Genomic DNA, 55636 nt, shown 5'->3' with positions numbered 1-55636 from the left:
GCGCATCGGGAGGGACGGCTTCGGCCGTCCCTTTCGTCGTTCCCGGGGCGCGCGGGCGCGTGGTGCGCGGGTCCTGGCCTGGAGGCCCGTGCCGGTTTGCACAGATCGGCCCGCCCCGTCCGTCGGCCGGGTGGGCACCGCCTAGGCTTGACGGGTGAATCGGATCGCGCGCATCGCCGGTCCCGCCGTGCTCCTGCTCGTCGGGTTCGTGGCGCTGCTCACGGCACTCGTCATCGGTGGGGGCGCGAACCCGGCACTCATCGCCGATCCGGGGCCCGTCGTCCGCTTCGGGCTGCCGATCGCCCGGCTCGTCGTCGACCTGTCCGCGGCCACCACGATCGGTGGGCTCGCACTGGCGACCATCGGCCTCTCGCGCTCCGGTCCCGAGTGGAACCGCGCGATCGACGTCGCCGCCGGGGCCAGTGGTGTCTGGACGGTCGCGTCGGCCGTCGCCACGTTCTGCACGTTCCTCAGCGTCGCCGGTTCGCGCATCAGCATCGACGAGCAGTTCGGGCAGTCGATGGGGGTCTTCCTCACCGGCACCGAGCTCGGGCTCGCCTGGCTCGTGACCGTCCTCGTCGCCGCGGCCGTCACGGTGCTCTGCTTCGCCGTCCGTTCGCGGGGCATGGTCGCCTTGACCGCCGGCGTCTCGATGATCGGCCTCATCCCGCTCGCGCAGCAGGGTCACGCCGCCGGCACCGCCAGCCACGACGCCGCCGTGACGGCACTGGGGCTGCACCTGGTCGGTGCGGCGCTGTGGGTCGGTGGGCTCGTCATGCTCGTGCTGCTGCGCGGGGTGCTGCCCGGGGACCGGCTGGCCGTGGTCGTGGCCCGGTACTCGAGCATCGCCCTCGGCTGCTTCGTGCTCGTCGCCGTATCCGGCACTGCGTCGGCGCAGATCCGCGTCGGGGCGCTGCCGAACCTGTTCACCCCGTACGGCACGCTCGTCCTGGTGAAGATCGGCGCGATCGTCGCCATCGGGGTCCTCGGCGCGGTGCAGCGCCGTCGGGCCATCCGTGCGCTGACCACCTCACCCGGTCGGCAGCGGCCCTTCTGGACCCTCATCGTCGTCGAGCTCGCGGTGATGGGTGTGGCGTCGGGGTTCGCCGCAGCACTCGGACGGACCGCCACCCCGGTCGACCAGATCGCCCTGAGCAAGACCACCGACCCGAGCCCGGCGGAGCTCCTGACGGACGACCTGCTGCCGCACGCGCCCGGTGCGTGGGGCTGGTTGACCGAGTGGAACATCGACCTGTTCTGGCTGATGGCCGCCGTGCTGCTCGCCGCGACGTACGTGGCCGGCGTCGTGCGACTGCGGCGGAGCGGCGTGCGGTGGCCGGCGCGTCGCTCGATCGCCGCGGCTCTGGCGGTCGTGTCCCTGGTGGTCGCGACCTCGGGCTCGCTGCATCAGTACGACCGGTTCCTGGTCTCGGCGAACGTCGGTGCCCACGTGCTGCTCGGCCTGGTGGTCCCCGCCCTGGTGTGGGCGGCGGCACCCGTCGCGCTGATCCGCGCCGCCGTGCACCCCCGGAACGACGACAGCACGGGGGTGCGTGAGTGGACCGACGTCATCGTCGAGCACCCCTCCGTGCGGTACCTGGCCCAGCCGTTCCCCGCGTTCCTGCTCGCGGCGGCCCTGTGGTGGGCCTTCTTCGCCACCGATGCCGTCCGGTGGTCGGTGAGCGACCCCACCGGTCGTACCGTCAGCGACGCCGTGTTCCTGCTGGTCGGGCTGCTGGCCGTCCCGACGCTCTGCACACCGATCCCTGCCGGGCACCGTCGCCCGACCACGGCTGCCGCCGTCGTCCGGATCGTCGGGGCGGCGGTGATCGCGGCGGGCACGGTCTCGCTCGGGATCGCGATGCGCGGGCCGCTCGGGCTGCTGCAGGCATCGTGGTTCGGCGCGATGGGCCGGACGTGGGGGCCGGATCCGCTCGTCGACCAGGCCCGGGCCGGGCTCGTGCTGATCGTCGCCGGCGTGCTGCTCCTGGTGACCGTGGTCGTGGTGGTGCTCGTGCGGCTGCGGCGTGCCGGCGGAGACCCGGTCGGCGTCGTTGACGCAGCTGCTGCCGGCGAGAAGGCTGTGGCCGGTCCGACCGCCGCCGCCGAGCCCGCTGCCCGGGTTGACCAGGGCGACCTGGACTTCGACGACGGCAGCGACGACCTCGAACCCTCGCCCGGGGCGGACGCCCGATGAGCATCGAGCTGAGCGACGAACAGCGCGCCGTCTTCGAGTACATCGAGCACACCCGAGACCACGTGTTCATCACCGGCCGGGCCGGCACGGGCAAGTCCACGCTGCTCAACCACCTGTCGTGGCACACCGAGAAGCAGGTCGTCATCTGCGCCCCGACGGGGGTCGCCGCGCTCAACGTCGGCGGCCAGACGATCCACTCCCTGTTCCGGCTGCCGATCGGACTCATCGCGGACGCCGAGCTGCGGCAGGGCCCGGACACCCGCAAGCTCCTCAACACGATCGACACCCTGGTCATCGACGAAGTGTCGATGGTCAACGCCGACCTGCTCGACGGCATGGACCGCTCGCTCCGCAAGGCCCGTGGACGGCAGTTCGAGGCGTTCGGCGGCGTGCAGGTCGTGATGTTCGGCGACCCGTACCAGCTGCCCCCGGTGCCCGGCGACGCCGACGAGCGCGCCTACTTCACCGACCACTACCGGTCGATGTGGTTCTTCGACGCCAAGGTGTGGCTCGAGGCCGAGCTCAACATCATCGAGCTCGCCACGGTGCACCGGCAGCGCGACGACGCCTTCGCCGCGATGCTCACCGCCGTCCGGCACGGCCGGGTCACCGCGGACATCGCCGAGCAGCTGAACACCGCGGGGGCCCGCCCGGCCCCGGACGACGCCATCACCCTGGCGACTCGCAACGACACGGTCGCCCGGATCAACAAGGCTGCCCTCGAGCGGCTGCCCGGCAAGGTGAAGACCGCCAAGGCCGACGTGAACGGCGACTTCGGTGGACGGAACTTCCCGGCCGACGAAGCCCTCGAGCTGAAGCCCGGCGCGCACGTGATGTTCCTGCGCAACGACGCCGACCAGCGCTGGGTGAACGGCACCCTGGGCATCGTGACGGCCATCCGCGACACGGTGTGGGTCGACGTCGACGGCGAGTCGTTCGAGGTCCAGCCGTCGGTGTGGGAGAAGTTCAAGTACTCGTACGACGCGGACAAGAAGGAACTCAAGAAGGACACCGTCGGAGAGTTCCAGCAGTTCCCGCTCCGACTGGCCTGGGCCGTGACCATCCACAAGTCGCAGGGCAGCACCTACGACCGGGCCGTGGTCGACCTCGGCAACCGGGTGTTCAGTGCGGGCCAGACGTACGTGGCGCTGTCACGGCTGACCTCCCTCGAGGGGCTGTTCCTCACCCGGCCGCTCCGGCCGCAGGACATCATCGTCGACCTGGACGTCCGACGCTTCATGTCCGAGGCGCCCCGCATCGTCGCCACCGAGCTCGAGGCCTCGAAGAAGCAGCCCGACGCCGACTCCGACGCCGACTGACGCGTCCGTCGCCGACTCCGACGCCGACTGACGCGTCCGACTGACCCGTTGGGTCCGCTTCGGCCGCACGCCGCCGACACGCGCGCCTGTATGCCCGGACGCACACTGCCGAGCGGTCACGACTCCCCGCTCAGGTGCGTCGGGAGTGCAGTCGAGCGGGAGCGTCAGGCGCGCGCCGCACGCAGTGCGCGGAGGTTCTCCTTGTCGGCGCCGAGCGCGGTGAGCAGCAGGAGCACACCGACGATGGCGTGGAACACGTTGTCCGTGGTGTTGAGGGCGAAGACGTTGGCCGAGGTGTCGACGAAGACGAAGCCGTACACCGCGAAGAGGACGAGCAGGGCGCCGACGAGCAGGTTGCCGTTGCGCGATCCGACGGTGTTGCCGAGGCCGGTGATGAGCAGCACCGCGGCGAGCAGCACCCACACCAGGCAGAGCGCCGGGTTGACGCCGAACGCGTTCCACAGCATGCCGCCCTGGCGGTTGAAGAAGCCCGGGTCGCCGTCGGCGGCGAAGAAGAAGCCCAGGACGCCCCAGAGTGCGAGGACGCCGCCGGCCGTGAGTGCGAGACCCCGGTTCGGCGAGGCGATGATGCCCGGTTCCTTGATGGCCACTTCGGTTTCCTCCTCGTACACTGCCGACGCGACGTGCGTCGGTCCCGCGTGGTGCGACGGCCCGGCGGGGATCACCGATCCCCTCGTGTCAGCGCGCAGTGCACGGCCGACGGGGGTGCGGTTCCCAGCCTCCGGCCGGTGCTCCAACGGTATCGTGTCGGACCCCGACCGACCCAATCGCAGCGCCGCCGCCAGTCGTGCGACGAGCCCGACGACGACCACTCCGAGGAGGACCAGCCCGGTGACCTTGACACCCGAGCGCAGTGCATCCGAGTCGCGCGGACCGTGGGTCTCGCGGCGGGGGCGGTGGGCTGCGCTGGCGGCTCTGGGGTTCGTGATCGTGCCTCTCGTCTACGGGGTCGCGGTGCTGACCCCGGTCGGTCAGAAAGCGGAGGACGCCGCGCTCGGCGGGGTCCGGGAGTCCGACCTGTTCAGCTCGGACACTGCGCTCAACGTCATCTCGGTGCCGGTGATCCTGTTGCTCGTCGTCGTGATCGTCGCCGTGGCGTTCGCCAGACGGCGGCTCTCGGTGGGACTCGGCGCGGGGGTCGTGGTGCTCGCGTCGGCGGCCACCTCGACGCTCGTCAAGCGTATCGCCGTGCGCCCTGAGATCGCTCAGTCGACGACGCCGAACTCGTTCCCGTCCGGGCACGCGACGATCGCACTGGCGGCGCTGTTCGCGGTCCTGATGGTCACGCCTCGTCGGTTCCGCCCGCTGGTGACCATCGTCGGCGCCGGGTACGCGGTCTTCGTGGCGAACCAGACCGTGGTCTACGGCTGGCACCGGGTCAGCGACATCATCGGTGCCTGCGCGATCGCGATGTTCTGGCTCGGGATCGTCCGCGCGGTCGGACCCCGGGTCGACCGCGGGCTCCGGGGCGACCGTGACGGTCGGCGGGGGCCTCGGCGGGTGGTGAGCGTCGTGCTCCTCGTCGCCACCGGGCTCACGCTGGTGATCGGTGTCGCGGCGCTCGTGGTCGGCCTGACCGGTGACGGCGCGTACGACCACGCCGCGATCCTGGTGGCGGGGCGGTTGGCGTCCAGCGCGAGCGTCCTGGCGGTCGTGACCGTCGTGTGGTTCCTCGACGGGATGCACCACGCCGCGCGCACCGACCCGGCCACGCTCGCCCCCTGACCCGGCCACGCTGCCGACCGCCCGCTGACCCGGGGAGTCGAGCCGGGCCTCCAGGCCGCCCGTCCGACGGGCGCGAGCCTGGCGGGAATGCCACGCCGTGCGCTACGTTGTACCCAGCAAGTCAATGCAAACGCATCGATATCGCGAAAGGCGGCGCATCATGCAGTTCGGCATCTTCACGGTCAGTGACGTCACGACCGACCCCACGACCGGCACCACGCCGGACGACACCCGGCGCGTCCGCGACATCCTGACGATCGCCGAGCACGCCGACCAGGCCGGGCTCGACGTCTTCGCGACCGGTGAGCACCACAACCCGCCGTTCGTGGCCTCGTCGCCGACCACGCTGCTCGCCTACCTGGCGGCGAAGACGAAGGACATCACCCTGTCCACGTCGACGACCCTGATCACCACGAACGACCCGGTGCGCATCGCGGAGGAGTACGCGATGCTCCAGGTCGTGTCCGACGGCCGCATGGACCTGATGATGGGCCGCGGCAACACCGGCCCCGTCTACCCGTGGTTCGGGCAGGACATCCGCCAGGGCGTCAACCTGGCGATCGAGAACTACGCGCTCGTCCGCCAGCTCTGGGAGAACGACGTCGTCAACTGGCAGGGCAAGTTCCGCACGCCGCTGCAGGGCTTCACCTCGACCCCGCGTCCGCTCGACGGTGTCCCGCCGTTCGTCTGGCACGGCTCGATCCGCACGCCGGAGATCGCCGAGCAGGCCGCTTACTACGGTGACGGCTTCTTCCACAACAACATCTTCTGGCCGATCCAGCACACCGAGCAGATGGTCGGCCTGTACCGCCAGCGCTTCGAGCACTACGGGCACGGCCGTGCCGACCAGGCGATCGTCGGGCTCGGTGGGCAGTTCTTCGCGCGGAAGAACTCGCAGGACGCGATCAACGAGTTCCGGCCCTACTTCGACAACGCCCCGGTCTACGGCCACGGCCCCTCGATGGAGGACTTCACCGCCCAGACCCCGCTCACCGTCGGTTCGCCGCAGCAGGTCATCGACCGGTACGCCGCGATGAAGGACCACGTCGGCCACTACCAGCGCCAGCTGTTCCTCATCGACCACGCCGGTCTGCCGCTCAAGACGGTGCTCGAGCAGATCGACATCCTGGCGACGGACATCGTGCCGGAGCTGCGCAAGCTGAACGACGAGGGGCGCCCCGCCGACGTCCCGTCGGACCCGCCGTCGCACGCGGCACGCGCCGCTGCCGCGATGGCGGCCGGCACGGTCGGCAGCGACCACGTCGCCGCCGAGGACGAGTGGACGGGCGCGTCCGTCTGACGCTCGCTTCGTGAGCAGGAACGGTCGGGTCCCGCGAGGTGACCCGACCATTGCTGCTCACCATGCGTGGTGGGCGCGACCCACAGGCGGACGGGAGGCCCGGTGCCAGCTGGCACCGGGCCTCCCGTCCGTCTCGGCGCGCGTGCCCGGACCGCACTCGCCTCACGGGGTCAGCGACACCTCACGGGATCGCTGGTGCGTGAGCTGTCGCTCAGCGCGTGAGGTCGGCGACGGGGCGGGCCGGCACGAGCTTGAGGCCGACGACGCACCCGACGATGCCGGCGATGAACAGCAGGCGCAGGACGGTGACGGGCTCCGCGCCGGTGGCCATGCCCCAGAGCACGGTGAGGGCGGCGCCGGTCCCGGTCCACACCGCGTACGCCGTGCTGATCGGGATGTGCTTCAAGACGTAGCCGAAGGCGACCAGGCTGATCACGATCGTGACGGCGAACACGACCGTCGGGCGGAGCTCGGTGAAACCGTCGCTCTCGCCGAGGGCGGTCGCCCAGACGGTTTCGAGCGCGGCGCTGACGAACAGGACGATCCAGGCCACGTCAGCTCACCACCTTGAGGCCGATGACGCACGCCACCAGGCCGAAGACCAGGGCGAGGCGGGCGAAGGACGCGGCCTCCTGTCGACGGAGGATCGCGACGACCACGGTCAGGGACGCCCCGATGCCGACCCAGACGGCGTAGGCGGTGCCGACGGGGATGCTCTTCATCGCGAACGCCAGCCCCACCATGCTCAGCGCCATCCCGGCGACGAACACGATCGTGGGGACGACCTTCTTGAAGCCGTTCGAGGCGCTGAGGGCGGTGGCCCAGACGGCCTCGAGCACGCCGCTGAGCACGAGGATTGCCCATGCCATGACGATGTCCTTTCCTGCGGGAGTCGTTCGTTCTCGTTGTCGTACGACTGTGCGACAACGAACTCGACGGTAGCACGAGTTGGTACGACTGTGCGAGTATGGCGTCGTGGCCAGGAGCATGGACGTCGACGAACGGCGCCGCACCGTGTCCGAGGCGGCGTGCCGGGTCCTCGTGCGCGACGGGCTCGGAGCGTTGAGCGTGCGGAACGTCGCCGCCGAGGCGGGGCTGCCGCCGAGCACGGTCCGCTACACGTTCCCGACCCAGGCGAGCGTCCGCGAGCACACCATCACGCTCGTGTTCGACCGGATCCGCGAGCGCATCGACGCCATCCCCGCTGACCTGACGCCGGCCCGACGCGCACGCCGGATCGTGCTCGAGCTGCTGCCCCTCGACGAGGAGCGGGTCGTCGAGCTCGAGGTCTACCTGGCACTCGGCAACGCCGCGCTCACCGACGTCGGGCTCCGGCCGACGCTCGACCGGACCGTCGCGGCGATGCGGACGTGGTGCGAGGAGGTCCTCCGGTTGCTCGGGGTACCGGCGGACGACCGGGAGTACGAGGCCTGCCGTCTGCACGCGCTCCTGGACGGGCTCGCGATGCAGGTCGTCCGACTGGCTCCGGGGGAGTCCGGCGACTGGGCGATCGACGTGCTCGACCGGCACCTGGACGGCGTCACCGCGGGTTGAGCCGCCCCGTGCGCAGCCCCGGGCAGGAGGCGTCACCTATCCTGTCCCGGTGACGACGACCACGCGGCCGCCGCAGCGCACCCGGAGCCTCACCGGCCCCGGCCTGGTGCTGCTCGCCGTCGTCGTCCTGCTGGGCATCCGGCTGTTCTCCCCGAGCATCGGGTCGACCGGGCTGCCGGACGTCGTGCAGGACTTCCTCACGCTGGCGATCAGCGTCGTCGTCGAGTCCCTGCCGTTCGTGGTGCTCGGCATCGTGCTGTCGATCGTCGTCGAGGTCTGGGTGCCGGTCGGCGCGCTCGAGAAGGTCCTGCCGCAGAACGCCTTCGGCCGTCGTGCCGTGATCTCCCTGATCGGCATGCTCTTCCCGGTGTGCGAGTGCGGGAACGTGCCCCTCGCCCGCGGCCTGATGATGCGTGGGTTCACGCCGGCCGAGGCCGTCACGTTCCTCGTCGCGGCCCCGATCCTCAACCCGCTCGTCATCATCAGCACCGCGCAGGCGTTCGGTTGGTCCGGGTGGATCCTGCCGGTGCGCATCGTCGGCGGGTTCGTCATCGCGAACCTCGTCGGCTGGATCGTCGCCGCGCACCGCCGTCCGGCCGACCTGCTGCTCCCCGCCTTCGAGGCCCGGTGCCGTGCGGCCGTCGGAGCGCCCCGCGGCCTGCACCGCTGGCGGCAGAGCGCCGCGCAGTTCGGCGGCGAGACGGCGACGATGATGCCGGCACTGTTCGTCGGTGCCGGCCTGGCCGCGGCGATCCAGGTCGCCGTGCCCCGATCGACCCTGGTGGCCGTCGGCTCGAACCCGGTGCTGTCCGTCGCGGCGATGATGCTGCTGGCGATGACGGTGTCGCTCTGCTCGAACGTCGACGCCTTCTTCGCGCTGTCCTTCGCGTCGACGTTCCTGCCCGGGTCGATCACGGCCTTCCTGATCATCGGGCCGATCATCGACGTCAAGATGATCGCCCTGCTGCGCACGACGTTCCGGGTCCGCTTCCTGGTGCTGCTGTCCGTCGTGTGCGTCCTGTTCGCCGGAGCCGTCGGGTTGGTGATGAATGTCCTCGTCTGATGCACGCAGCAACGCGGCCGCGTACCTGGGTCTCGGGTCGGTGTTGGTCGCCGCCCTCTGCACGCTGTGGCTCGCGCTGGTCGGGCACCTCGACCTGTACATCAACCCGCGCTACTCGGTGTTCACGGTCGTGCTCGCCGCCGTCGGGGTGCCCGCGTCGATCGCCGGACTGGTGGCCATCGCGCGCGGGTACGGTCACACGCACGCCGACGAAGCGGACGAGCCCGACGACGCCGGCGCGCACGGGCACGCCACCGCCGCCGACGAGCACGCCGCCGACGCCCACGAGCCGCGCCCCGGCCGTGGTCGCGCCGTCCGCCTCGTCCTCGGCGGAGCCGCCGCCGTCGTCACGATCGGCGTCACCGTCGCGATGCTCGTCCTGCCGCCGACGACCCTGTCCGCCCGCACCGCCCAGCAGCGGAGCGTGGACTCCGCGACCCTGTCCAACGCCACCGGCTCGGAGTCCGCGGTGCAGCTGCTCGGCAGCGAGGGCGTCGACACCTCGGAGTACGGCGTCAAGGACTGGGCCGCGCTGATCCGGCAGACCACGGACACCACGGCCCTGGTCGGCAAGCAGGTCGAACTGACCGGCTTCGTGGTGCCCGGCGACGACGGGTCCTTCACCCTCACCCGCTTCGTGATCAGCTGCTGCGCCGTGGACGCGCAACCGGTCGGCCTCGGTGTCGTGACCGGCGACGGCGACGGCACCGGGACCGTCCCCGACGAGGGCCAGTGGGTCACCGTCCGCGGAGCCCTGGCCGCCAACCCGGACCAGTCCGCCGACGCCCGCATCGTCGTCAAGGCCGCGAAGATCACCGACATCGCGCAGCCCGAGGACCCGTATGAGTTCTGAGCGCCGCGGAGACCAGCACCACGGTGACCAGCGCCGCGAGCGCCGCCCCGTCGCACACCGCTTCCACCGCCGGTACGTCGCCGTCGTGGTGGTCCTCGCCGTGGTCGCCGCGCTCGCCGCGGTCGTCGGCTCGCAGCAGGGCCCGCGGCTCCGCGACGTGTCCTACGACGCGACCGGCCTCGTCACCCGGCCGGCCCAGCGGGTGATCCTGACGGCCAACCAGGCGCTGCAGAAGGTCGCCGCCGCCGACGTCCGGGTCAGCCCGGCTGCGGCGCACACCGTGACCTCGAGCGGCAACACCATCGCCGTCGAGTTCGCCGGACCCCTGGCGTACGACCGCGAGTACACCGTGACGGTCGCGGACGTCCGGGCACCCGGGCAGCGCGCCACGTCCGACCTGACCGCGGCGATCCGCACCGGCAGCACCGACGTGCTCGCACTCGTGCCGGGGCAGGCCGGGGCGAAGGACCGCATCGTCCGGCGATCCCTCGACGCGGGCGGCGCCACGACGGTCTACGAGGGCACCGCGATCTCCGAGTACGCCCGGCTCGGCCGCTCCCTGGTGGTCGTGAGCGGCACGGACGCCAGCTCGTCCGTGGACATCGTGGCGCTGAGCGGTGGCGTGCAGGACGCCGACGCCCCCGTCGAACACCTCACCCTGCCGACCTCCGAGGGTCGCGTCACGGCGCTCCACGTCGCCGACGACGGTGCCTCGTTCGGGTTCGAGTACGCCGACACCTCGACCGGGCAGTCCCGGAACACCGGCCTGTACGTGGTCGACATGACGGGTACGCACATGCCCACGGCGATCGCGGCGAACGGCAAGCCGAAGACGGGGGCCGTGCCGATGACGGTCGGGCAGTGGGCCTACGTGCCGCGCACCGAGAGCGCACTGGTCCGGACGGGCAGCGACGACCTGGTGCTCGTCGACATGAGCGGGCGTGCCGACCCGGTCCGGCTCGGCAGCGCCACCTACCTGCACGGCTTCGTCGGCACCGGCACCACCGCCGTCGTCGAGACGGGCACCGGCATCGAGCGGCTGGACCTGACCGACGGGTCGAAGTCGGCGCTGCAGGCGCCCGCCGCGAGCACCGATGCGGCCGTCCTCGGCCGCATCGCCCAGCTGTCCGACGACACGTACCTGCGGGTGCTGGGGGACGTGCGGTCGGACGGCACCATCGCGGCACGGATCGTGCGCGTGGACGGGGGACGGGCCTCCCGGCTGCCCGTGACGATCCCGGACGACGCGAGCGTCACCGCGGTCTGCCCGTCCCCGAACAGTCAGTTCGTCGCGGTCGCGACGAAGTCGGCGACCGGCGAGCTCGTGAGCATCGTCGACGCGGCCTCCGGCGCACTCGAGGCGAGCATCGACGCGGGCTCCGTCGACTGGTGCGGCGCGCTGCCGTCCGGTGACGAGGTCGGCTGACGGAACCGAGACGACAGACAGGAGGCCCGTTGCCAGCCGGCAACGGGCCTTCCGTCTGTCAGGTGGTGACGACTACGCCAGCGTGGCCGTGTCGATCACGAAGCGGTAGCGGACGTCCGAGGACAGCACGCGCTCGTAGGCCTCGTTGATCTGGTCGGCGCTGATGAGCTCGGTCTCCGGGAGGATCCCGTGCTCGGCGCAGAAGTCGAGCATCTCCTGGGTCTCCTGGATGCCGCCAATGGCGGAACCCGCCCAGCTGAGCCGACGCGGGATGAGCGCGAAGGCCGGCACCTCGAGCGGCTCGGACGGAGCGCCCACGTTGACGAGCGTGCCGTCGACCTTGAGCAGGCCGAGGTAGGAGCCCATCGGGATCTTCGCCGAAACGGTGTTGATGATCAGCTCGAAGGAGTTCGCGAGCTTCTCGAACGTCTCCGGGTCCTTCGTCGCGTAGTGGGCCTTCGCGCCGTAGCGGAGCGAGTCCTCCTGCTTCGAGGTGGTCTGCGACAGGACGGTGACCTCGGCGCCGAGCGCGACGGCGATCTTGACGGCCATGTGGCCGAGCCCGCCCATGCCGACGACGGCGACCTTGGTGCCGGGACCGGCGTTCCAGTGGTGCAGCGGCGAGTAGGTGGTGATGCCGGCGCAGAGCAGCGGCGCGACCTTCTCGATGTCGAGCGACTCGGGGACACGGAGGACGAAGTCCTCGTTCACCACGACGGCCTGCGAGTAGCCGCCCTGGGTGATCGAGCCGTCGGCCGGGTCGACGCTGGCGTAGGTGCCGATGTTGCCCTTGAGGCAGTACTGCTCCTGGCCGGCGACGCAGTTCTCGCACTCGCCGCACGAGTTCACCATGCAGCCGACGCCGACGCGGTCGCCGACCTTGTGCTTGGTGACGTTCTCGCCGACCTCGGTCACGTGGCCGACGATCTCGTGGCCGACGACCTGCGGGTACTGGATGGGGCCCCACTCACCGCGGACGGTGTGGATGTCCGAGTGGCAGATGCCGGCGTAGGCGATGTCGATCGCGACGTCGTCCGGGCCGACGTCCCGACGGGTGATGGTGGTCTTGACGAGCGGCTCGGTCGCTGACGGTGCCGCGTACGCGTTGACGGTGCGCAATGATCTCCTCGTGGGGGTGGTGCGTTGCGGGCCGGTTCCGGCCCGGAACCAGTGTGCGCGCAGCTGCGGCCGGGTGGGAGGTACAACCAGGACACCCCTGTGCCCGCGGACGGGCGCGTCGCGGCGTTCTGCTCGCTCAGGCGAGCCGGGCCAACCGCTGCCCGGCGATCGTGGCGAAGCGCAGCGGGTCGGCGAGGGCGTCGTCGGGCTCGCCGGTGGTCTGCGTCGCGAGCACGGTGAGCGACGCCGCAGCCGCGTAGTCGTCGAGCGGGGCCTCGATCGCGCCGGCGACGAGCATCGAGCGGGCTCCGGGAGCGTGCGCCGCGGTCAGGTCGCGGACCACCGAGGGCACCTTGCCGACGGCGCTCTGCCCGTCGAAGCACCCTTCGCCGCTGATCACGACGTCGGCACCGTTCACGTCGGACCCCTCGAGCAGCGCCGGCAGCCCGAGGACCTCGGCGACGGCCGCGGCCCCACCGGCGAGCGTGGCGCCCCACACCAGCAGGCCGAACCCGACACCGCCGGCGGCTCCGGCGCCCGGGGTGTCCGGGTCGACGTCGGGGAACCGCGCGACCCAGGTGGTGAGCCGGTCGTCGAAGGACGCCACACGGTCGGGCGTGATGCCCTTCTGCGGGCCGAAGACCGCGGCGGCACCGGTCGGACCGAGCAGCGGAGAGGTCACGTCGGTGAGCACGGTGACGCCGAGCGGGGGGAGTGCCCGGAGGCCGTCGGTGCCGGCTCCGTCGCTGTCGAGTCCGAGCGCCTCGAGCACCGGACGCCCGCCGTCGGTGGACGCGCTGCCCCCGATGCCGAGCACGAGTCCCGTGGCCCCTGTGTCGAGCGCGGCGGCGATCGCCTCGCCGAACCCGCGGCTCGTCGCCGTGTCCGGCATCGGTGCGTCGAGCAGGGGGAGGCCGCTCGTCGCCGCGAGCTCCACCACCGCGCGGCCGTCGGGCAGCCGCAGCCAGTGGGTGTCGACCGGTGTCCCGGCCGGCCCGGTCACGGTGACGGGCACCCGGACGGCCCCGGGGACGGCGGTCTCGAAGGCGTCGAGCGTGCCCTCGCCGCCGTCGGCCATCGGGACGAGCACCACGTCGTCGTCGGGGCGTTCGGTCAGCCAGCCGGCACGGACCGCCGCAGCGATCGACGCCGCCGTCGCGGTGCCCTTGAACGAGTCCGGAGCCACGATGATGCGCACGGCTCCCACCGTAGCGGCCGGTCGCCAGGCGACGGCGTGCGCAGAAGACGACGGCGTGTGCGCGGGTGTGAGACGCCGGTGTGTGCGCAGGACGCCGCGTCGTCCGCGAGACGCCTCCGGATTCGGCGGCGTCTCGACGACATGACGGCGTCGAACGAACACGCCGGCGTCTCGCGAACGACCGCGCGCTGGCGTCAGAGCGGGGGCGCGGCGACCGGCTCCGGCAGGGCGAAGCGCGGGTGCGGCACGCCGCCCATGGCGAGGTCCGCGAGCATCTCGCCGAGCAGCGGCGCGAACTTGAAGCCGTGCCCGGAGAACCCCGTCGCCACGGTCAGCGGTCCGACCCGGTCGATGACGAAGTCCTCGTCGGGGGAGTTGTCGTACAGGCAGCTGATGAACGTCGGCTTCGTCGCGTCGGCCCCCGGCACGTACCGCGCGACGTACGCCTGCAGTCGCTCGGCCTCGGTCGGCACGGGCATGAAGTCCCGGTGGTCCGGGTCGACGATCGGCCCGGTGCCGTGGAACCCGACCTTGACACCCTCGCCCGGCGTCAGCAGCCCGTACACGTCGTCGCCGTCGGCCCAGTGCACGAAGCTCGGCCAGGCCGCGTCCGGCAGGTGGCTGGGGAAGTGGGCCGGCTGCTCCTGGGTGACGCGGATGGCCGGGAGGCCCGCCCCGCGTCCGGTGAGCAGCTCGCCGACCAGCGTGGGGGCCCACGAGCCCACCGCGGCCACCACGGACGCGGTGCGGACGGCGCTGCCGTCGGACAGCGTCACGGTGACGTCGTCACCGTGGTCCTCGAGCCCGGTGACCCGCGTGTCGAACCGCAGGTCGGCGAGACCGGTCTCTTCGGCCAGCGTGAGGAACACCTCGATCGTCCGGTCGGAGCGGATGCGCCCGGCCGAGGGGTGGGCCAGCACGCTCCCCTCGAACGCGATGCCGGGCCAGCGCGCCGCCGCCTGGTCCGGCGTGAGCGAATCGTGCGGGATGTCCGCGTCGGCGAGGGCCGCGGCGATCGCGTCGACGACCTCGGGCCGACCGTGGTCGACGGCACCCGTGCGGACGATGAGCTCTTCGCCGGAAGCGGCCTCGAGCGCTTCCCACAGCGCCAGTGCGCGGGCGGTCAGCGCGACGTACTCCGGGTCGGCGTAGCCCTGCCGGAAGATCCGGGTCGCACCGTGCGAGGACCCGAGGTGGTGGCCGCGAGCGTGCTGTTCCACGAGCAGGACGCGCTCGCCGCGGGCGGTGAGGGCGTACGCGGTCGCAGCGCCGACGACCCCGGCACCGATGACGACCACGGGTGCGATGGGTTCGGGGGAACCGGAGGAGGAGGACATGCGGCGAGCGTACGTCCGACGGAGCGAGTGACGGGAATCGAACCCGCGCTACCAGCTTGGGAAGCTGGAGTTCTACCATTGAACTACACTCGCGCGCCCCGCAGAACGGGACTCGGCAAGCCTAGCGGATTCTCGCCTGGAAGCCAGCCGGCCGCGCACCGTACGCCGTCTCGCGGGCGCGTGTCGCGCCTCCCGAGTCTCCGCTGTGAGGGTGGGCGCCTGACGGACAGGTGTCGCCCCCGTGTGTACCGTCCAGGGAGTTCCAGCCCCGAACCGAGGAGGACCCGGATGGTCAGGCATCCCCTCATCGACGACGTGGTCGGCTCGGCGATCGTGGTCGAGTCCGCCTCGCCCGTCGTGTGGCTGACGGACGCGCTCGCCTCGCTGCTCCGTCGGTCGGCGGACGCCGGACGGACGGTCGTGCTCCGCACCGGCCGGGCCGCGGCGATCACCCCGGCACTCCGTCATGCGCTCGGCGCGTACGGCGCCGCGTGGGCGGTGTCCGACTTCGACGGCACGCTGCGTGACGGCCGGACCGGCGTCGCCGCATCGGACATCGAGGACTTCGTGCACCGCGGCCCCGAACTCGTGGGCACCCCGTCGCCCGAGCACCCCGTCTCGGCCGACTCGGTGCGACAGATCAGCATCGACCTGACCCTCCGCCACCACCCCGGGCGTGCGGTCGACATGGGCTCCGCGATCGAGGCGCTGTGCCACACGGTCGGCACCTGCCCGACGCGGTGGGGCACCGCCGAACCGCTCACCGTGCCGTGGGACCGCTGGGTCGTCACGCAGTACGCGAAGCACGAGGCACCCGGCATCTCGACCTCGTACGCCGTCGGCGAGGGGTTCTCCGCGACGATGACCGCGCACCTGGTCGGCGGGGTCGTCGTCGAGACGATGTCCGCCGTGCTCACCGTGCCCGAGGAGAACACCGACCCGGGGCTGGCGAACCGGATGTTCGACGCCGTGCAGCGGGTCGCCGACCAGGTCGTCCCGGTGTTCGGCGTGGTCATGCAGCGCCGCGGCGACGCCGACCACCTGGTGCGGGCCGTCTCGCACGGCGAACCGTCGCCGCTCGCCGTCGTCGTGGGCCCCGAGGCCGCCGGCTTCCTGGACCGCGACGGCGTCTGGCCGCCACCGCGCACCACGACCGCGACCTTCGCAGCCGGCTCGGCCGCCCGCCCGGATGCCGACGCCGCTGACGACGGCGGCATGATCGTCCGCTTCGAGGACGGCTGGGAAGCGCTCGAGTCGTTCCTCGACCGCATCGACGAGGACCGCTTCCTGCAGCTGGTCGGTGGCGCACCGCTCGACCCCGCGCACGACGAGGGCACGCTCGACGGCCACGTCCGCGACGACCGGATGGTGGGCGGTCAGGGTGCCGCGTGACGTCACCATCCTCTGCCGCCAGCCGGTGGAGACGCGCGAGGTGGCGGAGGCGCTCCTGCTGCACGACGAGACCTGGGGTGTCCGGGCGCTCGACGACGGCCCGATGATGCAGGTCTGCCGTGACGCCACGCACCCGGTGATCACCGTGCTCGGCGTGCGCCGAGTGGACTCCTTCGACGAGGTCGAGCGGATCCTGCCGGACGCCCCGACCCTGGCGACACCGCTGTGGTGGGTCGACACCGTGACCCCCGCCGGCCCCGACGGGGAATCGGGGATCTCGGCCGCGCTCGAGGCCGCGATGGACCTCGACGCGGTCTGCATCGTCCACGGGGACTGACCGGGGCAACGCCCGCCGTGTGACCCGTGCTGCGGGTCAGTCCCGCTTGCTCATCGCCGCCAGGCGCTCGTTGTACGCCTTGAGGTCGGCGTCACCGTCGCGGTCGGCCTTGCGGTCGAGGCGCTTCGCGTCGCGCTTGTCCGAGCGCATCCAGTTCCGGACGACGAGCAGGGCCACGAACACCATCGGGAGCTCCGAAGCGCCCCAGGCGATGCCGCCGCCGGTGTGCTGGTCGTCGAGCAGTGCGGCGTCGTTGGTCTGGCCCAGCGCGTGGAACCAGTCGATCGCGAACACCGACTGCGACGTCATGACCGCGACGCCGAAGAACGCGTGGAACGCCAGGGTGGCCAGCAGGGTGATGATGAGCATCGGGTACGGCGGGCGCTGGGGGCCCGGGTCGACACCGACGAAGACCCAGAAGAACAGGTAGCCGCTCAGGACGAAGTGGATGATCATCGCGACGTGCCACTCGTGCGACTGCATCGCGGCCTGGTACGCCGGCGTGAAGTAGAACACCACGAGGGACCCGGCGAAGATGATCCCGGCGACGGCGGGCTTGCCGAGGAACTGCATCCAACGGGAGTGCACGAAGAGCATGAGCCACTCGCGGGCGCCGCGTGAGCCGTCGTTCCGGACCGGCAGAGTGCGGAGCGCGAGCAGCACCGGGCCGCCGAGCACGAGCGGCAGCGGGACGAACATCATCAGCAGCATGTGCTGGAGCATGTGCGACGAGAAGTGGATCATGCCGTACACGGCAGGGCCGGCCGACGTCGTCCAGATGAACAGGGCGCAGCCGATCAGCCAGGCGATGGTGCGCCCGACGGGCCAGGCGTCGCCGCGCTTCCGCAGCTTGCGCACCGCCAGCAGGTACCAGACGGCCCCGACGACGGCCAGACCGAGCCACACCCAGTCGATGTGCCACTGGGTCAGGTAGGTCTGCGTGGTCTGCGCAGGCGGGAACGGGAACCCGATCAGGCCGGAGCGGGTGTCCTCGCCCGTCGCCGGGGTCTGCGGGATCGGCGGCTGCGAGCGGGACACGGCGACCGAGACACCGATGGCCACGGCCATGAACACGATCTCGGCCAGGGCGAACCGGGTGAACAGGCGGCGGTCGAGCGGCGCGCGGAGGAGCCCGGGCACGAGCTTCCGGCGCTGCACGATCCCCGCGACGCCGAGCAGCACGAGGATGAGCGCCTTGACGGTGATGAGCCAGCCGTACGTGGTCGTGAACAGGTCGAGCGGGCCGGTCAGACGCAGCGACGCGTTGACGATGCCGGAGAACGCCACGGCCCCGAACGACCAGCCGGCGAGCGTCGAGTACCGGGCGATCACGCGTCCGGTCGCGCCCTTGGTGCGGGTGCGGAGCAGGACCACGGCGACCAGGCCACCGGCCCACACGCACACCCCGACCAGGTGGATCGCGAGCGAGTTCACCGCGTTCGCGTGCTCGAGCGACCCGGCGGCGTGACCGGACAGGGCCAGGGGGAGCAGGGCGAACAGGCCGATCACGGTGGCGAACGCCAGGGTCGTCACCCGGGTGGCGAAGGCGGCCACCACCGTGGCGACGAGGATCGCGGCAGCCGAGACCACGAGCGCCTGGCCGATCTCGACCTGGAACGCGAAGAGCATGAAGTTGCGGGCGAACACCGGGCTGGTGAGCGGGACACCGAGGGTGTTCGCGCCGGTCAGGACGATGCTCACCGCGGCGGCCAGGAACCAGACGGCGCCGGTCGCAGCAGCCCACCGGGTCGCACGGTGCTGCACGCTGGACAGGGCGCCGTGGTCCTTCTTCTGCGCGGGCAGCGCGAAGGCGGCGACGATGAGGAGCCCGATGGTCAGCGCCGCCATCGTGTCGTGCACGACGCGGGCGATCGGCAGGCCGTACTCGACGACCTCGCCGGCGGACACCAGCTGCTGACTCGCGCTGAAGGCACCGGTGATCGTCAGCCCGAGGATCGAGCACGCGACGGCCAGCGGGATCGCGATGACGAGGACCGTCGCGACGGTGGACGAGCGCCCGGTGGTGGGGGCGGCGTCCGGCGCTGACCCCGTGGGCTGGGTTTCGGGTGACGTGACGGTCATGACCGTCCAATCGTAGGCGTGTCGGCTGGACGGCGGCCCCTCGGATGCGCGCTCAGACCCGCCGTTCCCAGATGCCCTCGCAGCCGACGCCGACGAACCCGACGGCCTCGTTCACGTCGAGCATGTGGCGGTTCTCCTCCGCGTTGAACGTGATGACCGAGGGACGCCCCGGGAACCGCCGCTCGAGCTCCTGGATCCCGACGACCTTGAGCAGCCAGCCGAGCCGGTGGCCGCGGTGCTCGCGGAGCACCAGGGTGTCCCACTGCTGTGCCGGCCGTGCGGGGTCGTCCGGCACGGACAGCTGCGTGAAACCGGCCAGGGTGGTCGTCGGCACGTGCTCGACGGCCACGGTGAGCAGGGTGCGCGGTGCCCGGGCGAGCTCGTCCTCGTGCTCCCGGAGCCGTTCGGCGGTCCAGACGTCCTCGGGCTCCTCCATGTCCCCGGCGGGCGCGTCGGTGCTCATCCGGGTCTCGAGCAGGGCGATGCCGTCGAGCCACTGCTCCGGCGTGCGACCGGTCCAGGCGTGCACGCGGTACTCCGGCCCGGCGGCAGCAGACGCCCGCTCGTGCAGTCCGCGCACCACGGATGCGTCGGCGGGCAGCGGGAGCCGGCTGATCCGGTTCACCTGGCCGAAGTGCCAGCCGCGGGCGGTCAGGAACCGCACCCCGGCCTCGTCCTCCGGGACGGCGCCGAACCCCGTCGGGGCCTGCACGTACCCGGGACCGGACGCGGGCCCGACCTGCCGCGAGACGGCGTACGTCTTCCACTGCGTGCGGCCGTCGGCGCGGGCCATCGACTCCAGGTGGTCGGCGAGCAGCGTCCCGACACCGCGGCGCTGGTGCTCGGGGACGACGCCGACCGACAGCCAGCAGTTGGTGGTGCCGGGCTCCTGCTTCGTGTCGTACGAGCCCGCACCGACCACGGTGCCGCGGTCGTCGCGGGCGACGACGAGCCGGCTCGGGGCACCCGGTTCGCGGCACAGCGGCAGGTACTCCTCCGGCGTCCAGGCCAACTCGTGCAGCCCGTGCACGGCGGCTTCGGCGCCGTCGGACACCGCGAGCCACTCGGCGAAGGTCGCGACGGTCGCCGGGTCGTCGTCCATCGAGGCGGGCACCGTGATCTCGTCGACGGTGTACGTGCTCATCACTGCTCCGAACGCCGCCCGCGCGGGCGGTGGGCAGCCTGGCAGCATACCGGCGCAACGCCCGCTGCCGCTAGGCTTCGTCCGTGCTGCTCTCCGACCGCGACATCACCGCCCAGCTCGCCGAAGGCCGGATCGGCCTCGACCCGTACGACGCCTCGCTCGTGCAGCCGTCGAGCATCGACGTCCGGCTCGACAAGTTCTTCCGGCTGTTCGACAACCACAAGTACCCGCACATCGACCCCGCGGTGGACCAGCCCGACCTGACCCGCCTGGTCGAGACCGACCCGGACGAGGCGTTCGTGCTGCACCCGGGTGAGTTCGTCCTCGGTTCCACGTTCGAGGTCGTGACGCTGCCCGACGACATCGCGGCGCGGCTCGAGGGCAAGAGCTCGCTCGGCCGCCTCGGCCTCCTGACCCACTCGACCGCGGGCTTCATCGACCCCGGGTTCTCCGGGCACGTGACGCTCGAGCTGTCGAACGTCGCGACCCTGCCCATCAAGCTCTGGCCGGGGATGAAGATCGGACAGCTGTGCTTCTTCCAGCTGTCGAGCCCGGCCGAGAAGCCCTACGGTTCCGCCGAGTACCAGTCCCGCTACCAGGGTCAGCGTGGCCCGACCGCGTCGCGCTCGGCGCTGAACTTCCACCGCGCGGACGTCTCCGACCCCCGCTGAGGTGCGCCGCTCCGGCGGCGGACGAAATGTTGGATGCTGTGTATCGTTGCAGCATGTCCGCTGTCCCCCCACGGTCCGCCCCGCCACTGTCGGCCGCGGTGCTCATCCGCGACGCCCGTGAACGCGCCGAACTGACCCAGGTCCAGCTCGCCCAGCGCGCGGGCGTCACGCAGAGCGTCATCAGCACGTACGAGAACGGTCGGCGCGAACCGTCGCTCGCCGCCCTGCAGCGGATGCTCCGCGCGGCGGGCTTCACGACGACGATCGACCTGCAACCGGTCGAGGAACCCCCGCCGCTCCTCGAGCGCGTGGTCGCGGCCCGGCAGGACCTCATCGAGATCGTGCAGCGGTTCGGTGGGCGGAACCCCCGCATCTTCGGCAGCGTCGCCCGGGGTGAGGACGGCCCGGACAGTGACGTCGACCTGATGGTCGACGTCGACGCGGGGCTCGGCATCTTCGCGCTGATGCGCATCCAGGACGCCGCCGAACGGTTGCTCGGAGTCCGCGTCGACGTCGTCGACGCCGCGGGCATGCGCCCCGGGGTCGTCCGGACCGCGGTGCCGCTGTGAGCGGGCAGCCCGGCATCCGCCGTGCCGTGGCCGACCGCCTCGACGACGTCATCCGGGCGTGCGAGGCGATCCGGCGCTACATCGACGACGAGCGGGTGCCCGAGGACCTGGTGCACGACGCGGTCCGGATGCGCCTGGTCGAGATCGGTGAGGCGGTCCGGGTGCTCCCCGCCGGGGTCACCGCGAGCGAGCCCGGCATCCCGTGGTCGCGCGTGTCCGACCTGGGGGAGCGGCTGACCCGGCGGTACTTCGACACGACGCGTGCGCTGGTGTTCGGCACCGCCCGCACCGACGTGCCGCACCTCGCCGACGCCGCGCGCCGGTTGCGCGCTGCCCACCCCTGACGGACGCGGGCACGGAGCGGGCGCGGCCACGTGCCCTGGGCGGAACACGGGGCGGACTGGAGGCACGGATCACGACGTACACCGAGCCTCCCGTCCGCGTGTGGCCGGCCCCCGGACGACGCAGGACGGCCCCGTCTCGCCGAGGCGAGACGGGGCCGTCCGTGGTGCTGGGGAGATCAGCCCTTCTTGGCGAGCTCCTCGAGGGTGTCGTTGCCCTTGTAGGCCTCGACGGCGTTGTCCTTGGTGACCAGGACCGGCGTGAGCTCGATCGCGGGGACCGTCTTCTTGCCGTTGTAGTTGTTCGTCTTGTCCATCTTCGTGTCGGGCTTGTCGCCCTTCGACAGCGTGGAGACGAGGTCGACGGCCGCCTGGGCCTCCTTCGACGTGTCCTTGAAGATCGTCGAGTACTGCGTGCCCTGCATGATGAGCGGGATGGACGCGGTCTCCGAGTCCTGGCCCGTCACGACGGGGTTGTCCTTGCCGGCGGCCTTGGTCGCGGTGAGGATCGCACGGGCGAGGGTGTCGTTCGGCGACAGGACGCCGTCGAGCTCGGTGTCACCCGTGTAGTACTGCGAGAGCAGGTCGGTCATGCGCGACTGGGCCTTCTGCGCGAGCCAGCCCTGCGTGACGACCTTCTGGAACGTGGTCTGACCGGAGACGACCTTGATGGTGCCGTCGTCGATCTTCGGCTGCAGGACGTCCATCGCACCGTTGAAGAACACGGTCGCGTTGGCGTCGTCCGGCGAACCGGCGAAGAGCTCGACGTTGTACGGCTTGTCGCCCTTCTTCTCCTCGAGGCCCTTGAGCAGCGCCTCGGCCTGGAGCTGGCCGACCTTGAAGTTGTTGAACGCCACGTAGTAGTCGACGTTCTTCGTGTTCAGGATGTTGCGGTCCCAGGCGATGACGACGGCGCCACGGTCCTTGGCGGACTTGACCTGCGCGGTCAGCTGCGAACCGTCGGCGGCACCGATGATGACGGCCTTGGCGCCCTTGGTGATCATGCCCGAGATCTGCGACTGCTGGTCGGGCACCGGGTTGCCGGCGTTGGCGTACTGGATGTCGGCCTTGAAGCCGGCGTCCTCGATCGACTTCTTGAACGCGGCGCCCGCGAGGACCCAGTTCTGCGAGGTCTTGGCCGGCAGGGCGACGCCGATGAGGTCGCCCTTCTTGATGGTGCTGGTGCTGCCGGCGTCGTCGGACGAGCCGCGTGCCGAGCAACCGCTGAGGGCGAGGCCCGCGATGAGCGCCAGGCTGAGGCCGGCGACGATCTTCTTGCGCATGTGAGTGCTTTCTCTTCGTTGAGGAGGTGTGGGGCCGAGGCCCCGGTGTGGGGAGTTGGGACTAGGGGAGGGTGATCTTGTCCGGCTGGTCCTCGATGGACCGCGGCTGCTGGGCGGCCACCGTGTTCTGCTCGGTGTCCTTCCGCTGGAACTGCCGCATCATGCCGCCGATCAGCGACGGGCGTCCCTGCGACTTCGAGTAGACGTCGAAGGCGACGGCGACGAGCAGGACCAGGCCGCGGATGATCTGCACCTGGTTCGACTCGAGGCCCATGAGCTGCAGACCGTTCGACAGCAGCGCCATCACGAGACCACCGATGATCGAGCCGGAGATCGTGCCGACACCACCGGCGACCGCCGCGCCACCGACGAACACGGCGGCGATCGCGTCGAGCTCCCAGCCGGTGCCGTCCGCGGGGCCCGAGGCGCCGGAGTAGGCGACGAACACCATGCCGGCGATCGCGGCGAGGACCGACATGTTCATCATGACGAAGAAGTTGACCTTCTTCGCGGAGACACCGGACAGGACGGCGGCGTTGGCGTTGCCACCGACGGCGTAGACCTGGCGACCGAAGATCGTGTTCTTCGTGACGAAGCCGTAGACGATGGTCAGGACACCGAGGATGATCGCGACGATCGGGACCGAGGTGCCGACCGGGCCGGCACCGAACAGGTACGTCGCGACGAGCGTGACGGCGACCAGGATGCCGGTGCGGACGATCGAGACCCACAGCGGCGGGACCTCTGCCTGCATCTTCCGGCGGCGGGCGCGGCCGCGGGCCTCGATGATGATGAGTGCGAGGATCGTGACGAGCCCGATGAGCAGCGTGCCGTTGCTGTAGCCGAAGTCGGGGCCGAAGTCACCGAGGAAGCCGGCGCCGATCGGGGTGAAGCCGTTCGGCACGGGGACGGACGTCGAGTTGCCGATGATCTGGTTCACGCCACGGAAGATCAGCTGACCGGCCAGCGTCACGATGAAGGCCGGGACCTTCACGAACGCGACCCAGAAGCCCTGCCACGCACCGATCAGGGCACCGCACGCGAGACCCAGGATGATGGCGGCCCACACCGGGAAGTCCCACACGGCCATGGACTGCGCCACGACGATGCCGACGACCGCTGCGACCGAACCCACCGACAGGTCGATGTGCCCCGCGATGATGACCATGACCATGCCGAGCGCCAGGATCAGGATGTAGGAGTACTGCAGGAACAGGTTGATGACGTTGGTCGGCTCGAGGATGAGCCCGTTCGTCGTGACCGAGAAGAAGATCAGCAGCACGATGAGGGCGATGATCATGCCGTACTGGCCGATGCTGTTGCCCTTGCCGAAGAGCAGTTTCAGGTTGTTCATGAGGCGGTGGCGCCCTTCCGCGCGGAGGTCATGCTGCGCATGAGCGATTCGGGATCGGCCTGGTCGGCCGGGAGGTCAGCGGTGATCTGGCCCTCGAAGATGGTGTAGATCCGGTCGGAGAGACCGAGGAGTTCGGGGAGCTCGGACGAGATGAGGATGATGCCCTTCCCCTCGGCCGCGAGCTGCTGGATGATCCCGTAGATCTCGAACTTGGCACCCACGTCGATGCCGCGGGTGGGCTCGTCGAGGATCAGGATGTCGGGGTCGGTGAACATCCACTTGGACAGGACGACCTTCTGCTGGTTGCCACCAGAGAGCTTGCCGACGTTGTCCTCGACGCTCGGCACCTTGGTGCGGAGCATCTTGCGGTACTTCTCGGCGACCGAGTACTCCTCGAGCGAGTCGACGACACCGGCCTTCGAGATCTTCTGCAGGTCGGCGGCGACCGTCGAGCGCTTCACGGTGTCGAGCAGGTTCAGGCCGAGCGCCTTGCGGTCCTCGGAGACGTAGCCGATGCCGTTCTCGATCGCCTGCTGGACGTTCGTGACCTTGATCTCGCGGCCGTCCTTGATGATCTGGCCGTCGAGCCAGGTGCCGTAGGAGCGACCGAACAGGCTCATCGCCAGCTCGGTGCGTCCGGCGCCCATCAGGCCGGCGAAGCCGACGATCTCGCCCTTGCGGACGTGGAAGTTCGATGCCTTGCAGACCAGACGCGACGGGTCGATCGGGTGCTGCACCGTCCAGTTGCGGACCTCGAAGAAGGTCTCGCCGATCTTCGGGGTGCGGTCCGGGAAGCGCGACTCGAGCGAGCGGCCCACCATGCCGCGGATGATGCGGTCCTCGTTGACGCCGTCCGCCTTGACGTTGAGCGTCTCGATGGCCTTACCGTCGCGGATGATCGTGATCTCGTCCGCGATCTGCTCGATCTCGTTGAGCTTGTGGCTGATGATGATGCTCGCGATGCCCTTGGCCTTCAGTCCGACGATCAGGTCGAGCAGGTGCTGGGAGTCGTTCTCGTTGAGCGCGGCGGTCGGCTCGTCGAGGATCAGGAGCTTGACGTCCTTGTGCAGGGCCTTCGCGATCTCGACGAGCTGCTGCTTGCCGACACCGATGTTCTTGATCTGCGTGTCCGGGTCGTCGGCCAGGCCGACGCGGGCGAGCAGGTCCTGCGCACGGAGCTGCGCGGCGGTCCAGTTGATGACGCCAGCGCGGCTCGGCTCGTTGCCCAGGAACAGGTTCTCGGTGATCGAGAGCTCCGGGACGAGCGCCAGCTCCTGGTGGATGATGACGATGCCGGCCTGCTCGGACTGCTTGATGTTCGAGAAGCGGACTTCCTCGCCCTCGTAGACGATCTCGCCGCTGTAGGTGCCGTACGGGTAGACGCCCGACAGGACCTTCATCAGGGTCGACTTGCCGGCGCCGTTCTCGCCGCAGATCGCGTGGATCTCGCCGGCGCGGACGCTGAGGGAGACGTCGGCCAGCGCCTTCACACCAGGGAACTCCTTGGTGATCGAGCGCATCTCGAGGATCGTCTCGGGTGCGGTGATCGACCGGGTCTCGAGGCCGGTGTCGATCGGGGTTGACGCCACAGTGCATCTCCTTCTGCCGCTTCGGTGCGGCAGTGTGTTCGGGTGGTTCTGCTGCGGCAGCGAAAGCACAGGGGGCCTGTGTGGACTTCGTTGTCGCGTCCGGATCCGGCTCGGTGTGACGCTCATGTGAACGGTCACATCGGCTGGACGGAGGCAATTTACGCACAGCCTCGGTGTGGCTGTCAATTCGGATTGGTCGCGTTTTCGTAACGGCGTGCGTGATCCGGAGGGAACGTCCCCCGGGTTGGGGCCAGGGGCCCCGCGAACGGGCGTTTTGTTGCGCGGAACCGCATGCGCGGACGGGAGGCCCGTGGCGGGCCCGCCACGGGCCTCCGGTCCGCTTCGTGGTCGCGTCCGGAGCTCCGCTCGCCTCGTCGGAGCGGGCGTGGCTGGTGCTTCCGGGCGTCCCTGGTCGGACGTTCGTGGCAGGTACGCCCGTTCGTGGCAGCTACTCCGGGGTGGCCGGGTGGTTCCGGGCGTACCGGTTAGTTCCGGGCGTACCTGGTCGTTCCGGGCGTACCTGGACATTCCGGGCGTACCTGGACATTCCGGGCGTACCTGGTCGGAAGTTCGTTGCAGGTACGCCCGTTCCTGGCAGGTACTCCGGGGTGGCCGGTTGGTTTCGGGTGTACCGAGACGTTTCGGGTGTACCCAGTCATTCCGGGCGTACCTGGTGTCTTCGGGCGTACCTGGTCGGAAGTTCGTGGCAGGTATGCCCGTTTGTGGCAGGTACTCCGGGGACGCCGGGTGGTTTCGGGCGTACCGGGTGTCTCCGGGCGTCCCTGGGCAGAAGTCCGTGGCAGGTACTCCGGGGCGCCGCACCAGCCCGAGCTGCGTCAGCGCGTGCGGGGCGCGCTCGTGGAGGCGCGCACGACCAGCTGCGGGACGATGTCGATCGGGCGGAGCAGTTCGCCCTCGCTCGGCAGCAGCAGGTCCACGCAGCGCCGCCCGAGCTCGGCGAAGTCGACCTGCACCGTGGTGAGCGGTGGCCAGAAGTGCTTCGCCTCGGGGATGTCGTCGTAGCCGACCACGGACAGGTCACCCGGGACGTCGAGTCCGTACGAGCGCGCCGCGTGCATCACGCCGAGCGCCATCTGGTCGTTCGAGCAGAAGATCGCGGTGCAGTCCCGCCACCGCAGCAGCTCGCGGCCGGCGTGGTACCCGAAGTCGGCGGTCCAGTCGCCCAGGATCGGCGGCGCGACGGCCATGTCGCGGTCGGACATCTCGCGCAGGAACCCCTGCATCCGGGCGTCGGCCTCGATCCAGTCCTGCGGTCCGGCGATGTGCCGCACGTACTCGTGCCCCAGGTCGAGCAGGTGCGCGGTCGCGAGCCGGGCGCCCTCCATCTGGTCCACCCACAGGGCGGTCGGGTCCTCACCGACGCTGGCGCGCATGGTGACGTAGGGGGTGCGGATACCGAGCTCCGCGATCAGGTCGAAGACCCGCTGCTGGGGTGCGATGACGACGATGCCTTCGACGTCGAGGTCGAGCAGGTGCCCGAGTCCCTCACGCACGGCGGCATCGGTCGCCTCGGCGATGTTCGCAGTCGTGACCGAGTAGCCCCGGAGCATCGCGGCGTCCTCGATCGCCTGCAGTGCCACGGCGGGACCGTAGTGGGCGCGGCGGGCCGTCAGGACGCCGATCGTGTGGGTCCGGCTCGTGACCAGGGCGCGTGCGGCCCGGTTCGGCCGGTACTGCAGCTGCTCCATGGCCGCCAGGACCTTGTCGCGTGTCTCGGCCCGGATCGCGTCCGAGTTGTTCAGCACCCGCGAGACGGTCTGGTGCGAGACGCCCGCGATCCGTGCGACGTCACGGATGCTGGGCGAACGCGGTTGCTGTGTCCGCGATGACGCCATTGCTGCTCGTTTCCGCCCGGGTGTCGTGGCACATCGATGTGCACGTTCACATCCGGGCCAGATCATTATGCACGTCCGGCGGATCGACGCCACCTGTGCGCCGATCCGCCGTCCGCTCAGAGCCAGTTGCGCTTGCGGAAGATCGCCCAGAGCACGCCCATCAGCAGGAGCATGCCGAGGATCGCGACCGGGTAGCCGTAGTGCCAGTGCAGCTCGGGCATGTGGTCGAAGTTCATCCCGTAGACACCGGCGATCAGGCCCGGTGCGAACAGGATCGCCGCCCACGACGAGATCTTCTTGACCTCCTCGCCCTGGCGGTGTGCTGCCCGGGCGAGTTGCCGGCTCTCCTCGCCCTGGGCCAGGCTCGCGCTGGTCATCCGGCGCATCGCCTCGTTCTGCTCCTGCGACACCAGGGTGGCGTGCAGGGTCAGGGCGTTCTCGAGCAGGGCGCGGAACGAGTCGACCCGCTCGGTGACGCGGAGTGCGTGGTCGTGCACGTTGCGGAGGCGGTGCTGCACGTCGTCGTCGACGCCGTACTTGTCGGCACCGCGGAGCAGCCCCGTGACCATCGCCGGCACCGGGGTGGTGGCCCGCTGGAACGCGAGGACCTCGCTGAGCAGCTGGTAGATGCGCTTCGAGACCCCCGGGTCGACCTGCCCGGCGAACAGCTGGTCCTCGATGGCGTCGATCTGCTCCTGCAGCACCTGGACGACGGGGCCGTAGCCGTCGACGACCTCGTCGAGCACGGCCGCGGTCACGGCCTCGGACCCCTTCGCCAGGAACTCCGGGTCCGCCTCGACCTGCGCCCGCAGCGCCGCCAGGTCGGGTCGAGCGGCGTGCCGGACGCTCACCACGAAGTGGTCGCCGACGAACAGGTGCACCTCGCCGAACTCGACGGTGCCCTCGGACGGGTCGAACCAGGCCGGCCGGAGCACCAGGAACAGGGTGTCGCCGTAGCGCTCGAGCTTGGCGCGCTGGTGTCCCTTGCGGGCGTCCTCGACGGCGTTCTCGTGCAGGTCGAACTCGGTGGCGACGGCCTCGAGCTCGTGCGGGTCGGGCCGGAGCAGCCCGATCCACGTCAGGTCGCCACGAGCCGGGCGCGACAGGGTCGACGGAGACTCCACGCGGCGTCCCCGGACGTAGATCGCGTTGTCGATCAGTGCCATGTGCGTGCTCCTTCGGTGGGGAGCAGGCGGGCGCGATGGCGCCCCGGAGGCGATCCGGGGCGGGGCAGGGTCAGCGAGCGGGCGCGACGACCGACACGGGCGGCCGGCCCGATCGAGGATGGTCACCCGACATCGCGCCTCACCTGCCCTTCTCGTCTCGTCGTGGCGGCGCCCAGAGCGCTGCCGACGGTCGAGCGTACGCCTGCGGCGCGGGTCGGACAACCCGTCGCGGCAGGCGCAGGAGCGTCAGCGCGTGACGTGCAGCCCAGCGGTCTCGAGCTCGGCGAGCTGCCACCCGAGCCATGGGCTCCAGGCGAACGGTGCGCCAGCGACGGCCTGCCTGAGAGAGTCCTCGGACACCCATGCCCACTCGGCGACCTCGTCGTCCGCGGGCGCCGGGGTGTCGTCGGTCACGGCACGGAAGACGGGGCAGACCTCGTTCTCCACGATGCCCGATGCGTCGACCGCGCGGTACCGGAACTCCGGCAGCACGACCTCGACGTCCCGCACGGTGATGCCGAGCTCGCGAGAGGCCCGACGGGCGATGGCGTCCTCGAAGGACTCGTGCGGACCGGGGTGGCCGCAGAAGGTGTTCGTCCACACCCCCGGCCAAGTCTTCTTCGACAGTGCTCGTCGGGTCACCAGGACGTCACCGTCGGTGTTCCGGACGTGGCACGAGAACGCCAGGTGCAGGGGCGTGTGGGCTGTGTGCACCGTGAACTTGTCCGCCGTGCCGATCGGGGTACGGTCGTCGGCCAGGAGCACCACGGATTCAGGGAAAGCGTTCATCTGTGTCGATAGGTTAGGCCAATGAGCGAGGAAGCGACCACCGTGCCGCACATCGACCTCGCGCTCGTCGACGACTGCCTCGAGCGCTTCTTCGCCGTGTCGTCGGCACGCGCCGAGCGCTACGGCCGACCGTCCGAAGAACTGTGGCGCGTGCTCCGCAAGGCGAGCATGGGCGGCAAGCGCTTCCGGCCCCGCATGGTCATGACCGCGTACGCCGGCATGGGCGGCACTGACGTGCACGCAGCCGCCAACGTCGCCGCGGCCTACGAACTCCTGCACACCGCACTCGTGGTGCACGACGACGTCATCGACCGCGACTGGTCGCGCCGTGGTCAGCCGAACGTCGCCGGGTCCTTCCGTGACAACGGGACGACGGGCGGCCTGCCGTTGCCGACGGCCGAGCACCGGGGGATGAGTGCCGCGGTCATCGCCGGTGACCTGGCGCTCGCCGGTGCGCCCCGCTTCATCGAGGCTGCGGGCGTCGACGGCACCCGTCGCGAGCGGCTGCTCGAACTGCTCGACGAGGCGGTGTTCGCCAGCGCTGCCGGCGAGATGACCGACGTCGACCTGGCGCTCGGCGTGATGCCGACGGTGGACGAGGTCCTGGCGATGGAGCGGGCGAAGACGAGCGTGTACTCGTTCGAGGCTCCGCTGCAGTCCGGTGCCGTCCTGGCCGGCGCTGACGAGGAGATCGTCACCGCCCTCGGGGCCTTCGGTCGCGAGATCGGCATCGCGTACCAGATCGTCGACGACCTGCTCGGGGTGTTCGGTGACGAGACCATGACCGGCAAGACCGTGCTCGGCGACCTGCGCGAGGGCAAGCGCACCATGCTGATCGCCTACGCGGCGACCACGGACTGCTGGCCCGACCTCGAGCCGTACCTCGGCGACCCGGACCTGACCGAGGCGCGCGCGGACGAGGTCCGTGCGACCCTGGTGTCCTGCGGTGCGCGCGGCGCCGCGGAAGCACGCGTCGCCGACCACACCGCACTCGCCCGGGCCGAGCTCGCCCGGCTGCCGTACGACCTCGCCGACCGCCTGGAGGCCCTCGTGACCGAACTCGTGGAGCGCGCCCGGTGACCCACAGCACCACCACGGCGACCGGATCCCGTCCGGCTCGCCTCCAGCTCTACGACGCCACGGCCGAGGCCGCGTCGGGTGTCGTCATCGACCGGTACTCCACGTCGTTCGGCCTGGCGAGCCGCATGCTGGCCCGCGACACGCGCGAGCACATCCGGAACGTCTACGCGCTGGTCCGCGTCGCGGACGAGGTCGTCGACGGCCCCGCGACCGAGGCCGGGCTCGACCGCGAGCTCGCCCGCACGGTGCTCGACGAGCTCGAGGCCGACACCGAACGGGCCATCGCGCTCGGCTTCTCGGTGAACCCGGTCGTCCACGCCTTCGCCCGGACAGCCCGCGCCACCGGCTTCGGCGCCGAGCTCACCGCCCCGTTCTTCGCCTCGATGCGCATGGACCTCGACCGCACCGAGCACGACGACGCCTCGTTCGACGCGTACGTGTACGGCTCCGCCGAGGTCGTCGGCCTGATGTGCCTGCGCGCGTTCGTGTACCGCGCCGGTCGGCCGACGTTCGACCAGGCCGAACTCGTCGCCGGTGCACGTGCGCTCGGCGCCGCGTTCCAGAAGGTGAACTTCCTGCGTGACCTGCACGCCGACTTCGAGGTCCTCGGTCGCTCGTACTTCCCGGGCGTCGACATCCGCTCCTTCGACGAGGCCACGAAGCACCGCCTGGTCGCCGACGTGCAGGCCGACCTCGACCACGCAGCACGCACGATCCGGCTGCTGCCGGCCGACGCCCGCAACGCCGTCGGACTCGCCCACGCGCTGTTCCAGGAACTCAACGACCGACTCGCGCGCACCCCGGCGAGCCGCCTCGTCACGACGCGCGTGCGCGTCCCCAACCCGGTGAAGGTGCGCCTCGCGGCGCAGGTCCTCGCCGGACGCGCACCGCTCCGGTCGCGCGTCACCACCCACCGGCCGGGAGGCTCCTCATGACCCCGCCCCGCGCCTCCCGACCGACGACGGTCGCCACCACCACCCGGCGCAAGGTGCCCGCACGCCGCGCGGTCGTCATCGGCGGCGGCATCAGCGGCCTGGCGGCCGCCGCGCTGCTCGCACGCGACGGCTTCTCGGTGACGGTGCTCGAGCAGCGCACGCAGCTCGGCGGCCGTGCCGGCTCGTGGGAGCAGGACGGGTTCCGGTTCGACACCGGGCCGTCGTGGTACCTCATGCCCGAGGTCTTCGACCACTTCTTCCAGCTGCTGGGAACGTCGGCCGAGGCCGAACTCGACCTGGTGAAGCTCGACCCCGGTTACCGCGTCTACAGCGAGGGCCACGACGAGCCGATCGACCTGCGCGCCGACGCCGAGGCCAACATCGCGTTGTTCGAGTCCATCGAGCCCGGTGCCGGCGAGCGGATGCGGAAGTACCTCGCGTCGGCCGAGGACACCTACACGATGGCCGTGCGCCGGTTCCTCTACACGAGCTTCCAGGACCTCACGAAGCTCGCCGCACCCGACGTCCTGCGTCGTCTGCCCAAGCTCGCGCGCCTGCTGCTCGAGCCGCTCTCCACCTTCGCCGAGACCGCGGTGCGCGATCGTCGCCTGTGGCAGATCCTCGGCTACCCGGCGGTGTTCCTCGGCACGAGCCCGTACGCGGCGCCGAGCATGTACCACCTGATGAGCCACCTCGACCTGGCCGACGGCGTCCTCTACCCGAAGGGCGGCATCACCGAGGTGATCTCCGCCGTCGAGCGGGTCGCCCGGGCCGAGGGCGCGAAGATCATCGCCGGCGCGAAGGTCGAACGGATCGTCGTCGAGGACGGCGTCGCCACCGGGGTCGTCCACCGCGACCGCGACGGTGTGCAGCACACGGCGCCCGCCGACCTCGTGGTCAGCGCTGCCGACATGCAGCACACCGAGATGCAGCTGCTCGAGCGTGAGCACCGCACCCACGGCGCGGACCACTGGAAGAAGCGCGACCCAGGCCCGAGCGCGGTGCTCGTGTACCTCGGCATCGACGGTCCGACGCCGGGCCTGCTGCACCACACCCTGATGTTCACCGCGGACTGGAAGGCGAACTTCGGCGCCATCTTCGGGGACGACCGGCACGTGCCGGACCCCGCCTCGATCTACGTCTGCGCCCCGTCCGAGACCGACCCGAGCGTCTCCCCGCCCGGTACCAGCAACCTGTTCATCCTGGTGCCGCTGCCCGCCGACCTGTCGATCGGCAAGGGCGGCATCGACGGAGCCGGCGACTACCAGGTCGAGCAGATCGCCGACCGTGCCATCGACGTGCTGGCCGAGCGCGCCGGGGTGCCGGACCTGCGCGACCGCATCCGGGTCCGCCGGACGATCGGGCCGCGCGACTTCGCCGACGACCTGAACGCCTGGAACGGCTCGATGCTCGGCCCGGCGCACACCCTGAAGCAGAGCGCGTTCTTCCGCGAGAAGAACGCGTCGAAGAAGGTCGAGGGCCTGTACTACGTCGGTGCCTCGACGATCCCGGGCATCGGTCTGCCGATGTGCCTGATCAGCGCCGAGGTCCTGCTCAAGCGCATCCACGGCGACCGGAGCACCGAGCCGCTTCCGACGCCCCTCGGGGCCCCGCGGGACCGGACCGAGACCGCCTGATGCCCGGGGTCTACCTCGCCGGCCTGGTGGTGTCCCTGGTCGGCATGACCGTGCTGGACGCCCGCTTCCGGCTGTTCTTCTGGCGGGCACCGTGGCGGGCGGCGGCCGTGATGGTCGTCGGCGTCGCGTTCTTCATGGTGTGGGACGTCGCCGGTGTCGCTGCCGGCATCTTCTTCATCGGGCCGCAGAACCTGCTCACCGGAGTGCTCCTGGCCCCCGAGGTCCCGCTCGAGGAGCTCTTCTTCCTGCTGCTGCTCTGCTACTCGACGATGGACCTGGTCGGCTTCGTCCGGCCCCTGGTGCAGCGGGCGACCGATCGGCGGCGCGCGTGAACGGCACCGGGGCGTACGCGCTCCTGGCCCTGCCGTTCTTCGGCGTCACGGCCGTCGTGGCCGTGGTCGCCGGCGTCGTCGCCGCCCGCCGGGCCCGTGCGGCGGGTCGACGGCCCGCGGTCGGGCGCCGGGTCGCGGTGCTCACGTCCGTGATCGCCGGCGTCGCGTTGCTGGTGATGACGATGGTGTTCGACAACGTCATCGTCACGCTGCGGATCGTCGCCTACGACCCCTCGCTCATCAGCGGTGCGAAGATCGGTGCGATCCCGGTCGAGGACCTCGCCTACGCGATGTCCGCCATCGTGCTGCTGCCCAGCCTGTGGGTCCTGTTCGACCGGACGGGCGCACGCGACCGGACCGGCGCACGCGACCGGACCGGCGCACGCGACCGGACCGGCGCACGCGACCGGACCGGCGCGCGCCCCGCGCTCGGCCCGACCACAGCACCAGCAGAGGACATGAAGTGAACGCCAGCACCGCCTCCAGGCCGTCGACCCTGCGCGCCCTGTTCGTGTCGTCGCGCCCGATCAGCTGGGTGAACACCGCCTACCCGTTCGGCGCCGCGTACCTGCTCGGCAGCGGGGTCGGTGTCGAGGGCGGCGGCGGGTTCTCGCTCGTCGCGTTCCTGGTCGGCGTCGTGTACTTCCTGGTGCCCTACAACCTGGCGATGTACGGCATCAACGACGTCTTCGACTACGAGTCCGACCTGCGCAACCCGCGCAAGGGCGGCGTCGAGGGCGCCCTGCTCGACAAGAGCGTCCACCGCACCACGCTGTGGGCCGTGGTCGTCACGAACGTCCCCTTCCTCGTCGCGCTCGTGGTGCTCGGCGCCGTCAGTGGCAACGGGCCGTGGTCGTGGCTCGTCCTGGCGATCAGCGTCTTCGCGGTCATCGCGTACTCGGCACCGGGGCTGCGGTTCAAGGAGAAGCCGTTCCTCGACTCGCTCACGTCGAGCACCCACTTCGTCTCGCCGGCGATCTACGGCCTCGCCCTGGCGGGCCCGCACTGGACCGGTGAACTCGTCGCCGTGTGCATCGCGTTCTTCCTGTGGGGCGTGGCCTCGCACGCGTTCGGTGCCGTGCAGGACGTCCTGGCCGACCGTGCCGGTGGCATCGGCTCCGTCGCGACCGTGATCGGCGCCCGGGCCACCGTCCGCCTGGCCTTCGTCGCCTACCTGGTCGCCGGCGTCGCGCTGCTGTTCTCGGCGTTCCCCGGGCCGATCGCCGCGATCGTCGTCATCCCGTACGCGCTCAACGTGCTGCCGTGGTGGAACATCACCGACCAGGGCGCCGAGGCCGCGAACGCCGGGTGGAAGCGCTTCCTCTGGATCAACTACCTGGCGGGCTTCATCGTCACGATGGCACTCATCGCGTACGCCTTCACGCACTGACAGACTGGACGCACGCACCGCGGCGTCCGTGGTGCGTCACCAGTCACGACGGCAGTCACGAAGGAGTGCGCGCATGAGAGTCCGGATCATCCACGTCGGTCTCGGAGGGTGGGGCGGCAACTGGGCCCGCACCGCCATCCCAGAGGTGTCGGAAGTGCAGGTGGTCGGGATCGTCGACCCGTCGGCACCGACGCTCGAGGCCGTGCGGACCGACCTCGGGCTCCCGGCCTCCGCGGCGTTCGGGTCCCTGACCGAGGCGCTCGCCGCGGTCGAGGCCGACGCCGTCGTCATCACCGCCCCGGCCGTGACGCACGTGCCGCTCGCGCTCGAGGCCCTCGATGCCGGCAAGCACGTCCTGGTCGAGAAGCCGTTCGCCAACACCACCGACGAGGCCGTCACCGCGGTCCGTCGCGCCGAGGAGCTCGGCCTGGTGCTGCAGGTCAGCCAGAACTACCGCTGGTACCCGGCACCGCGGGTCGTGCAGGAGATGCTCGAGGCGGACGTCGTCGGCGAGGTATCCGCGATCAACGTCGACTTCCGGCAGTGGGACAACGACCAGCCCGCCGAGACGTACCCGCACTACCGGTTCCCGCACGCGATGATCAACGACATGGCGATCCACCACTTCGACCTGCTCCGGATGATCACCGGGCAAGAGGCCGTCCGGGTCTTCGCCAAGGCCAGCTACCCCGCGTACAGCAAGTACCAGGACGAAGCGGTCGCCTCGATGATCATCGAGCTCGACGGCGGCACGGTCGTCAACTACCGCGGCAGCTGGTTGAGCCGCGGCCCGCGCACCGCCTGGGCCGGGGAGTGGAGCATCGAGGGCGAGGACGGCGAGCTCTGGTTCACGAGCCGCGACGGTGAGCCGAACGCGGTCGACGGTGACCGGGTCACCGTCCGCCGCACGCAGGACGACGTCGCCGAGCCGGTCGAGCTCCCCGTGCTCGCGCACACCGACCGCCAGGGCGGGCTGCAGGCGTTCGCCCGCTCGGTGCAGGGCGGCCCCGCCCCCGAGACGAGCGGTCGCGACAACCTGCGGAGCCTCGCGCTGATGGAGGCCGCCGGCCGCTCCGCGGCGTCCGGCCTGCCCGAGGACGTCGTCGTCCCGTCCTGACCGCACCCACCCACGGCCTGGAGGCGCGGGGCGGGCCCGCACCGCGCCTCCAGGCCGGCCCTGGTCGCGTCCACCGCGTCAAAGCGACAGTGGGTTGCGGAACGTTCGCGGCACACTGTCGCTTTCGCGAACCAGACCCGGTGCGGTCCCCCTGATCTGTCGCTCGCGCGTCAGGCGGCGCCGGCCACCCGCCGCGCCTGCGCGACGGCCCGCCGCACGCCGAGCGACCAGCCCGGCCCGTGGCCGGGCAGCACGTGCTTCGCCTCGGTGTCCGCGAGCCGGTCGAGCGACGCGACAGCCGTGTCGACGTCGGAGGTCGCCGCGGGTGCGACGATCCGCGGTCCGATCCCTCCCGTGTACGGGTCGAAGGTGACGAGCGCGTCCCCGGCGATCACGGCGTCACGGTCGGCGAAGTGCAGTGCCACGTGGCCGTCGGTGTGCCCCGGGGTCTCGATGATCCACGGGTTGCCCGGCACGGCGGCGCGGCTCTCCAGCGGTTCGGTGTCCGCGATGCCGTCGACCGTGACCGCACCGGCGAGCAGCATCCGGCCCAGGGGGCGCAGACCACCCGGGTGGAGCGCCACGAACCCGAAGCGGTTCGTCTGCGGCCGGTACGAGTACGGGTGCGCGGCGAGGTGCCGATCACCCGGGTGGACGAACACGGGCGTGCCCCAGTCTCGGTGCATCCGTGCGGCGGTGCCGACGTGGTCGAAGTGCCCGTGCGTGAGCAGGAGTCCCTCGACCTGGTCGGGCGTGTAGCCCAGGTCGTGCACGGCGAGCTGCAGGTGCGGCCATGCGGCGGGCAACCCCGCGTCGACGACGAGCAACCGATCGCCGGTCTCGACGAGGTACGTGTTGGTGTGTGCGATCTCGAGGCGGTGGATCCCCTCGGCGGCGTCCCGGAAGAGCATGTGCGGCACGGTAGACGCGGCCTGCTGGGCACGATCCCGGGTGGGACGTGTACGAAATGGGGAATGGCCAAGGACAGTCTGCCCGAGCTCGAACTCGCCAACGTGCGCACCCGCGAGGGCATCACGGACACCGTGACGGAGCTGAAGCGACGCGCGGACCTGCCCGCCCGGACGCGGCTCGCGGTCGCCAAGACGAAGCAGCGGTGGCACCGCGACCCCACGCCGCTGGTGGCGATGGGCATCACCGGGCTGACCGGTGTCGCGGCGATCGTCCTCGGCATCGCGCTCCGGAACAAGCCCGCTGGGCACCTGGCTCAGCCGCCGGCGAACTCGGCCTTCACCGCGCTGCTGCCGTTCGGCGCGCGTGGCGACGCCCCCTCGGCGAAGGAGCAGGCGCAGGCAGGTCGCAAGGGCCGGAAGGCGCGGGCCAAGGCGGCCGAGGAAGCCCTCGAGCGTGACCCGGCACACCGCGGTCGTGTGAAGCAGCAGGTCGGCATCGCAGCGGTGCAGCGACGGGCGAACAAGAACCGCAAGCAGGCGGTCAAGCGGTCGAAGCAGGCCGTGAAGGCGAGAGGCTAGTCCCATGGCGCACGAAGAGCAGAAGCCGGACCCGGACGACTCCCGGAAGCCCGACAACCCCACCGACCTCAAGAAGCCGACGCTCGTCTACACGCTGAAGAAGACGCTGCGCGAGTTCACGAGCGACCAGTGCACCGACCTGGCCGCGAGCCTGACGTACTACTCGGTGCTCGCGCTGTTCCCCGGGCTGCTGGCGGTCGTGTCGCTGCTCGGCCTGGTCGGACAGGCCGACAACACGATCAAGACCCTGCTGCAGATCATCGGCAACATCGGGTCGGACCAGGTCGTGGACCTGATCAAGGAGCCGCTCGAGGGACTCGTCCGCTCGCCCGCAGCTCCCATCACGTTCATCGTCGGTGTCCTCGGTGCGCTCTGGTCGGCCTCCGGCTACGTGGGCGCGTTCGGCCGTGCCATGAACCGGATCTACAACGTCCGCGAGGGCCGGCCGATCTGGAAGCTCCGCCCGACCATGCTCGGCGTGACGGTGACCACCGTCGTCCTGCTCGTGGTCGGCCTGTTGGTGCTGGTGAGCGGACCGTTCGCCCGCAGCTTCGGCGACGTCATCGGGCTCGGTGACGTGGCCGCGACCGTGCTGCTCATCGTGCAGTGGCCGATCCTGCTCGTCATCGCGATCATCGTCGTCGCGGTGCTCTACTACTGGTCGCCGAACGTCAAGCAGCCGAAGTTCCGGTGGGTCAGCGGAGGATCGATCCTGGCGATCCTCATCTGGATCATCGCGAGCGTCGGCTTCGGGTTCTACGTCGGGAACTTCTCGAACTACAACGCCACGTACGGCTCCCTCGGTGGGGTCATCGTGTTCCTGCTGTGGATCTGGATCACGAACAACGCCCTGCTCTTCGGTGCCGAGTTCGACGCCGAGATCGAGCGGGGCCGCGAGCTGCAGGCCGGCATCCGGGCGGAGGAGGACATCCAGCTCCCCGAGCGCGACACCCGCCAGATCGAGAAGCAGGACGAGCAGCGCGCGCAGGACGTGCTCGAGGGCATCCGCATCCGCCAGGGAGTGGACAACGACTGAGCGTCGCGCGGGTGACCGGCGCTGAGGACTGACGGGCGCTCTCCGGATCGGGACGCTACGGTGCGAGCGTGCCGTCCTTCCTCGAGGGGCTCCCGTTCCGGTGGCTCGTCCTCGCGCTCTTCGTGATCGTGTTCTGCCGTGCGCAGGCCACGTACTGGGTCGCGCGGCTCGCGGTGACGGGTGCGTCCCGATCGCGGTGGGGCGGCTGGTTGCGGTCACCGGCGGTCCGCCGCGGGTCGGCGCTGCTGGATCGCTGGGGGTTGCCCGTCGTGACGGTGAGCTTCGTCGTGGTCGGCCTGCAGACGGTGATGAACGCCGCAGCGGGGCTGGCACGGGTCGCCTGGTGGCGGTACACGATCGCGATGGTGCCGGGGTGCGTGGCATGGGCGTTCCTGTACGCGACGGTCGGGCTCGCCGTGTTCTGGGCGGTCGTCGCGGCGCTCGCCGGTTCGCCGTGGGGCATCGCGGCGCTCGTGGGCCTGGTGGTCGTCGCCGGCGTCGCGCTGACGGTCCTGCGTCGTCGCCGTGACCGCACAGGAGGCCCGGCCCGGCTTCCGTAGGCTGGCCTCCGTGACGACAGACCAGCTCCAGAACCGTCCGGTCGCCCTGGTGACCGGAGCCACCCGCGGCATCGGGCGCGCGATCGCCGCCGACCTCGGCCGCACCCACCACGTGCTCGTGGGCGGCCGGTCCGCCGACGCCGTGGACGCCCTCGTCCAGGAGCTGCCGAGCGCGGCGCCGTTCGTCGGTGACCTGGGCGCGGGCGAGGTCCCCGCGCTGCCCGATCGGCTCGACGTCCTCGTGCACTCGGCCGGTGTCGAGCAGGGCACCACCGTCGCCGACACCCCGCGCGCGGTGTGGGAGCAGGTCTTCGCGACGAACGTGTTCGCGGTCGCCGAGCTCACCCGGCTGGCGCTGCCGGCGCTCCGGACGGCGCGGGGCATCGTCGTGCCGATCAACAGCGGCTCCGGGTTCCACTCGGGCCCCGGCGGTGGCGTGTACGCGGCGTCGAAGTTCGCGCTGCGGGCCTTCGCCGACGCCCTGCGCGAAGAGGAGCGGGCGAACGGCGTGCGGGTGTCGAGCGTGCACCCGGGCCGGACCGACTCGGACATGCAGCGGCAGCTCGTGGCGAAGCTCGGGGAGTCCTACGACACCGACTACTACCTGGCGCCGGAGGACGTGGCCGCCGCGGTCCGCACCGTCGTCGACCTGCCCGAGCGCGGCACCGTCGAGTCGCTCGCGATCCGCCCGACCCGACGGCGCTGACGTCCGTCCCTCGACGGGTCACCGCAGCTCGATCCGTTCGTCGAGCTCGAGCCGTTCCAGGAACGTCTCGTCGTGGCTCACCACGACGAGTGCTCCCCGGTAGGCCCGCAGCGCGTCCACGAGCTGGTCGACGCTCGTCAGGTCGAGGTCGTTCGTCGGCTCGTCGAGCACGAGCAGCTGCGGCGGCGGGTCGGCGAGCACCAGGGCCGCCAGCGCGACCCGGAACCGCTCCCCGCCGGACAGGTCCCCGGCCGGGCGGTCGACGGTGTCCCCGCGCACCAGGAACTTCGCCAGCCGGTTGCGGACCTCGGCGACGGGCACGTGCGGGGCGTCCCGGCGCACGTTGTCGAGCACCGTCGCGGTGTCGTCCAGGCTGTCCTTCCGCTGCGGCAGGTACGCGATCCGGTCGACGTGGGCGACGGCCGTGGTCTCGGGCAGCGGGTGCTCCCGCGCGGCGGGGTCGCCGACGAGCTGCTCGAGCAGGGTGGACTTGCCGACGCCGTTGTCCCCGGTGACGGCGATCCGTTCCGGCCCCTGCACGATGACGTCCCGTCCGCGCACCGTGACGGTCGCGATCTGCCGTGACGCCGGGACGTCCGGGTCGGGCAGGGTCACGTGGATGGACTCGTCGTCGCGCAGCCGGAGTTCGGCCTCGCGCTTGGTGGCGAGTGCGGCGGCCTCGTCGTCCGCGTACCCGACGCGGAGCCGGCCGGCGGTCTCCTGCGCCTTCTTCCGCTGCTCGTTCGCCAGGATCTTCGGCATCGATCGGCCCGCCTTCTCGCCGGCCTTGGCACGCCGGGCGATCTTCGTCTCGGCCTCGATGCGCTGCCGCTTCTCGGTGCGGTGTCGCTGTGCGGCGACCCGGACCTCGCGTTCGACGGCCGCCTGCTGCACGGCCAGGTGCTCCTCGAACGCGCTGAACGTCCCGCCGAACACGGTCATCGACCCGGCGCGGAGCTCGACGGTCTCGTCGACGTGCTCCAGGAGTTCCCGGTCGTGGCTGACGAGCACGAGGGTGCCGCGCCAGTCGTCGACCAGGTCGAGGAGCAGCCCGCGGGCCCGGCGGTCCAGGTTGTTCGTCGGCTCGTCCAGGAACACGATCGGCCGGGCGCGCAACCGAACCCCGGCGACGGCGACGAGCACCGACTGCCCGCCGGACAGCGTCGACACCGGCCGGTCGAGGTCGGTGCCGTCGAGCCCGACCCGGTCGAGCACCGCGGCGGCCCGTTCCTCCAGGTCCCAGTCGTCGCCGACTGCCTCGAGCTGTGCGGCCGTGGCGTCGCCGGCCAGGACGGCCCGGAGCGCGGTGAGTGTGGGCCGGACGCCGAGCAGGTCGGCGACGGTGTCGTCCTCGCTGGCGTGGGCCCACGCCGCCGGTTCCTGATCGACGCGCCAGCGGCGATCAGGCCGTGCCGGTGGGGAGAGGCGCTGCGGCAGGTGGTCGACGGGACCCGACGTCGTGATGCTGCCCGACGTGGGGTGGAGCCGGCCGGTCGCGAGCCGGACCAGCGTGGACTTGCCGGCTCCGTTCCTCCCGACCAGGCCGGTCCGGCCACGTCCGAAGGCGGCGGTGAGGTGGTCGAGCGCGACGGTGCCGTCGGGCCAGGCGAAGGTGACGTCGTGCAGGACGACGGACGGACTGGTGGGCATGGGGGGTGTCTCCCGGTGTCGATGCTGGGCGCACGACACCGAGGCCACCGCGGTGCGGTGGAGCGCCCGACGGGGCGCGCGATCACGGTGTCAGCGCGTGGGCTGAGCGGTACCGGTGATCGACAGCAATCCGTCTGCTTCCGTCGGGGGACCCCCGTGTCCGCCATCCGTTCCGCCGGTCGGTCTCCCGCCCCGGCGGCCCCGCGATGACGACGAGGTGACCTCCACGGTAATCCCCTGACACGGGCACCCGCAAGGGATGACAGGCTGGGGGCATGCCGGAGAACCTGTTGCCGACCCCGTCGTCGAACCCCGAGACCCTGCTGCCCGCCGAGCCGGAGGTGACCGCCGCGATCGAGGCGGAGGCCCCCGTCGCCAGCGTGGTGGTGTCCTACCCGTCGTCGAGCCTGGCGTGGGCGCTGCTCGCCGACGAGGCGTGGGCGCGCGGCGCGACCCTCGAGTCCTACGCGTACGCCCGTGTCGGGTACCACCGCGGGCTCGATGCCCTGCGCAAGGCCGGCTGGCGCGGTGTCGGTCCGGTGCCGTGGTCGCACGAGCCCAACCGTGGCGTGCTGCGGGCGCTGTTCGCCCTGCGGCGTGCGGCCGAGGCGATCGAGGAGCCGGGCGAGGCCGAACGCCTGACCGACTTCCTGAACGCGAGCGATCCCGAGGCCCTGCGCGCCCTGTCCGCCGGCGCGTAGGCGTCGCGCTCCGCACAACCAAAGCCACCTCGAACCGCGGGAACCCCTGGTTCGAGGTGGCTTTGGTTGTGCACGGGCACGGGCACGGCCACGAGGCGCCAGGCGGGACGGCTGCGCCGGTCAGCGGTCGTCGCTTGCGGCGTCCGACCGCCGAGCGGCTCGACTCGCGACGACGCCGCTCACGATGAGGAAACCGAGCGCGAGTGCCATCCCGATGGGCAGCGCGACCTCGACGATGCGCGTCGATGCCACGGCGCTCAGCACTCCCGACCCGAACAACGCCGCAGCCCCTGTGTGCAGCCACGCTCGCGCAGCGCGGTGGCCGACCGTCCACGCTGTCTTCGATCGCATCACGGAAGCAATGCGAATCCCGGCACCGCCGTTCGGGCCGAGGACGCCGCGCGCCGTCAGCTCGGCGACGGCGGAGACGACCAAGCCGCTCGCCATGAGCATCACCGCCGACAAGAGCATCCACCCACTGAAACGTAAGATTCTGGCTGCGTCAAGCGTCATCTCTGCACGCAAAACACCGGTGTTCGCACTGCACGCCGCGGGATGCGGGTGTGCGACGTGCGAACACCGGTGTTTTGCGCGTGACCGACTAGCCCAGCAGCACGCTCCAACTGAAGGCCTGCGGCCAGAGCTGGTGCTCCGGCAGCACGTCGAGCCCGCACGCCCGGCTGCCGAGCCCGTGCTGCGCGGCGTCGAGGTACAGGTACAGGTGCTCGGACGTCGGCAGCTCGTACGGGTGCTCGGCGCGGTCGATCTGCTGCGCGGTCCACGGCGACAGGGTGAACCCCGCACGGTGCGACCCGACCGTCGACACGGTGAACGGCCCGACCGACAGCTCCCGCAGGTCGGGCCGGTGCCCGGTCTCCTGCGGTCGCGAGTACTCCACCCCGAGCGACCGCACCGGCGCGGTGAACCGGCCGACACGGGCAGCGTGCGAGGAATCGGCGTACGACTCCAGCGGTCCGGTCCCGAACCAGGTCGCGTCCGCATCGGCCAGCGATGCCGGCAGGTCGAACCGCACCCCGATCCGAGGCCACGTGACGTCCCAGGCGCCGAACGGCACGGCGTCGGTCTGCAGCACGAGCCCGTCGGACGTCAGGGTCCAGCGGTGCGTGACCTCGAGGCCCCACCCGCTGTTCGCCGCCGCGACGCGGACCCGCTGCTCCAGACCGGAGTCGGTGCGCGACACCGACACCAGCCGGTGCGTCAGCCGGTCCAGCCCTCGGTCGCGCCAGCGCGTTGCCGACGGGGGAGCGGTCGGGTCGCCGACCCCGTGCGTGAGCACCGGGTCCGCGGTCTCGTAGCCGCCCTGTGACGCCAGGCTGTCGTTGTCCGTCGGTGCACGCCAGAGCTCCAGGCGGGGCCCGGCGACCTCGTGGCCCTTCCAGGACACCAGGTCGCCGCGGGCACTGAAGGTGCCGTCACCCAGGTGGTCGCCGTCCCACCCCTGCCGGGAGGCCCGTGGTGCGTCCGCCGCGCGCGCCGCGACGAGCCGCTGGGTGCGTGCGACGACGTGGCCGGTGTCCGCCCACGCGGTCGGCCCCGCCAGTTCCACGGTCAGGTCGAACCAGAGCTCGTCGCCGGGTGCGAGTTCGGACGTGGCCGCGGCGAGCACCTCGGAGGGCACCGGGACCGTCGCCGACTCCCGGGCGGCGACGATGCCCGTGGACAGGCGCCCCGAGGCCTCGACGACGCCGTTCCGCGACAGGGTCCAGCACAGCCGGAGCCCGGCGGTCGAGGCCGAGTGGTACCGGTTCTCGACCAGCACCGTCGTGTCCGAGACCGCCAGGCGGATCGGGGCCACGACGGCGGCGAACTCGGCGAGCCCCGGCGTCGGGGTGTCGTCGGGCAGCACCAGGCCGTCCATCACGAAGTTGCCGTCGTGCACGACCTCGCCGAAGTCCCCGCCGTAGGCGTAGTAGTCCTCGCCCGTGGGCGTCTTCGCGAGCAGGCCGTGGTCTCGCCACTCCCACACGAACCCGCCGTGCAGCCGTGGGTACCGGTCGACCAGGGCCTCGTACTCGGCGATCTGCCCGGGACCGTTGCCCATCGCGTGCACGTACTCGCAGTGGATGAAGGGCTTCGAGCGCTGTCGTGCGGCCTCGGCCGGGCCGCAGCCGAGCAGGGGCGTCGGGGTGCCGCCGCCGATGGACTCGGTCTCCTGCAGCGTCGGGTACATCCGCGAGTAGACGTCCGTGTACTCGCCCGTGTAGTCGCCCTCGTAGTGCACGGGGCGCTCGGCGTCGCGGTCGTGCACCCACTGCGACATCGCCGCGAGGTTCCGGCCGGTGCCGGACTCGTTGCCGAGCGACCACATCACGATCGACGCGTGGTTCTTGTCGCGCTCGACGGTGCGCGCGATGCGGTCGAGGTAGGCCTCGGCCCACGCCGGGTCGTCGGAGGGATTGCCGACCCAGTCGGTGAACAGGAACCCGTGGGTCTCCAGGTCGCACTCCAGGATCACCCAGAACCCGAGCTCGTCGGCCAGGTCGAGCACACGGGGGTGCGGCGGGTAGTGCGAGGTGCGGATGGCGTTGACGTTGTTCCGCTTCATCAGCGCCATGTCGGCGCGGGCGTGCTCCTCGTCGAACACCCGGCCGCGCACGGGGTGGGTCTCGTGCCGGTTCACGCCGTGGAACACCACGCGCTCACCGTTCACCAGGAACCGGTCGCCCACGATCGACACGGTGCGGAACCCGAGTCGGAGCGACACCGTTTCACCGCCCGAGGCGCCCGCGCCGGCCGCCGCGGAACCGGTCGACAGCATCGCGTCGTAGAGCTTCGGCAGCTCGGCACTCCACGGCTCGACGCCCTCGACCTCGATCGGCGCGACGTCGTCCGCCGTGGCCCAGGTGACGTCGACGCCCAGGTCGGGCACCGCGAACCGCACCGGGAACACCGCGTCGAGCGTCGGGAACGTGATCGTGCCGGTCCCCGTCTCCGGCCGTCCCGACGCCGCGGTGCCGGCCGAGGCAGCCGTGCCGAGCGTCGCCCGCCAACCGGCGCGCACGAACGCGTCGTCGATCGGCGCCGTGGGTCGGGCGAGCAGGGTGACGTCGCGGAAGATGCCGGGCAGCCACCACTGGTCCTGGTCCTCCAGGTAGGACGCCGCTGACCACTGGTGCACCCGGACCGCGAGCTCGTTCGCCCCCGGGTGCACCAGTTCGGTGACGTCGAACTCGGTCGCCAGGCGCGAGCCCGTCGACCACCCCACGAGCGTCCCGTTCAGCCACACCCGGAAGTGCGACTCGACCCCGTCGAACCGCAGCAGCACCCGGCCGGCACCGTCGAACGACGACGGCAGCTCGAACGTGCGGCGGTGGTCACCGGTCGGGTTCTCCTCCGGCGGGTGCGGCGGGTCGATCGGGAACGGGTACTGCAGGTTCGTGTAGCTCGGTGCGCCGTGCCCGTGCAGCACCCAGTGCGACGGCACCGGGAGCTCGCCCCAGGCCGGGTCGTCGTCCTTCCCACCCTCGGTCGCGAAGTCCTCGGAGACCGAGGCGACGGGCGACCACCGGAACCGCCAGTCCCCGTTCAGCGACAGGGACGGGGCGTCGGTGTGCAGCCAGGCACGGGGTGCCAGCCGCGAGTCGGAGCCGGGTGCGGTGGACGAGAGTGCGGAGTGGGTCAACCCTTGACCGATCCTTCCGTGAGGCCTCCACGCCAGAAGCGCTGGAGGACGATGATGGCGATGACGAGCGGGATGACCGAGACGAGCACCCCGCCGGTGGTGAGCTGGTAGAACTCCGGCAGGCGGTCGACCTGCGAGCGCCAGTTGTTCAGACCCAGTGTTATCGGGTACAGCTTCTGGTCTGCCAGCATGATGAGCGGCAGGAAGAAGTTGTTCCAGATCCCGACCACCTGGAACAGGAACACGGTGACGAGCGCCGGGGTCATCTGCCGGAGCACCACGGTGTGGAAGATCCGCAGTTCACCGGCACCGTCGATGCGTGCCTGTTCGAGCAGGGTGGTGTCCACCGACGCGGCGGCGTACACCCGGCACAGGAACAGCCCGAACGGCGACACCAGGCTCGGGATGAGCACGCTCCAGTACGTGTCCGTCAGGCCCATCGACGAGAACAGCAGGAACAGCGGCAGTGCTGTCGCGGTCCCCGGCACGAGCACGCCGCCGAGGATCGTGCCGAACACGAACTGGCGCCCCCGGAAGTCGTACTTCGCCAGCGCGTACCCGCCGGCCGCGGCGAAGTAGGTCGCCAGGACGGCACCGACGCCGGAGTACAGGATGCTGTTCGCGATCCACCGGACGAAGATGCCGCCGTCGTAGGTGAACACCTGCTGCAGGTTGCTCCAGAGCGCGAACTCGCCGCCGAACCAGAACCCGTTGGTCGAGAACAGCGCGCCCGTGGTCTTCGTCGCCGCGATGACGACCCAGTACAGCGGGACGATGAAGTACAGCGCGACGACGACGAGGATCCCCGTGACGACGATCTGCGAGCGCGGCGACCGGTCGAGCTTGCGGCGCTGGTGCGCCGAGATCGACGTGGTGTCCACGGGGACGGCGGTCTTCGCCGTGGCCGGCGCTTCGATGGCTTCGCTGGTCATCGTTCAGTCCCTTCGGTGGTCGCGACGCGACCGGCCTGGAGGCCCGGGTCGGCTTGGGAAGTACCGTTGCTGCCCGCCGCAGCGCGCGTCTGGAGCGCGGTGCGGGCCTCCCGGCCGTCGCGCCGTGCGCGCTTGCGGCGGTCGCGTTCGTCCTTGGGCGGTCGGTTCGTCAGCGCGAGGAACGTGAACGACAGGATGAACGCGGCCAGCGCGATGATGACCGCCTGCGCACTCGCGACGCCGTACTCGTTGAACGCGAACGCGTTCGTGTAGGCGGCGTAGTTCGGCGTGTACTCGGTGTCGATCGCCGGGGCGACCGTCGACAGGATCTGCGGCTCCGCGAAGAGCTGCAGGGTGCCGATGATCGAGAACACCGTCGTGAGCACCAGGGCCGGTGCGATGAGCGGGATCTGGATCCGCCACGCGACCTGGAACGCGTTCGCGCCGTCCACCTTGGCGGCCTCGTAGACCTCGCCGGGGATGGACTTCAGCTGCGCCACGATGATGAGCATGTTGTAGCCGGTGTAGGTCCACGTGACGATGTTCGCGATCGACCACAGCACGCTGTTCGCGCCGAGGAAGTCCGGCTGCAGCCCCATCGACTGCAGCAGCGACACGATCGGTGACAGGCCGGGCACGTACAGGAACGACCACAGGATCGTGGCGATGACGCCCGGGACGCCGTAGGGCATGAAGTAGATCGCCCGGAAGAAGCCCGGCCAGCGGGCGCTCGCCGACTCGAGCAGCAGCGCGAGGATCGTGCAGGCGATGATCATCACCGGGACCTGGACGATGCCGAACAGCAGCATGCGGCCGATCGAGGCGACGAACCCGCTGTCCTGCAGGGCGATCGCGTAGTTGTCGAACCCGGCGAACCGGCCGACCACACCGTCCTCACCGAAGAGGCCCTCACGGTCGACGGTGGTGAACGACTGGAACAGGGCGCTGATGATCGGGATGACGAACGTCAGCAGGAACAGCGCCAGGAACGGGGCGAGCAGGATCCACGGGGCACGCTTCTGCGCACTCGTGGCCTTCGTCCTCGTGCGGAACGCGGGGGTGCCACCGGCCGGTCGGCCGGTGGACCGTGGGGTGGTGGTCTGCTGGGTCATCGTGCCGTCCTGACGCTGAGGCCCTTGTCCTTGAAGGACTGGACGATCTCCCGCTGTGCGAGCTCCACGGCGTCACTGAGCTTCAGGCCCGAGGTGAGCTTGCGGCGGAACTGGTTCTGCAGGCTGGTGAAGGCCGACTGGGTCACCGGGGACCACGACCAGTCGATGTTCTGCTCCTTCGAGGCCGGCACGAAGACGTCCTCGTTGTAGTTCTGGCCGGAGAACCACTTCGACGGCTTCTCGCGCTGCGCCCCGATGTAGTCGACGGCGGGCGACCAGCCGATGCCGCAGTGCTTGATCATGGCGTCGATGCCCTCCTTCGAGGTGGTCATCCACGTGATGAACTCGAGCGCCTCCTTCGGGTGCTTCGCGTTCGCCAGCACCGCGGCCGTCGAACCGCCGATGGCGCTCGAGCCGAAGCCGTCGGCGCCCCACTTCTGCATCGGGGCGACCTTCCACTTGCCCTCGCCGCCCTGCACCGACTCGATCAGGGCGTCACCCCAGCTCGCGCTCGTGACCGCGGCGATCTTGCCGCTCGCGGCCGCGGCGTACCACCCGGGGGAGTACGCACCGGCACTCGTGTCGACGAGCTTGTCGTCGATCACGCCGTCGAAGAAGTCCGCGACCATCAGGGTCTTGTCGTCGGTCATGTCGACGACCCACTCGTCGCCGTCGACCTTGAACCAGCGCGCGCCGGCCTGCTGTGCGTACGCGGCGAACGGTGAGGCGTCGGCGACCGGGAACACCTCGAGGTAGTTCTGCTTCCCGGTGCTCCGGACCTTGTCAGCCAGGTCACGCCACTCGTCCCACGTCGTCGGGGGTTCGCCGCCGGCCTGCTCGAGGATCGCGGTCTGGTAGTAGAACCCCATCGGGCCGGTGTCCTGCGGGATGCCGTAGATGCCGTCGACGAACGACACCTGCGCCCACGCGGCCTCGTCGTACTTCGACTCGAAGTCCTTCGCGCCGTACCGGGCCAGGTCGACCAGGCCGTTCGCGAGCATGAACTCGGGGATCTGCCGGAGCTCGACCTGCCCGATGTCCGGGCCGCCGCCGGCCGCGAGCGCGGAGTACATCTTCTGGTACCCGCCGCTGTTGCCGCCGGGGATCCAGTTCGCCGACACCTGGATGTTCGGATGTGTCCTGTTCCACACGTCGCAGACCTTCTGCAGGTCCTTGAGCCAGGCCCAGTAGGTGAGCTGGACGGTCTCACCCGAGGCCGCGGCGGGCACGAGGGCCGCCTTGTTGACGTTGGTCGAGCCCGGGACCGCACAGCCGGCGAGGAGTCCCGCCGCCGCGGTGCCGAGGCCGAAGCCCAACAGGTGTCGTCTCGTGATGGGTCGTGGTCGTGGCGCCATTGCCGCACTCCGTTCGTCGTTGATCGGGGTTGTCGACACCCAATCACAGAACCGAACGCCGTTGTGGTTTCGTGACCGTACCGACACTGCGCGTTCCCTGCGCACCTTGGAACGGCCCCAGGCCCGGGCGCGGACGGTGGTGTTACAGAGCAGACACCGACGCCCCGGACGGCGAAGGCCGCCGGTGGCGCGACCGGGAGGACAAGCGATGACCGAACGCGGGAACACCACCCACCGCCCCGAACTCGACGAGCAGCTCGCGCACGAGGCGCAGAGCATCGTCCAGGGGCACGGCAGCAACGCCCACGTCGAGGAGTTCCGGCAGTCCGAGCCGGTCCCCGACGACACCGACAGCCCGGAGACCCTCGCCGCGTCGGGCTACGACGGCGAGCTCGAGGGCGAGCTGCAGGACGACACCACCGACGTGCTCCCCGAGGACGACGCCGACCGTGCCGACCCGTTGCCCACCGGCGACGGCGACGGCGACGGAGCCGACGCGACCGTGTACCGCACCGAGACCGGGGAGGGCAGCACCGATGGCTCTGACGCAGAATGACGCGCCGCACCTGCAGTCCGGCATCGCCGAACGCCTGAAGCGCGGGGGCACGTGGACGTGGGCCTACGTCGACGCGTCCGGTGACCGTGAGGACCCGCAGCACCTCGCCGCCCTGCAGCGCCGGAAGGCCGAGGACGTGCTGCGGTCGGCCGGGGCGGGTGCCGAGGTCATCGACACGGTGATGGCCGAACTCGAGGAGACACCGGGGGTGCCGGCACCCGTCAGCCGGTACGTGCTCGTGCACGACGGCGAACTCGTGCTCAGCGAGGTCCTGCCCGGGGCGATGCACGCCCCGACGTCGATCGGCCACGACCCCGTGCCCGACCTGCTGCCGCTCCTGGCGCACCGGCCGCTCGACCTGCCGTTCCTGATCGTCGAGGTCGGCCGCGAGGGCGGTGGCTACCGCGCCTACCGTCTGGGCCACGCCGACGTGCCGGACCGTCGCGACGAGCAGCGCGTGCAGGGCCGCACCGACACGCTCCACAAGTTCCAGGGCGGCGGCTGGTCGCACCTGCGGTGGCAGCACCACACCGAGGAGATCTGGCGCGACAACCAGAACGAGGTCGCCACGTCCGTCGACGAGGCCTTCCGACGGCTGCAGCCGAAGCTCATCGTGGTCGCGGGGGACATCCGCGCACGGGGGCTCCTGCTCGACCAGTTGTCCACCGAGGCGCGCGCCGTCGTCTCCGAGGTCCCGGTCGACACCCGGGCTTCGGATGCGTCGGAGACCGCGCTCGTCGAGCACGTCGACATCGCGCTCGCCCGGGTCATCGCGACCCGCCGGCACGACTTCGAGGACCTGCTCCGCACCCACGTCGGCCGCGGGGACAACCAGACGGTCGCCGGCCTCGGGTCCGTCGTCGAGGCGCTGCAGCAGGCGCAGGCCTCGGTCGTCGCGATCGACGCCGCCGCGATCGGTGACCGCACCCTGCTCGCGCTGGGAGCGGTGCCGTGGATCGCCACGGCACCCGAGCAGGCGGCGGGTGCACCGGTCATCGGACCGGTCCCGGCCGTGTGCGCGATCGTGCGGGCGGTCGCCCTCACCGACGCGGAGCTGCTGCTCGTGAACGCCGCGTCGCTCCCGAACGGCGCGCCCGCCGCGGCGTTGCTGCGGTGGCCGGTGGGACCGGCGGTGCCGGCCGCCTGAGCGGTGACCGGACGACGGACGGGAGGCCCGGTGCCGGCTGGTACCGGGCCTCCCGTCCGTCTCGGTGCGATCCTGCGGGCCGCCACGACGGCCGCGTATAGCGTCCCGGCCATGACCGACGACCGCCGACGTGAGCTCGGCACCAGCGACGCACCCGTGGAGGACGAACTCGCGGAGTCCTTCGACGCGACCATCGAGGAGGGCGCGGAGCGGCTGCAACGGACGACCCGCGCCGTCCTCGTCACGGGGTTCTTCGGCGGCCTCGAGGTCGGTCTCGGCGTGATGGCGTACCTCGCGGTGCTCACCGAGACCGACAGCCACCTGCTCGCCGGGCTGGCCTTCGGCATTGGCTTCATCGCGCTGCACCTGGCGCACAGCGAACTCTTCACCGAGAACTTCCTGATGCCGGTCGCGGCCGTGGTCGCCCGCGAGGGGACCGTGCTGCAGCTCGTGCGACTGTGGGGCGGCACCCTCGTGGCGAACCTGGCCGGGGGATGGGTGTTCATGTGGCTCGTCGTCCAGGCGTTCCCGCAGTGGCACGCAACGCTCTCGGAGTCGGCGCACCACTACGTCGACGCACCGTTCGGACTGCAGAGCATCGTGCTGGCGGTCCTGGGCGGCAGCACCATCACCCTGATGACGCGGATGCAGCAGGGCACCGACTCGGACCCCGCGAAGCTCGTCGCCGCCGTCGCCGGAGGCTTCCTGCTCGCCGGGCTGCAGCTCTTCCACTCGATCCTCGACTCGCTGCTCGTCTTCGGGGCGATCCAGTCGGGCGCGGACATCACCTCCGGGCAGTGGCTCGGCTGGTTCGGGTACACGCTGCTGTTCAACGTCCTCGGTGGGCTGGTGCTCGTGACGGCGCTGCGCCTGCTCCGGACGAAGGAGCTCATGCAGGACCGCCGCCGGGACTCCCAGGACGACCCCGAGCGCGCCGACCACGAACAGGGGTGACGGGCGCGACGGGCGGCGCAGGCTGACGGGGTCGTCCGCGGTCAGTCGCGCGAACGGTCAGTCGTGCGAACGGTCGCGTCGGGGCACCAGCGGGACCGCGAGCAGCGGGAGCACCGCCACGATGCCGAACGACGCCGCGAACCCGAGCGCACCGACCAGCGCCCCGATGCCCGGACCGACGGCGCTCGCCGCGATGAACTGCCCGGTGTTCTGCGCCCCGAGCGCCCGGCCGGACCAGAACGGCCCCGCCGCCTCGGCGACCGACGTGTACGCCAGCCCGTTGTCGGCTACCGTCACGCTCGTCGCGAGCACCAGGAACACCGCGGCCCCGGCCAGGTGCGTCGCGTCGACGACCGCGAGCACCGCCATCACCACCGCGGCGCTCACCGCGACGATGCGCAGGGGTCCGACGCGCGATCCGGCACGGTCGCTCCAGCCACCGACCAGGATCCGGCCGATCGCCCCGACGAACTGCGCGGCGCCGACGAGCAGCCCGGCCGCCGGTGTCGACCAGCCGAGGCCCACGAGCCAGACGAGCCCGTACGTCGACAGGGTGAACTGCGGCACCACGAGGAGGACCGACACCGCGTGCACCCGCCACAGGAAGCCGCTCGAGCGGTAGGGGTTCGCGGTCGCCGTCGTCGCCGTCGTCGCCGTCGTCGCCACCGTGGCCCGGGCAGGGCGTGGCGGGTCGGTGATCCCGATCGCGCAGCAGACGGCGAGCACCGCGCACAGCACGATCGGCAGGACCAGGGCCGTGCGGATCCCGGAGCCCTCGGCGAGCTGCGGCACCGTGACCGCCGCGAGTGTCACGCCGAGCGGCTGCGACATCTGCCGGATGCCCATCGCGAGTCCCCGGCGCTCCTTCGGGAACCACCCCACAACGACCCGACCACTCGCGGCGTTCGTCGAGGCACTCGTCATCCCGCAGGCCAGGAACGCCAACCCGAGCAGCACCGGGTCGCCCGCAGCCAGCCAGGCGCCGACCACGGCCAGCGTGGTGAGCACGAGTCCGCCGGCGATGACGACGCGCTCGCCGAACCGGTCGGTGACCGCGCCCCAGGCGATGAGCGTCAGCACCATGCCGAAGGTCGGGGCGGCGGCGAGCAGCCCGGCGGCCGGCAGGGACGTGCCGCGGCTGAGCAGGTGGGGGATGAGGAGCGCCGGCGCAGAGACGACGAGCGTCCCCGCCGCCTGGGCCGCGACCCCGAGGGCGAGCATCGTCCAGGCGCGGGCGGAGACCGGCGGCGTCGTGGTGGATCGCTGCGGGGCGTCGGTCGTGGGCATGGGTCGTGTCGGCCGTTCGTCGTCGTTCCATCGCGGAACGGATTGGTATACCACAACGGTATACCATTCCCGCCGTCACGCCGCTAGGCTTGTCCGCCGTGACCGACACGACCGACGCCGCGCCCGTGTCGCAGACGGCCCAGCTCTACGACAACCTGCGCGCAGCCATCCTGACCCTCGACATCGCACCGGGGGAGCGCATCTCGGAGCGCGGGCTCGAGGCACGGTTCCACGCCTCGCGCACACCGGTCCGCGCCGCACTGTCGCGGCTCGAGCGCGAGGGACTCATCCTGCACGAGGGCCGCTCGTGGACGGTCACCCCGATCGACCTCGACGAGATCGCCTCGCTCGCCGAGCTCCGCGGCATCCTCGAGCCCGCTGCCGTCCGGTTGGCCGTCCAGCGTGCCACCCCCGAGCAGCTGGCCGAGGTCCGCGGGCACCTCGACGCGCTCCAGCCCACCCCCGACCAGCAGGCCGGCATCCGCATGGGGTCGACGTTCCACCTCGACCTCGCCGCGCTCGGTGGCAACCGGTTCGTCACCGACGCCATCGCCGACGCCCTGACGCGGCTCGAGCGCACGCGCTGGATCGAGGTCCGCACGCCCGAGGCGCGCGACGCCGCCTGGGACGAGCACAGCGCCATCATCGACGCCGTGCGCGACGGCGACGCGGACCGCGCAGCGGACCTCGTCGCCGCCCACGTGGCCGGTACGAACGACCGGCTCCTCAGCTGGATCGCGCAGGAGCGCCGACGCCTGCGCGGGGCAGGCATGACGATCGTGGGCGCGACCGAGCGCTGAGTGTGCGCTGACGTGAGCGGTCTGCGGGCGCCTGCCCGGGCCTCCTGGCCGTGTCCGGGGGGAGGCCGGGCGCGAGCCGCTAGCGCAGGTCCGTCGTCTCCTGCGGTGCGTCGAGGTCGTCGAACGTGCGGATCGAATCCGTGCGTTCGAGCAGCGCGTCGCGCACCTCGGCCTCGTCGTGGCTCGCGCGGAGTGCGAGCTTGCTCCCGGAACGTGTCGACTGTGACATGTCGTGTCCTTCCCCTGTGTGTGGGCAACCTGATCGGTGCGGGCACGCGGCCCGCTGGTGCGCTTCCTCACGGGACGTACTGAGGTCGGAACAGTGTCGCGCGACCCCCGCTGTCCCGCAAGCGTTTCCGGCACCGTGTGGAGAACTCCCGGCACACGGCATGCCTAGGATGGTCCGGCCGCACAGCGCGAGGCGCGGCACCAGCGGACGTCGAAGGGGAGGCACGGGTTGGCCGACCAGCGCACCGCACCTCCCACGGTCTACGACGTCGCCTCTGCGGCCGGCGTCTCCATCGCCACGGTCTCGCGCGTGCTCCGCACGCCCGACGCCGTCCGCGAGGGCACCCGGGACCGCGTGCAGGCGGCGATCCGGAGCCTCGGCTACGTCCCGTCCGGCAACGCCCGTGCCCTCGCCGGCAAGCGCACCGGCGTCGTCGGACTGCTGCTGCCCGGGTTCGACGTGGTGCCCGACGAGCGGCCGGACCTGGTCACCGACGGCGGCGTCCGCGTGGTCGACGACCGGCGTCACGTGACGCAGCCGTTCTCGTCCAACCTGTACTTCGACGAGGTCCTGCGCGGTGCCGAGACCGAGGCCTGGCAGCGGGGGCTCGCGCTCATGGTCGCCGCCGGGCGGGGTTCGTCGCGCGACGTCATCGTGAACGACGTCGCCGGCCGGGTCGACGGGCTCGCCGTGCTGGCGCAGACGGTGCCCGACGACCTGCTCGAGCACGTCGCCCGCCGCATCCCCGTCGTGGTGCTCGCCGACGACCGGCGCTCGCACGGGTTCGACTCGGTGAGCGTGGACAACGCCGCGGGCATGCGGACCCTGGCGTCGCACGTGATCGGGCGCCTGGGGATCCGGTCCCTCGCGTACGTGGCGGGGCCGATCGACTCGCCCGACGACATGGAGCGCTCGGCGGGGTTCCGCGCGGCGCTGGCCGACCACGGGGTGCCGGCCTCGGCGGTGCGCACCGTGCACGGCGACTTCGGGCGGGCCCGGGCGCGGGAGCTCGCGGTGTCGCTGCTGGCCGACGACGTCCCGCGCGCCGTGGTCTGCTCGAACGACCAGTCTGCGCTCGGGGTGCTCGACGCCGCCGCTGCCCGGGGGCTCCGGGTGCCCGAGGACCTCGTCGTGACCGGGTTCGACGGCATCGACGCCGGCCGGTTCTCGTCGCCGCGCCTGACGACGGTGCACCAGCCGATGGGGGCGCTCGGGCGTGCCGCCGTCCTGGCGATCGTGGACCGGCTGGAGCGCCGCGAGGGGCCGCCGCGCGCCGTGCGCCTGCCCGTCGAGGTGCTGCTG

General features: G+C 71.2%; 53 protein-coding genes and 1 tRNA gene (1 of these 54 running past the window's edge). 30 read left to right on the top strand and 24 right to left on the bottom strand.

Annotated features, from left to right (window positions below):
• Nucleotides 1-154 precede the first annotated feature (154 nt).
• Nucleotides 155-2197, top strand: coding sequence for a cytochrome c oxidase assembly protein (locus DEJ04_RS03210; protein WP_111046229.1), 2043 nt, complete (start codon nt 155-157; stop codon nt 2195-2197).
• Nucleotides 2194-3516, top strand: coding sequence for an ATP-dependent RecD-like DNA helicase (locus DEJ04_RS03205; RefSeq protein WP_111046228.1), 1323 nt, complete (start codon nt 2194-2196; stop codon nt 3514-3516). Before DEJ04_RS03210 ends, DEJ04_RS03205 begins: the two co-directional genes overlap by 4 nt.
• Nucleotides 3517-3680: 164 nt before the next feature.
• Here the strand turns inward: DEJ04_RS03205 and DEJ04_RS18340 are convergent, their stop codons facing one another.
• A complete protein-coding gene (locus tag DEJ04_RS18340) occupies nt 3681-4127 on the bottom strand; it encodes a DUF4383 domain-containing protein (protein ID WP_181435863.1) in 447 nt (148 codons plus the stop codon).
• 241 nt (nt 4128-4368) lie between these two features.
• Between DEJ04_RS18340 and DEJ04_RS03195 the strand changes: the two genes are divergently transcribed.
• Complete coding sequence (locus DEJ04_RS03195) at nt 4369-5262, top strand: phosphatase PAP2 family protein (RefSeq protein ID WP_181437719.1); 894 nt, start codon at nt 4369-4371, stop codon at nt 5260-5262.
• Between the two features lie 160 nt (nt 5263-5422).
• Nucleotides 5423-6562: a CE1758 family FMN-dependent luciferase-like monooxygenase gene (locus DEJ04_RS03190; protein ID WP_071404914.1), complete on the top strand. Its 1140-nt coding sequence runs from the start codon at nt 5423-5425 to the stop codon at nt 6560-6562.
• 211 nt (nt 6563-6773) lie between these two features.
• Here DEJ04_RS03190 and DEJ04_RS03185 read toward each other — a convergent pair whose 3' ends face one another.
• Both DEJ04_RS03185 and DEJ04_RS03180 read right to left on the bottom strand, forming a co-directional pair.
• Entirely contained in the window at nt 6774-7115 is a 342-nt protein-coding gene (locus DEJ04_RS03185; RefSeq protein WP_111046227.1) for a multidrug efflux SMR transporter, read from the bottom strand.
• Nucleotide 7116: 1 nt separating this feature from the next.
• The gene (locus DEJ04_RS03180) at nt 7117-7431 is read right to left on the bottom strand and encodes a multidrug efflux SMR transporter (protein WP_027464946.1); all 315 of its coding nucleotides are present in this window, start codon (nt 7429-7431) and stop codon (nt 7117-7119) included.
• Between the two features lie 106 nt (nt 7432-7537).
• Between DEJ04_RS03180 and DEJ04_RS03175 the strand changes: the two genes are divergently transcribed.
• The 4 genes from DEJ04_RS03175 to DEJ04_RS03160 are packed head-to-tail and all read left to right on the top strand — an operon-like array spanning nt 7538 to nt 11458.
• On the top strand, nt 7538-8116 hold the full coding sequence (locus DEJ04_RS03175; RefSeq protein ID WP_258371293.1) for a TetR/AcrR family transcriptional regulator: 579 nt from the start codon (nt 7538-7540) through the stop codon (nt 8114-8116).
• A 49-nt stretch (nt 8117-8165) separates the two neighbouring features.
• Complete coding sequence (locus tag DEJ04_RS03170; RefSeq protein ID WP_071246228.1) at nt 8166-9179, top strand: permease; 1014 nt, start codon at nt 8166-8168, stop codon at nt 9177-9179.
• Complete coding sequence (locus tag DEJ04_RS03165) at nt 9166-10032, top strand: TIGR03943 family putative permease subunit (RefSeq protein WP_111046225.1); 867 nt, start codon at nt 9166-9168, stop codon at nt 10030-10032. Before DEJ04_RS03170 ends, DEJ04_RS03165 begins: the two co-directional genes overlap by 14 nt.
• Nucleotides 10022-11458 carry a hypothetical protein gene (locus tag DEJ04_RS03160; RefSeq protein ID WP_111046224.1) on the top strand — a complete coding sequence of 479 codons (1437 nt, stop codon included), beginning with the start codon at nt 10022-10024 and terminating at the stop codon, nt 11456-11458. The genes DEJ04_RS03165 and DEJ04_RS03160 overlap by 11 nt, the downstream gene beginning before the upstream one ends.
• Nucleotides 11459-11530: 72 nt before the next feature.
• On the opposite strand, the gene DEJ04_RS03155 is transcribed toward DEJ04_RS03160, so the two are convergent.
• The 4 genes from DEJ04_RS03155 to DEJ04_RS03140 form a co-directional block, all read right to left on the bottom strand.
• Nucleotides 11531-12577, bottom strand: a complete 1047-nt coding sequence (locus DEJ04_RS03155; RefSeq protein WP_111046223.1) for an NAD(P)-dependent alcohol dehydrogenase — start codon at nt 12575-12577, stop codon at nt 11531-11533.
• A 136-nt stretch (nt 12578-12713) separates the two neighbouring features.
• Nucleotides 12714-13775, bottom strand: a complete 1062-nt coding sequence (locus tag DEJ04_RS03150; protein WP_111046222.1) for a glycerate kinase — start codon at nt 13773-13775, stop codon at nt 12714-12716.
• 194 nt (nt 13776-13969) lie between these two features.
• Nucleotides 13970-15112 (bottom strand): FAD-dependent oxidoreductase, encoded by a 1143-nt coding sequence (locus DEJ04_RS03145; protein ID WP_111046221.1) that lies wholly within the window; start codon nt 15110-15112, stop codon nt 13970-13972.
• Nucleotides 15113-15134: 22 nt separating this feature from the next.
• Nucleotides 15135-15205 (bottom strand) — tRNA-Gly (locus DEJ04_RS03140).
• Nucleotides 15206-15400: 195 nt separating this feature from the next.
• Here DEJ04_RS03140 and DEJ04_RS03135 point away from each other — a divergent pair.
• Together DEJ04_RS03135 and DEJ04_RS03130 are read left to right on the top strand one after the other, a co-directional pair.
• Nucleotides 15401-16504, top strand: a complete 1104-nt coding sequence (locus DEJ04_RS03135) for a DUF6177 family protein (RefSeq protein WP_111029676.1) — start codon at nt 15401-15403, stop codon at nt 16502-16504.
• Nucleotides 16494-16841, top strand: coding sequence for a hypothetical protein (locus tag DEJ04_RS03130; RefSeq protein WP_027464937.1), 348 nt, complete (start codon nt 16494-16496; stop codon nt 16839-16841). Before DEJ04_RS03135 ends, DEJ04_RS03130 begins: the two co-directional genes overlap by 11 nt.
• 36 nt (nt 16842-16877) lie before the next feature.
• Here DEJ04_RS03130 and DEJ04_RS03125 read toward each other — a convergent pair whose 3' ends face one another.
• Together DEJ04_RS03125 and DEJ04_RS03120 are read right to left on the bottom strand one after the other, a co-directional pair.
• Complete coding sequence (locus DEJ04_RS03125) at nt 16878-18923, bottom strand: cytochrome c oxidase assembly protein (protein ID WP_111029677.1); 2046 nt, start codon at nt 18921-18923, stop codon at nt 16878-16880.
• A 52-nt stretch (nt 18924-18975) separates the two neighbouring features.
• Nucleotides 18976-20067, bottom strand: a complete 1092-nt coding sequence (locus DEJ04_RS03120) for a GNAT family N-acetyltransferase (protein WP_181437718.1) — start codon at nt 20065-20067, stop codon at nt 18976-18978.
• An 83-nt stretch (nt 20068-20150) separates the two neighbouring features.
• On the opposite strand from DEJ04_RS03120, the gene dcd reads away from it, so the two are divergent.
• The 3 genes from dcd to DEJ04_RS03105 are packed head-to-tail and all read left to right on the top strand — an operon-like array spanning nt 20151 to nt 21651.
• A complete protein-coding gene (gene dcd, locus DEJ04_RS03115) occupies nt 20151-20738 on the top strand; it encodes a dCTP deaminase (RefSeq protein WP_111046219.1) in 588 nt (195 codons plus the stop codon).
• Between the two features lie 53 nt (nt 20739-20791).
• On the top strand, nt 20792-21307 hold the full coding sequence (locus tag DEJ04_RS03110; protein WP_110864943.1) for a helix-turn-helix domain-containing protein: 516 nt from the start codon (nt 20792-20794) through the stop codon (nt 21305-21307).
• Nucleotides 21304-21651: a DUF86 domain-containing protein gene (locus DEJ04_RS03105; protein WP_084740843.1), complete on the top strand. Its 348-nt coding sequence runs from the start codon at nt 21304-21306 to the stop codon at nt 21649-21651. The genes DEJ04_RS03110 and DEJ04_RS03105 overlap by 4 nt, the downstream gene beginning before the upstream one ends.
• A gap of 176 nt (nt 21652-21827) precedes the next feature.
• Here DEJ04_RS03105 and DEJ04_RS03100 read toward each other — a convergent pair whose 3' ends face one another.
• The 6 genes from DEJ04_RS03100 to idi all read right to left on the bottom strand — a co-directional run bounded on the left by DEJ04_RS03100 (nt 21828) and on the right by idi (nt 29685).
• Entirely contained in the window at nt 21828-22931 is a 1104-nt protein-coding gene (locus DEJ04_RS03100) for a sugar-binding protein (RefSeq protein WP_110864942.1), read from the bottom strand.
• A 61-nt stretch (nt 22932-22992) separates the two neighbouring features.
• Nucleotides 22993-24285 carry a multiple monosaccharide ABC transporter permease gene (mmsB, locus tag DEJ04_RS03095; protein ID WP_111046218.1) on the bottom strand — a complete coding sequence of 431 codons (1293 nt, stop codon included), beginning with the start codon at nt 24283-24285 and terminating at the stop codon, nt 22993-22995.
• Nucleotides 24282-25805, bottom strand: a complete 1524-nt coding sequence (gene mmsA, locus DEJ04_RS03090) for a multiple monosaccharide ABC transporter ATP-binding protein (RefSeq protein ID WP_042538695.1) — start codon at nt 25803-25805, stop codon at nt 24282-24284. Before mmsA ends, mmsB begins: the two co-directional genes overlap by 4 nt.
• Before the next feature lie 905 nt (nt 25806-26710).
• Entirely contained in the window at nt 26711-27730 is a 1020-nt protein-coding gene (locus tag DEJ04_RS03085) for a LacI family DNA-binding transcriptional regulator (RefSeq protein WP_017886425.1), read from the bottom strand.
• Nucleotides 27731-27846: 116 nt separating this feature from the next.
• A complete protein-coding gene (locus DEJ04_RS03080) occupies nt 27847-28896 on the bottom strand; it encodes a magnesium and cobalt transport protein CorA (RefSeq protein WP_056069638.1) in 1050 nt (349 codons plus the stop codon).
• 246 nt (nt 28897-29142) lie between these two features.
• Nucleotides 29143-29685, bottom strand: a complete 543-nt coding sequence (gene idi / locus DEJ04_RS03075) for an isopentenyl-diphosphate Delta-isomerase (RefSeq protein WP_111046217.1) — start codon at nt 29683-29685, stop codon at nt 29143-29145.
• Between the two features lie 21 nt (nt 29686-29706).
• On the opposite strand from idi, the gene DEJ04_RS03070 reads away from it, so the two are divergent.
• From DEJ04_RS03070 to DEJ04_RS03040, 7 genes are all read left to right on the top strand, one after another.
• Nucleotides 29707-30765, top strand: a complete 1059-nt coding sequence (locus tag DEJ04_RS03070; protein ID WP_071404931.1) for a polyprenyl synthetase family protein — start codon at nt 29707-29709, stop codon at nt 30763-30765.
• Complete coding sequence (locus tag DEJ04_RS03065; protein ID WP_111039393.1) at nt 30762-31700, top strand: squalene/phytoene synthase family protein; 939 nt, start codon at nt 30762-30764, stop codon at nt 31698-31700. Before DEJ04_RS03070 ends, DEJ04_RS03065 begins: the two co-directional genes overlap by 4 nt.
• Complete coding sequence (crtI, locus tag DEJ04_RS03060; protein WP_111022696.1) at nt 31697-33337, top strand: phytoene desaturase family protein; 1641 nt, start codon at nt 31697-31699, stop codon at nt 33335-33337. Before DEJ04_RS03065 ends, crtI begins: the two co-directional genes overlap by 4 nt.
• Nucleotides 33337-33669, top strand: coding sequence for a lycopene cyclase domain-containing protein (locus tag DEJ04_RS03055; protein ID WP_027464925.1), 333 nt, complete (start codon nt 33337-33339; stop codon nt 33667-33669). The genes crtI and DEJ04_RS03055 overlap by 1 nt, the downstream gene beginning before the upstream one ends.
• A complete protein-coding gene (locus DEJ04_RS03050; RefSeq protein WP_181437717.1) occupies nt 33666-34136 on the top strand; it encodes a lycopene cyclase domain-containing protein in 471 nt (156 codons plus the stop codon). Before DEJ04_RS03055 ends, DEJ04_RS03050 begins: the two co-directional genes overlap by 4 nt.
• Nucleotides 34133-35059 (top strand): prenyltransferase, encoded by a 927-nt coding sequence (locus tag DEJ04_RS03045; RefSeq protein ID WP_071404934.1) that lies wholly within the window; start codon nt 34133-34135, stop codon nt 35057-35059. The genes DEJ04_RS03050 and DEJ04_RS03045 overlap by 4 nt, the downstream gene beginning before the upstream one ends.
• A gap of 73 nt (nt 35060-35132) precedes the next feature.
• Nucleotides 35133-36176: a Gfo/Idh/MocA family protein gene (locus DEJ04_RS03040; RefSeq protein WP_111046215.1), complete on the top strand. Its 1044-nt coding sequence runs from the start codon at nt 35133-35135 to the stop codon at nt 36174-36176.
• 170 nt (nt 36177-36346) lie between these two features.
• Here DEJ04_RS03040 and DEJ04_RS03035 read toward each other — a convergent pair whose 3' ends face one another.
• Nucleotides 36347-37087: an MBL fold metallo-hydrolase gene (locus DEJ04_RS03035; protein ID WP_111046214.1), complete on the bottom strand. Its 741-nt coding sequence runs from the start codon at nt 37085-37087 to the stop codon at nt 36347-36349.
• Nucleotides 37088-37150: 63 nt separating this feature from the next.
• On the opposite strand from DEJ04_RS03035, the gene DEJ04_RS03030 reads away from it, so the two are divergent.
• The 4 genes from DEJ04_RS03030 (at nt 37151) to DEJ04_RS03015 (ending at nt 39968) form a co-directional block, all read left to right on the top strand.
• Complete coding sequence (locus tag DEJ04_RS03030) at nt 37151-37666, top strand: hypothetical protein (RefSeq protein WP_111046213.1); 516 nt, start codon at nt 37151-37153, stop codon at nt 37664-37666.
• A 4-nt stretch (nt 37667-37670) separates the two neighbouring features.
• On the top strand, nt 37671-38702 hold the full coding sequence (locus DEJ04_RS03025) for a YihY/virulence factor BrkB family protein (protein WP_111046212.1): 1032 nt from the start codon (nt 37671-37673) through the stop codon (nt 38700-38702).
• 68 nt (nt 38703-38770) lie between these two features.
• Nucleotides 38771-39262 carry a VTT domain-containing protein gene (locus tag DEJ04_RS03020; protein ID WP_027464919.1) on the top strand — a complete coding sequence of 164 codons (492 nt, stop codon included), beginning with the start codon at nt 38771-38773 and terminating at the stop codon, nt 39260-39262.
• A gap of 10 nt (nt 39263-39272) precedes the next feature.
• Nucleotides 39273-39968 (top strand): SDR family oxidoreductase, encoded by a 696-nt coding sequence (locus DEJ04_RS03015; RefSeq protein ID WP_111046211.1) that lies wholly within the window; start codon nt 39273-39275, stop codon nt 39966-39968.
• Between the two features lie 18 nt (nt 39969-39986).
• Here DEJ04_RS03015 and DEJ04_RS03010 read toward each other — a convergent pair whose 3' ends face one another.
• Nucleotides 39987-41618 (bottom strand): ABC-F family ATP-binding cassette domain-containing protein, encoded by a 1632-nt coding sequence (locus DEJ04_RS03010; RefSeq protein WP_111046210.1) that lies wholly within the window; start codon nt 41616-41618, stop codon nt 39987-39989.
• A 275-nt stretch (nt 41619-41893) separates the two neighbouring features.
• Here DEJ04_RS03010 and DEJ04_RS03005 point away from each other — a divergent pair, with 275 nt between their 5' ends.
• Entirely contained in the window at nt 41894-42319 is a 426-nt protein-coding gene (locus DEJ04_RS03005; RefSeq protein WP_111039402.1) for a DUF3151 domain-containing protein, read from the top strand.
• Between the two features lie 120 nt (nt 42320-42439).
• Here DEJ04_RS03005 and DEJ04_RS03000 read toward each other — a convergent pair whose 3' ends face one another.
• The 5 genes from DEJ04_RS03000 to DEJ04_RS02980 all read right to left on the bottom strand — a co-directional run bounded on the left by DEJ04_RS03000 (nt 42440) and on the right by DEJ04_RS02980 (nt 49361).
• Complete coding sequence (locus DEJ04_RS03000) at nt 42440-42832, bottom strand: SdpI family protein (protein ID WP_111046209.1); 393 nt, start codon at nt 42830-42832, stop codon at nt 42440-42442.
• Between the two features lie 88 nt (nt 42833-42920).
• Nucleotides 42921-45962, bottom strand: a complete 3042-nt coding sequence (locus DEJ04_RS02995; protein ID WP_111046208.1) for a glycoside hydrolase family 2 TIM barrel-domain containing protein — start codon at nt 45960-45962, stop codon at nt 42921-42923.
• On the bottom strand, nt 45959-46894 hold the full coding sequence (locus DEJ04_RS02990) for a carbohydrate ABC transporter permease (RefSeq protein WP_027464914.1): 936 nt from the start codon (nt 46892-46894) through the stop codon (nt 45959-45961). Before DEJ04_RS02990 ends, DEJ04_RS02995 begins: the two co-directional genes overlap by 4 nt.
• On the bottom strand, nt 46891-48006 hold the full coding sequence (locus DEJ04_RS02985; RefSeq protein ID WP_111046207.1) for a carbohydrate ABC transporter permease: 1116 nt from the start codon (nt 48004-48006) through the stop codon (nt 46891-46893). The genes DEJ04_RS02990 and DEJ04_RS02985 overlap by 4 nt, the downstream gene beginning before the upstream one ends.
• A complete protein-coding gene (locus DEJ04_RS02980; protein WP_111046206.1) occupies nt 48003-49361 on the bottom strand; it encodes an extracellular solute-binding protein in 1359 nt (452 codons plus the stop codon). Before DEJ04_RS02980 ends, DEJ04_RS02985 begins: the two co-directional genes overlap by 4 nt.
• Nucleotides 49362-49569: 208 nt before the next feature.
• On the opposite strand from DEJ04_RS02980, the gene DEJ04_RS02975 reads away from it, so the two are divergent.
• The 3 genes from DEJ04_RS02975 (at nt 49570) to DEJ04_RS02965 (ending at nt 52018) form a co-directional block, all read left to right on the top strand.
• Nucleotides 49570-49917 (top strand): hypothetical protein, encoded by a 348-nt coding sequence (locus tag DEJ04_RS02975; protein WP_111046205.1) that lies wholly within the window; start codon nt 49570-49572, stop codon nt 49915-49917.
• On the top strand, nt 49898-51064 hold the full coding sequence (locus DEJ04_RS02970; RefSeq protein WP_111046204.1) for a Vms1/Ankzf1 family peptidyl-tRNA hydrolase: 1167 nt from the start codon (nt 49898-49900) through the stop codon (nt 51062-51064). Before DEJ04_RS02975 ends, DEJ04_RS02970 begins: the two co-directional genes overlap by 20 nt.
• A gap of 111 nt (nt 51065-51175) precedes the next feature.
• A complete protein-coding gene (locus DEJ04_RS02965) occupies nt 51176-52018 on the top strand; it encodes a formate/nitrite transporter family protein (RefSeq protein WP_111046203.1) in 843 nt (280 codons plus the stop codon).
• A 57-nt stretch (nt 52019-52075) separates the two neighbouring features.
• On the opposite strand, the gene DEJ04_RS02960 is transcribed toward DEJ04_RS02965, so the two are convergent.
• Nucleotides 52076-53305 carry an MFS transporter gene (locus DEJ04_RS02960; protein WP_111046202.1) on the bottom strand — a complete coding sequence of 410 codons (1230 nt, stop codon included), beginning with the start codon at nt 53303-53305 and terminating at the stop codon, nt 52076-52078.
• Nucleotides 53306-53403: 98 nt separating this feature from the next.
• Between DEJ04_RS02960 and DEJ04_RS02955 the strand changes: the two genes are divergently transcribed.
• A complete protein-coding gene (locus DEJ04_RS02955) occupies nt 53404-54105 on the top strand; it encodes a GntR family transcriptional regulator (RefSeq protein ID WP_239001395.1) in 702 nt (233 codons plus the stop codon).
• 79 nt (nt 54106-54184) lie between these two features.
• Here the strand turns inward: DEJ04_RS02955 and DEJ04_RS18335 are convergent, their stop codons facing one another.
• Nucleotides 54185-54334: a hypothetical protein gene (locus DEJ04_RS18335; protein ID WP_155896754.1), complete on the bottom strand. Its 150-nt coding sequence runs from the start codon at nt 54332-54334 to the stop codon at nt 54185-54187.
• A gap of 228 nt (nt 54335-54562) precedes the next feature.
• Here DEJ04_RS18335 and DEJ04_RS02950 point away from each other — a divergent pair, with 228 nt between their 5' ends.
• Nucleotides 54563-55636, top strand: the 5' portion of a protein-coding gene (locus DEJ04_RS02950) for a LacI family DNA-binding transcriptional regulator (protein ID WP_071250632.1). The gene runs 27 nt beyond the window's last position; the window shows 1074 of its 1101 coding nt (coding positions 1-1074); the start codon lies at nt 54563-54565; its stop codon lies beyond the right edge, outside the window.

Source organism: Curtobacterium sp. MCLR17_044, from assembly GCF_003234435.1.
In the GTDB taxonomy this organism is placed as follows: Bacteria; Actinomycetota; Actinomycetes; order Actinomycetales; family Microbacteriaceae; genus Curtobacterium; species Curtobacterium flaccumfaciens.
Note: the sequence above shows the minus strand (reverse complement) of the source record. Positions and strands in the feature narration are given on the sequence as shown.

Coding starts and splice junctions, on each gene's coding strand:
- DEJ04_RS03190 (WP_071404914.1), top strand. CDS start 5,423: ATGCAGTTCGGCATCTTCACGGTCAGTGACGTCACGACCGACCCCACG.
- DEJ04_RS03120 (WP_181437718.1), bottom strand. CDS start 20,067: ATGAGCACGTACACCGTCGACGAGATCACGGTGCCCGCCTCGATGGAC.
- DEJ04_RS02960 (WP_111046202.1), bottom strand. CDS start 53,305: ATGCCCACGACCGACGCCCCGCAGCGATCCACCACGACGCCGCCGGTC.
- DEJ04_RS03110 (WP_110864943.1), top strand. CDS start 20,792: ATGTCCGCTGTCCCCCCACGGTCCGCCCCGCCACTGTCGGCCGCGGTG.
- DEJ04_RS03010 (WP_111046210.1), bottom strand. CDS start 41,618: ATGCCCACCAGTCCGTCCGTCGTCCTGCACGACGTCACCTTCGCCTGG.
- DEJ04_RS02985 (WP_111046207.1), bottom strand. CDS start 48,006: ATGACCCAGCAGACCACCACCCCACGGTCCACCGGCCGACCGGCCGGT.
- DEJ04_RS03085 (WP_017886425.1), bottom strand. CDS start 27,730: ATGGCGTCATCGCGGACACAGCAACCGCGTTCGCCCAGCATCCGTGAC.
- DEJ04_RS03180 (WP_027464946.1), bottom strand. CDS start 7,431: ATGGCATGGGCAATCCTCGTGCTCAGCGGCGTGCTCGAGGCCGTCTGG.
- DEJ04_RS03080 (WP_056069638.1), bottom strand. CDS start 28,896: ATGGCACTGATCGACAACGCGATCTACGTCCGGGGACGCCGCGTGGAG.
- DEJ04_RS03165 (WP_111046225.1), top strand. CDS start 9,166: ATGTCCTCGTCTGATGCACGCAGCAACGCGGCCGCGTACCTGGGTCTC.
- mmsB (WP_111046218.1), bottom strand. CDS start 24,285: ATGAACAACCTGAAACTGCTCTTCGGCAAGGGCAACAGCATCGGCCAG.
- DEJ04_RS02980 (WP_111046206.1), bottom strand. CDS start 49,361: ATGGCGCCACGACCACGACCCATCACGAGACGACACCTGTTGGGCTTC.
- DEJ04_RS03025 (WP_111046212.1), top strand. CDS start 37,671: ATGGCGCACGAAGAGCAGAAGCCGGACCCGGACGACTCCCGGAAGCCC.
- DEJ04_RS03145 (WP_111046221.1), bottom strand. CDS start 15,112: ATGTCCTCCTCCTCCGGTTCCCCCGAACCCATCGCACCCGTGGTCGTC.
- DEJ04_RS03100 (WP_110864942.1), bottom strand. CDS start 22,931: ATGCGCAAGAAGATCGTCGCCGGCCTCAGCCTGGCGCTCATCGCGGGC.
- DEJ04_RS03030 (WP_111046213.1), top strand. CDS start 37,151: ATGGCCAAGGACAGTCTGCCCGAGCTCGAACTCGCCAACGTGCGCACC.
- DEJ04_RS03000 (WP_111046209.1), bottom strand. CDS start 42,832: ATGACGCTTGACGCAGCCAGAATCTTACGTTTCAGTGGGTGGATGCTC.
- DEJ04_RS03040 (WP_111046215.1), top strand. CDS start 35,133: ATGAGAGTCCGGATCATCCACGTCGGTCTCGGAGGGTGGGGCGGCAAC.
- DEJ04_RS03005 (WP_111039402.1), top strand. CDS start 41,894: ATGCCGGAGAACCTGTTGCCGACCCCGTCGTCGAACCCCGAGACCCTG.
- DEJ04_RS02975 (WP_111046205.1), top strand. CDS start 49,570: ATGACCGAACGCGGGAACACCACCCACCGCCCCGAACTCGACGAGCAG.
- DEJ04_RS02990 (WP_027464914.1), bottom strand. CDS start 46,894: ATGACCAGCGAAGCCATCGAAGCGCCGGCCACGGCGAAGACCGCCGTC.
- DEJ04_RS03205 (WP_111046228.1), top strand. CDS start 2,194: ATGAGCATCGAGCTGAGCGACGAACAGCGCGCCGTCTTCGAGTACATC.
- DEJ04_RS18335 (WP_155896754.1), bottom strand. CDS start 54,334: ATGTCACAGTCGACACGTTCCGGGAGCAAGCTCGCACTCCGCGCGAGC.
- DEJ04_RS02965 (WP_111046203.1), top strand. CDS start 51,176: ATGACCGACGACCGCCGACGTGAGCTCGGCACCAGCGACGCACCCGTG.
- DEJ04_RS03160 (WP_111046224.1), top strand. CDS start 10,022: ATGAGTTCTGAGCGCCGCGGAGACCAGCACCACGGTGACCAGCGCCGC.
- DEJ04_RS03135 (WP_111029676.1), top strand. CDS start 15,401: ATGGTCAGGCATCCCCTCATCGACGACGTGGTCGGCTCGGCGATCGTG.
- mmsA (WP_042538695.1), bottom strand. CDS start 25,805: ATGCGCTCGATCACCAAGGAGTTCCCTGGTGTGAAGGCGCTGGCCGAC.
- DEJ04_RS03055 (WP_027464925.1), top strand. CDS start 33,337: ATGCCCGGGGTCTACCTCGCCGGCCTGGTGGTGTCCCTGGTCGGCATG.
- DEJ04_RS03125 (WP_111029677.1), bottom strand. CDS start 18,923: ATGACCGTCACGTCACCCGAAACCCAGCCCACGGGGTCAGCGCCGGAC.
- DEJ04_RS02970 (WP_111046204.1), top strand. CDS start 49,898: ATGGCTCTGACGCAGAATGACGCGCCGCACCTGCAGTCCGGCATCGCC.
- DEJ04_RS03070 (WP_071404931.1), top strand. CDS start 29,707: ATGAGCGAGGAAGCGACCACCGTGCCGCACATCGACCTCGCGCTCGTC.
- crtI (WP_111022696.1), top strand. CDS start 31,697: ATGACCCCGCCCCGCGCCTCCCGACCGACGACGGTCGCCACCACCACC.
- DEJ04_RS03035 (WP_111046214.1), bottom strand. CDS start 37,087: ATGCTCTTCCGGGACGCCGCCGAGGGGATCCACCGCCTCGAGATCGCA.
- idi (WP_111046217.1), bottom strand. CDS start 29,685: ATGAACGCTTTCCCTGAATCCGTGGTGCTCCTGGCCGACGACCGTACC.